General features: G+C 31.6%; 56 protein-coding genes (2 of these 56 only partly in view). 37 read left to right on the top strand and 19 right to left on the bottom strand.

Annotated features, from left to right (window positions below):
• Positions 1-98: the start of a DUF1003 domain-containing protein gene (locus LOS89_RS04250; RefSeq protein WP_231836609.1), read on the bottom strand. It extends 595 nt beyond the left edge of the window; the window shows 98 of its 693 coding nt (coding positions 1-98); its start codon is at positions 96-98; its stop codon lies off the left edge, out of view.
• A 116-nt stretch (positions 99-214) separates the two neighbouring features.
• On the opposite strand from LOS89_RS04250, the gene rlmD reads away from it, so the two are divergent.
• From rlmD to LOS89_RS04105, 29 genes are all read left to right on the top strand, one after another.
• A complete protein-coding gene (gene rlmD / locus LOS89_RS04245; RefSeq protein WP_231836608.1) occupies positions 215-1,627 on the top strand; it encodes a 23S rRNA (uracil(1939)-C(5))-methyltransferase RlmD in 1,413 nt (470 codons plus the stop codon).
• Positions 1,628-1,630: 3 nt separating this feature from the next.
• Complete coding sequence (locus LOS89_RS04240) at positions 1,631-2,161, top strand: DUF6452 family protein (protein ID WP_231836607.1); 531 nt, start codon at positions 1,631-1,633, stop codon at positions 2,159-2,161.
• Positions 2,142-2,849, top strand: coding sequence for a DUF6048 family protein (locus LOS89_RS04235; RefSeq protein WP_231836606.1), 708 nt, complete (start codon positions 2,142-2,144; stop codon positions 2,847-2,849). Before LOS89_RS04240 ends, LOS89_RS04235 begins: the two co-directional genes overlap by 20 nt.
• 190 nt (positions 2,850-3,039) lie before the next feature.
• A complete protein-coding gene (locus LOS89_RS04230) occupies positions 3,040-4,083 on the top strand; it encodes a tyrosine-type recombinase/integrase (protein WP_231836605.1) in 1,044 nt (347 codons plus the stop codon).
• Between the two features lie 136 nt (positions 4,084-4,219).
• Positions 4,220-4,936, top strand: coding sequence for an endonuclease/exonuclease/phosphatase family protein (locus LOS89_RS04225; RefSeq protein WP_231836604.1), 717 nt, complete (start codon positions 4,220-4,222; stop codon positions 4,934-4,936).
• A 269-nt stretch (positions 4,937-5,205) separates the two neighbouring features.
• Positions 5,206-5,589: a hypothetical protein gene (locus tag LOS89_RS04220; RefSeq protein WP_231836603.1), complete on the top strand. Its 384-nt coding sequence runs from the start codon at positions 5,206-5,208 to the stop codon at positions 5,587-5,589.
• A gap of 20 nt (positions 5,590-5,609) precedes the next feature.
• Positions 5,610-6,266, top strand: a complete 657-nt coding sequence (locus tag LOS89_RS04215; RefSeq protein ID WP_231836602.1) for a sigma-70 family RNA polymerase sigma factor — start codon at positions 5,610-5,612, stop codon at positions 6,264-6,266.
• Entirely contained in the window at positions 6,263-6,913 is a 651-nt protein-coding gene (folE, locus tag LOS89_RS04210; RefSeq protein ID WP_231836601.1) for a GTP cyclohydrolase I FolE, read from the top strand. Before LOS89_RS04215 ends, folE begins: the two co-directional genes overlap by 4 nt.
• A gap of 785 nt (positions 6,914-7,698) precedes the next feature.
• Positions 7,699-8,865 carry an exonuclease domain-containing protein gene (locus LOS89_RS04205; RefSeq protein ID WP_231836600.1) on the top strand — a complete coding sequence of 389 codons (1,167 nt, stop codon included), beginning with the start codon at positions 7,699-7,701 and terminating at the stop codon, positions 8,863-8,865.
• A 203-nt stretch (positions 8,866-9,068) separates the two neighbouring features.
• Positions 9,069-9,533, top strand: a complete 465-nt coding sequence (locus LOS89_RS04200; protein ID WP_231836599.1) for a DMP19 family protein — start codon at positions 9,069-9,071, stop codon at positions 9,531-9,533.
• A 172-nt stretch (positions 9,534-9,705) separates the two neighbouring features.
• Positions 9,706-10,956, top strand: a complete 1,251-nt coding sequence (locus LOS89_RS04195) for an erythromycin esterase family protein (RefSeq protein WP_231836598.1) — start codon at positions 9,706-9,708, stop codon at positions 10,954-10,956.
• A gap of 168 nt (positions 10,957-11,124) precedes the next feature.
• Positions 11,125-11,487, top strand: a complete 363-nt coding sequence (locus tag LOS89_RS04190; RefSeq protein ID WP_231836597.1) for a hypothetical protein — start codon at positions 11,125-11,127, stop codon at positions 11,485-11,487.
• 5 nt (positions 11,488-11,492) lie between these two features.
• A complete protein-coding gene (locus LOS89_RS04185) occupies positions 11,493-12,386 on the top strand; it encodes a hypothetical protein (protein ID WP_231836596.1) in 894 nt (297 codons plus the stop codon).
• A 158-nt stretch (positions 12,387-12,544) separates the two neighbouring features.
• Positions 12,545-13,453, top strand: coding sequence for a hypothetical protein (locus tag LOS89_RS04180; protein WP_231836595.1), 909 nt, complete (start codon positions 12,545-12,547; stop codon positions 13,451-13,453).
• Between the two features lie 615 nt (positions 13,454-14,068).
• Positions 14,069-14,491, top strand: coding sequence for a hypothetical protein (locus LOS89_RS04175; RefSeq protein ID WP_231836594.1), 423 nt, complete (start codon positions 14,069-14,071; stop codon positions 14,489-14,491).
• 218 nt (positions 14,492-14,709) lie between these two features.
• Positions 14,710-15,090, top strand: a complete 381-nt coding sequence (locus LOS89_RS04170) for a hypothetical protein (protein WP_231836593.1) — start codon at positions 14,710-14,712, stop codon at positions 15,088-15,090.
• Positions 15,091-15,121: 31 nt separating this feature from the next.
• Positions 15,122-15,493 (top strand): VOC family protein, encoded by a 372-nt coding sequence (locus tag LOS89_RS04165; protein WP_231836592.1) that lies wholly within the window; start codon positions 15,122-15,124, stop codon positions 15,491-15,493.
• Between the two features lie 217 nt (positions 15,494-15,710).
• The gene (locus LOS89_RS04160) at positions 15,711-16,223 is read left to right on the top strand and encodes a MepB family protein (protein WP_231836590.1); all 513 of its coding nucleotides are present in this window, start codon (positions 15,711-15,713) and stop codon (positions 16,221-16,223) included.
• Positions 16,224-16,393: 170 nt separating this feature from the next.
• Positions 16,394-16,789: a hypothetical protein gene (locus LOS89_RS04155; protein ID WP_231836591.1), complete on the top strand. Its 396-nt coding sequence runs from the start codon at positions 16,394-16,396 to the stop codon at positions 16,787-16,789.
• A 197-nt stretch (positions 16,790-16,986) separates the two neighbouring features.
• A complete protein-coding gene (locus tag LOS89_RS04150) occupies positions 16,987-17,499 on the top strand; it encodes a MepB family protein (protein WP_231836590.1) in 513 nt (170 codons plus the stop codon).
• 174 nt (positions 17,500-17,673) lie between these two features.
• Positions 17,674-18,348 (top strand): hypothetical protein, encoded by a 675-nt coding sequence (locus LOS89_RS04145; RefSeq protein ID WP_231836589.1) that lies wholly within the window; start codon positions 17,674-17,676, stop codon positions 18,346-18,348.
• A 169-nt stretch (positions 18,349-18,517) separates the two neighbouring features.
• Positions 18,518-18,739, top strand: coding sequence for a hypothetical protein (locus tag LOS89_RS04140; RefSeq protein ID WP_231836588.1), 222 nt, complete (start codon positions 18,518-18,520; stop codon positions 18,737-18,739).
• Between the two features lie 45 nt (positions 18,740-18,784).
• Entirely contained in the window at positions 18,785-19,837 is a 1,053-nt protein-coding gene (locus LOS89_RS04135; protein ID WP_231836587.1) for a hypothetical protein, read from the top strand.
• 1 nt (position 19,838) lies between these two features.
• Complete coding sequence (locus tag LOS89_RS04130) at positions 19,839-20,273, top strand: hypothetical protein (RefSeq protein WP_231836586.1); 435 nt, start codon at positions 19,839-19,841, stop codon at positions 20,271-20,273.
• A 12-nt stretch (positions 20,274-20,285) separates the two neighbouring features.
• A complete protein-coding gene (locus LOS89_RS04125; protein WP_231836585.1) occupies positions 20,286-20,846 on the top strand; it encodes a hypothetical protein in 561 nt (186 codons plus the stop codon).
• Positions 20,847-21,004: 158 nt separating this feature from the next.
• Complete coding sequence (gene tet(36) / locus LOS89_RS04120) at positions 21,005-22,924, top strand: tetracycline resistance ribosomal protection protein Tet(36) (RefSeq protein ID WP_146266213.1); 1,920 nt, start codon at positions 21,005-21,007, stop codon at positions 22,922-22,924.
• An 80-nt stretch (positions 22,925-23,004) separates the two neighbouring features.
• Positions 23,005-23,364, top strand: a complete 360-nt coding sequence (locus LOS89_RS04115; RefSeq protein WP_088656295.1) for a winged helix-turn-helix transcriptional regulator — start codon at positions 23,005-23,007, stop codon at positions 23,362-23,364.
• Between the two features lie 124 nt (positions 23,365-23,488).
• Entirely contained in the window at positions 23,489-23,659 is a 171-nt protein-coding gene (locus LOS89_RS04110) for a hypothetical protein (RefSeq protein ID WP_167639577.1), read from the top strand.
• Positions 23,660-23,896: 237 nt separating this feature from the next.
• Positions 23,897-25,281 (top strand): IS3 family transposase gene (locus LOS89_RS04105; protein ID WP_374107722.1). Its coding sequence is split into 2 segments (ribosomal slippage): positions 23,897-24,212 and positions 24,212-25,281, totalling 1,386 coding nucleotides; the frame shifts between segments, so codons are not numbered across the junction.
• Positions 25,282-25,309: 28 nt separating this feature from the next.
• Here LOS89_RS04105 and LOS89_RS04100 read toward each other — a convergent pair.
• The 14 genes from LOS89_RS04100 to LOS89_RS04035 form a co-directional block, all read right to left on the bottom strand.
• The gene (locus LOS89_RS04100) at positions 25,310-25,990 is read right to left on the bottom strand and encodes a helicase HerA domain-containing protein (protein WP_231836584.1); all 681 of its coding nucleotides are present in this window, start codon (positions 25,988-25,990) and stop codon (positions 25,310-25,312) included.
• 12 nt (positions 25,991-26,002) lie between these two features.
• On the bottom strand, positions 26,003-28,006 hold the full coding sequence (locus tag LOS89_RS04095) for an AAA family ATPase (RefSeq protein ID WP_231836583.1): 2,004 nt from the start codon (positions 28,004-28,006) through the stop codon (positions 26,003-26,005).
• A 5-nt stretch (positions 28,007-28,011) separates the two neighbouring features.
• Positions 28,012-28,224, bottom strand: a complete 213-nt coding sequence (locus LOS89_RS04090) for a DNA modification system-associated small protein (RefSeq protein WP_091468391.1) — start codon at positions 28,222-28,224, stop codon at positions 28,012-28,014.
• A 19-nt stretch (positions 28,225-28,243) separates the two neighbouring features.
• Positions 28,244-29,854, bottom strand: a complete 1,611-nt coding sequence (locus tag LOS89_RS04085) for an AAA family ATPase (protein ID WP_231836582.1) — start codon at positions 29,852-29,854, stop codon at positions 28,244-28,246.
• A gap of 4 nt (positions 29,855-29,858) precedes the next feature.
• Positions 29,859-30,497 carry a hypothetical protein gene (locus tag LOS89_RS04080; RefSeq protein WP_091468384.1) on the bottom strand — a complete coding sequence of 213 codons (639 nt, stop codon included), beginning with the start codon at positions 30,495-30,497 and terminating at the stop codon, positions 29,859-29,861.
• A gap of 15 nt (positions 30,498-30,512) precedes the next feature.
• A complete protein-coding gene (locus tag LOS89_RS04075; RefSeq protein ID WP_231836581.1) occupies positions 30,513-32,672 on the bottom strand; it encodes a PIN domain-containing protein in 2,160 nt (719 codons plus the stop codon).
• Entirely contained in the window at positions 32,665-36,303 is a 3,639-nt protein-coding gene (locus tag LOS89_RS04070) for a DEAD/DEAH box helicase (protein ID WP_231836580.1), read from the bottom strand. The genes LOS89_RS04075 and LOS89_RS04070 overlap by 8 nt, the downstream gene beginning before the upstream one ends.
• Positions 36,304-36,525: 222 nt before the next feature.
• Positions 36,526-38,826 carry a DEAD/DEAH box helicase gene (locus LOS89_RS04065; protein WP_231836579.1) on the bottom strand — a complete coding sequence of 767 codons (2,301 nt, stop codon included), beginning with the start codon at positions 38,824-38,826 and terminating at the stop codon, positions 36,526-36,528.
• Positions 38,827-38,833: 7 nt separating this feature from the next.
• The gene (locus LOS89_RS04060; protein WP_231836578.1) at positions 38,834-39,727 is read right to left on the bottom strand and encodes an Abi family protein; all 894 of its coding nucleotides are present in this window, start codon (positions 39,725-39,727) and stop codon (positions 38,834-38,836) included.
• 150 nt (positions 39,728-39,877) lie between these two features.
• The gene (locus tag LOS89_RS04055) at positions 39,878-41,686 is read right to left on the bottom strand and encodes a site-specific DNA-methyltransferase (protein ID WP_231836577.1); all 1,809 of its coding nucleotides are present in this window, start codon (positions 41,684-41,686) and stop codon (positions 39,878-39,880) included.
• Positions 41,687-42,179: 493 nt separating this feature from the next.
• Positions 42,180-44,405 carry a VapE domain-containing protein gene (locus tag LOS89_RS04050; RefSeq protein WP_231836576.1) on the bottom strand — a complete coding sequence of 742 codons (2,226 nt, stop codon included), beginning with the start codon at positions 44,403-44,405 and terminating at the stop codon, positions 42,180-42,182.
• 97 nt (positions 44,406-44,502) lie between these two features.
• A complete protein-coding gene (locus tag LOS89_RS04045) occupies positions 44,503-44,784 on the bottom strand; it encodes a helix-turn-helix domain-containing protein (RefSeq protein ID WP_023572038.1) in 282 nt (93 codons plus the stop codon).
• Between the two features lie 89 nt (positions 44,785-44,873).
• On the bottom strand, positions 44,874-45,782 hold the full coding sequence (locus tag LOS89_RS04040) for a hypothetical protein (RefSeq protein ID WP_231836575.1): 909 nt from the start codon (positions 45,780-45,782) through the stop codon (positions 44,874-44,876).
• Between the two features lie 326 nt (positions 45,783-46,108).
• Positions 46,109-47,326 carry a site-specific integrase gene (locus tag LOS89_RS04035; protein ID WP_231834652.1) on the bottom strand — a complete coding sequence of 406 codons (1,218 nt, stop codon included), beginning with the start codon at positions 47,324-47,326 and terminating at the stop codon, positions 46,109-46,111.
• 410 nt (positions 47,327-47,736) lie between these two features.
• On the opposite strand from LOS89_RS04035, the gene LOS89_RS04030 reads away from it, so the two are divergent.
• A complete protein-coding gene (locus LOS89_RS04030) occupies positions 47,737-48,507 on the top strand; it encodes a DUF5677 domain-containing protein (RefSeq protein ID WP_231836574.1) in 771 nt (256 codons plus the stop codon).
• Positions 48,508-48,766: 259 nt separating this feature from the next.
• Here LOS89_RS04030 and LOS89_RS04025 read toward each other — a convergent pair whose 3' ends face one another.
• Positions 48,767-49,000 (bottom strand): hypothetical protein, encoded by a 234-nt coding sequence (locus LOS89_RS04025; protein WP_231836573.1) that lies wholly within the window; start codon positions 48,998-49,000, stop codon positions 48,767-48,769.
• Positions 49,001-49,052: 52 nt separating this feature from the next.
• Positions 49,053-50,213, bottom strand: coding sequence for a THUMP domain-containing class I SAM-dependent RNA methyltransferase (locus tag LOS89_RS04020; protein ID WP_231836572.1), 1,161 nt, complete (start codon positions 50,211-50,213; stop codon positions 49,053-49,055).
• Between the two features lie 109 nt (positions 50,214-50,322).
• Between LOS89_RS04020 and LOS89_RS04015 the strand changes: the two genes are divergently transcribed.
• The 7 genes from LOS89_RS04015 (at position 50,323) to LOS89_RS03985 (ending at position 54,591) form a co-directional block, all read left to right on the top strand.
• Entirely contained in the window at positions 50,323-51,087 is a 765-nt protein-coding gene (locus LOS89_RS04015) for a class I SAM-dependent methyltransferase (RefSeq protein ID WP_231836571.1), read from the top strand.
• Positions 51,087-51,821 (top strand): ZIP family metal transporter, encoded by a 735-nt coding sequence (locus LOS89_RS04010; protein ID WP_231836570.1) that lies wholly within the window; start codon positions 51,087-51,089, stop codon positions 51,819-51,821. Before LOS89_RS04015 ends, LOS89_RS04010 begins: the two co-directional genes overlap by 1 nt.
• Positions 51,822-51,883: 62 nt before the next feature.
• Complete coding sequence (murQ, locus tag LOS89_RS04005; protein WP_231836569.1) at positions 51,884-52,702, top strand: N-acetylmuramic acid 6-phosphate etherase; 819 nt, start codon at positions 51,884-51,886, stop codon at positions 52,700-52,702.
• 8 nt (positions 52,703-52,710) lie between these two features.
• Positions 52,711-53,175, top strand: coding sequence for a hypothetical protein (locus LOS89_RS04000; protein ID WP_231836568.1), 465 nt, complete (start codon positions 52,711-52,713; stop codon positions 53,173-53,175).
• Positions 53,175-53,414, top strand: coding sequence for a DUF6095 family protein (locus tag LOS89_RS03995; protein WP_231836567.1), 240 nt, complete (start codon positions 53,175-53,177; stop codon positions 53,412-53,414). Before LOS89_RS04000 ends, LOS89_RS03995 begins: the two co-directional genes overlap by 1 nt.
• A gap of 1 nt (position 53,415) precedes the next feature.
• Positions 53,416-53,787, top strand: coding sequence for a DNA topoisomerase IV (locus LOS89_RS03990; RefSeq protein WP_231836565.1), 372 nt, complete (start codon positions 53,416-53,418; stop codon positions 53,785-53,787).
• A gap of 33 nt (positions 53,788-53,820) precedes the next feature.
• Complete coding sequence (locus LOS89_RS03985) at positions 53,821-54,591, top strand: TerC family protein (RefSeq protein WP_231836564.1); 771 nt, start codon at positions 53,821-53,823, stop codon at positions 54,589-54,591.
• Positions 54,592-54,633: 42 nt separating this feature from the next.
• On the opposite strand, the gene LOS89_RS03980 is transcribed toward LOS89_RS03985, so the two are convergent.
• Together LOS89_RS03980 and LOS89_RS03975 are read right to left on the bottom strand one after the other, a co-directional pair.
• Complete coding sequence (locus LOS89_RS03980; protein WP_231836563.1) at positions 54,634-57,348, bottom strand: DNA gyrase/topoisomerase IV subunit A; 2,715 nt, start codon at positions 57,346-57,348, stop codon at positions 54,634-54,636.
• A gap of 191 nt (positions 57,349-57,539) precedes the next feature.
• Positions 57,540-57,671, bottom strand: partial view of a GxxExxY protein gene (locus tag LOS89_RS03975; RefSeq protein WP_231836562.1) — the final stretch only. Its footprint extends 243 nt past the window's final position; 132 of the gene's 375 nt are visible here — the last part of the coding sequence; its start codon lies beyond the right edge, outside the window; its stop codon occupies positions 57,540-57,542.

The following is a 57,671-nucleotide window of genomic DNA, read 5'->3' as shown; positions in this document are numbered from 1 at the left end:
ATCAAATTTAAAATAGAAGTTCGAATTGTAGTTCCAATTACTCTTTCTTTTTCAGGAAATTCGATATTTGAAATCGCGCTTATAAATGTTTTGCTCATTGTTTTCTAGAATAAATGTTTAGCTAATTTACGATTAAACCTTGTAATTGACTTTAAAATTATCTTAAAACAAAAAAATAGTATCAAATCCACTGAACAATTCTTATTTTTGCTCCATGGGAAAAAAGAGAACAGAAAAAATCGTATTCGAAAACGTAAAAATCCTTGATGCAGGTGCAAAAGGTGTATCGGTAGCGAAAGCGCCAGATGGTAAAGTAATATTTCTTCCAAACGTAGTTCCTGGTGATGTAGTAGATGTGCAAACCATGAAGAAAAGAAAAGCCTACTACGAAGGAAAAGCAATTAAAATTCATGAATTTTCTGAACATAGAGTAGATCCAGTTTGCGAACATTTTGGCTCTTGTGGTGGTTGTAAATGGCAAAACATGAAATACAGCCAACAATTATTCTTTAAAAATCAGGAAGTTTTTAATAATTTAAAAAGAATAGGTAAAATTGAATTACCAGAATTCGAACCAATTTTAGGTTCTGAAAAGCAATTGTTTTACAGAAATAAAATGGAATTTGGTTTCTCTAACGCTCGTTGGATGACCGATGCTGAAATTCAATCGGGAGCCGAATTTGACAATAAAAATGCCTTAGGATTTCATATACCAAGAATGTGGGATAAGATTTTAGATATTGAAAAATGTCACTTACAAGAAGATCCTTCAAATGAAATTCGTAATGAAATTAAACGCTTTGCAAACGAAAACAACTTAACGTTTTTTAATGCAAGAGCGACTGAAGGTTTGTTACGTACATTAATGATTCGTACTGCTTCAACAGGAGAAATCATGGTGTTGATTCAGTTTTTTGAAAATGATAAAAACGGAATCGAATTGATGATGAATTTCTTAGCAGAACGTTTTCCACAAATTACATCGTTACAATATGTTATCAATCAAAAATTGAATGACACTTTGTACGACCAAGAGATTATTTTATTCAAAGGTCGCGATTATATTTTGGAAGAAATGGAAGGTTTGCATTTTAGTATTAATGCAAAATCTTTCTATCAAACCAATTCGGATCAAGCCTACGAATTATACAAAATAACTAGAGAATTTGCTGGTTTAACAGGAAACGAAACAGTTTACGATTTGTATACTGGAACAGGAACTATTGCGCAATTCGTATCTAAAAAAGCGAAAAAAGTAATTGGTGTAGAAGCAGTTCCAGAAGCAATTATTGATGCAAAAGCAAATGCAGAACGCAATAACATTAACAATTGTGAGTTTTATGTGGGTGACATGAAAAATGTTTTCAACGACGAATTCATAAGCAAACACGGACAACCAGACGTTATCATTACCGATCCACCAAGAGATGGAATGCATAAAGATGTTGTAGAAATGTTATTAAAAACTAATGTTCCGAGAATTGTTTATGTAAGTTGTAATTCGGCAACACAAGCTCGTGATTTAGCTTTAATGGACGAAAAATACAAAGTAGTTCGTGTGCGTCCAGTAGATATGTTTCCTCAAACACATCATGTTGAAAACGTAGTTCTTTTAGAAAAAAGATAACCTATGAAAAAAATAGTTTTAATAACCCTTTCTACGCTTTTAGCACTTTCATTTTGGAATTGCGAAAAAGATGATATTTGTGCCGAAGGAACGCCTGTAACGCCTCGATTAATTATTGAGTTTTATGATGCTACAGATCGTACAGAATTAAAGAATGTAACTGATTTAAGAGTTGAAGAATTTGCAACTGATAACGGAGTTGTTTTTAATGAGAATATAGATGAGACTTTACCTGCTAGATATTTATCAAACAGTAATAAAATTGCTATTCCATTGAAAACATTCGATATTAATTCAAAATTTGATTTTATATTGAATTATGGAAATCCTTCTGAAAACGCTGATGCGGTTTCATTTAGTTATGATAAAGAAGATATTTATATTTCACGTGCTTGCGGATATAAAACAATTTTTAATTTAACCGATAACGATCCAAATACTTTTCCTACTTCAGGATATTGGATTCAAGATATAGAAGTGATACAACCTAATATAGAAAACGAAAATGAAGTACATGTTAAGATTTATTTTTAGTCTGAGCTTGTTGTGTTTTTCGTTATTAGGAAATGCACAAACTAAAGATACAGCAAAAGTATTGTTTCCTGAACGATATGGATTGCGAGTAGGGCTTGATTTGCATAAAATTGCAAGAGCTTTCTACGAAAAAGATTATCGCGGTTTTGAAGTTGTAGGAGATTATCGTTTAACAAAACGTTTTTATTTAGCTGGTGAAATTGGTAACGAAGACAAAACTGTTGATGATGACCGTTTGAATTTCACTACTAAGGGAACTTATTTTAAAGTAGGTTTTGATTATAACTCGTTTGAAAACTGGCTCGACATGGAAAACATGATTTATGCTGGTATGCGTTATGGTATTAGTAGTTTTAGCCAAACTTTAAACAGTTATACTATTTATGATCCAACTAATTATTATGGTGAAAACACTGTGATTTCGGGAGAAAAATTTAGCGGTTTAAATGCGAGTTGGATTGAAGTTATTGGAGGAATTAAAGCCGAATTATTCAACAATCTGTATTTAGGTTTTTCGGTACGTTTGAATTATTTAGTTTCCAACAAAAGACCTGATGGATTTGATAATCTGTTTATTCCAGGTTACAACCGAACCTATGATGGAAAATTTGGTGCAGGATTTAATTACACGTTGAGTTATTTCATCCCGATTTACAAGAAGAATAAAAAAACGGCAGAGAAAAAATAATACATGAAGCGTTACGATAGTGACGCTTTTTTGCTTTTATAAAAACTTAAACCTACTACAACTATACTGTATCTATACTTCTGGCATACACTAAGCATACTTAAAGCATACACTCCTCATACATTACCCATACACTAAATGTATTAAAATGTTATTTTTTTATATATTTGTTTCATATAAGCCATTAATTATGAATTGGAAAGCCAAAATAGTACTATACAAAAAAGTGCCACGAATTGCAATATATTTTGAAAAAAATGCAACATTAATTGCACGTATCAAATCCTTTGAGGATGCTCGCTGGAGTGCTTCAAACAAATATTGGCATTTACCCGATACTGAAGCCAATAGATTGCATTTTAAACTTCCATTAGCTCATACATTAGTTCCAACCGAAGAAGGAATTGCAAGCATTGAAACATTTAAAAAATATCTTTTATCAAAACGCTACAGCCCTAAAACAATTGCAACTTACAGTGATGCATTAAAATCTTTTTTAACTTTTTACAATACCAAAATAATTAAAGACATTACTAATGAAGATGTAATTATCTTTAATAACGACTTTATTTTAAAAAATAAATTTTCAAGTTCGTATCAAAATCAGATTGTTAATGCTATTAAACTGTATTTTAAAATTGTAAAAGATACTGCAATTGAAATCGATAAAATACATCGACCAAAACGAGAGAAAGTTTTACCCAATGTTTTGAGTAAAGAAGAGATAAAACTAATTATAAATTCTCCAACCAACTTAAAACATAAAACAATGCTAAGTTTAATTTACTCATGCGGTTTACGATGTGGTGAATTATTAGCATTACAACCGCATCATATTGATTCTAAAAGAAATATTGTTTTATTGAAAAATTCAAAAGGGAAAAAGGATAGAATTGTTCCGCTTAGTCCTAAAATACTAGAACTATTAAGAGACTATTATAAAGTTTACAAACCTAAAATTTATTTATTTGAAGGGCTAAATGCTGGTCAACCTTATGATGCAAGAAGTTTACAACAAGTATTAAAGCAAGCACTTCAAAAAACAGGAATTAAAAAACCTGTGACACTACATTGGTTGCGTCATAGTTATGCTACACATTTGTTAGAAAGCGGAACTGATTTGAGATACATTCAAGAATTATTAGGACACAATAGCAGTAAAACGACTGAGATATATACCCATGTGAGCACAAAAAGCATTCAACAAATAAAAAGTCCATTTGATGATTTATAATAATAAAAAAACTATATTTGAAAAACGCTAGTTTATAGCGCATATACACCCAAAACTGGGTAGATAGGCGCTATAATGTAGCGCATATAAACAAGTTATAGGCAATGCTAAAGAACATCCGCATAAAAAGAGAAAAATGAAAATTATAACATGGAATTGTAATATGGTTTTCCGAAAAAAAGCGGAATATATTTTTGCTCATAATCCTGATATTTTGGTTATTCCTGAATGTGAAAATCAAGAAAAACTAAAGTTTGCAGAAAAATTAAAAGTTCCAACTGATATTATTTGGTATGGTAAAAATCAACATAAAGGAATTGGGATTTTTTCGTTCAATAATTACAAATTAAAATTACTTGACTGCCACAATCCAGAGTTCAAAAACATTTTACCAATTTCAGTAACAAATGGAAAAACCAATTTTATTCTGTTTGCAATTTGGGCAAATAATCCTGAAGACAAAGATGGCGCATATATAACGCAAATATGGAAAGCATTGAGTTATTATGATAATTTGATAACTGAAAGTAAAACAATTTTAATTGGAGATTTTAATAGTAATACTATTTGGGACAAACCAAGAAGAGAAGGAAACCATTCAACTGTTGTCGCCAAATTAGAAGAAAAAAAAATATTTAGCACTTATCATAAATTCTATAATCAAACACAAGGAAAAGAAGAGCATCCTACTCTATTCATGTATAGACATAAAGACAAACCTTACCACATAGATTATTGTTTTGCTTCCGTAGATTTCATAGAAAATTTAAAATCTGTTGAAATTGGAAAATATGAAGATTGGCATTTACATAGTGACCATAAACCACTGATTGTTGAATTTGATAATAAATAAAAAAGCACAGCCTATAACAGCGGTTTGGCAAAATGGCTAAATTTGTAAGAAAATCACATTTATTCTTCGCAAGAAATCTTATCTTAGCAAGAAAATAAGCGGTTACGAAGTCGCCACTTCGCCAAGCCGCGAAACGTTAGGCGTCATTCTTTGTAACCGCCGAAGAAACTGCTTCATAAAAACCCATCTTTTGTAACCTTTTTATTTCAGACAAACTCTAATGTTATATTAGCCGATATTGGTTTAAATAATTTTAAAATTAAAAAGAAATGGAAAGTACAAATTTACAACAAGCAATCAAACCAACATTCAATTTACTAAAACTCACTTTTGGATTAGTTCCTATTGTTGCAGGATTAGATAAATTTACAAATTTATTAACCAATTGGGAACAATATATCAATCCAAGTATTGGAGGAATGCTACCATTTTCAGGACATACGTTTATGATGATAGTTGGTGTTATTGAAATTGTAGCGGGAATAATTGTCTTGAAAAAAACAGAAATTGGTGGTTATATTGTTGCCGCTTGGTTAACATTAATTGCATTAACTCTTTTGGGAAGTTTCAGTTCTGTCGATGTTGCCGTTCGTGACCTTGTAATGGCGATTTCAGCATTTTCTATGGCAAGAATAGCTAAATTTGTAGCCTAAATAACCAACAAAAAGCATCAATGAAAGCATTTGAGCAATACACCGATTTAGAAATTGTACAAAAAATAGTTGCAGGAGAAGCAGAATTGTTTGAAATTATAATTCGTAGAAACAATCCGTCATTATATAAAGTTGGTCGTTCGTACAATTACAACCACGAAGACACACAAGATTTAATGCAAGATACTTACATTGATGCTTTTACCAGTTTATCAAAGTTTGAAAATCGTTCGACATTCAAAACTTGGATTATAAAAATAATGCTCAATAATTGTTATAAAAAACAACAAAAATGGAGTTCAAAAAACATAATTACAGCCGAGATAAACGAAAAATCGACACCAATGTATTCAAATAATCAAAATACAGATACCGGCAAAACGGTTATGAATAAAGAGTTGAATTATGTTATCGAAAATGCATTGCAACAAATTCCAATAGATTACAGAATGGTTTTTTCCTTACGAGAAGTCAATGGATTAAATGTTTTAGAAACTGCCGATGCTTTGAATATTAGTGAAGCCAATGTTAAAGTAAGATTAAATAGAGCTAAATCTATGTTGCGAAAAGAAGTTGAAAAATCTTATTCCACTGAAGATATTTTTGAATTTAATCTAATTTATTGCGACAGAATGGTAGAAAATGTGATGAGTAAATTAAAAAAAGATAAAGTATGAATCCAATTCCAATAGATTTAATAGGCGAAGACCATATTGGAACTTCATTAGAAACACCAATGCGAGCAAATGCATTTGAGATAAATGACGAAAAGAAAATTGAATTGATTGAAAACCATTTTAAAGAAATAATGCATATTTTAGGTCTTGATTTAAATGATGATAGTTTAAGCGGAACTCCATTTAGAGTAGCAAAAATGTATGTTAAAGAAGTTTTTAGTGGTTTAAATCCTGTAAATAAACCAGAAACCAAACTATTTGAAAACAAGTATGAATATAATGAAATGCTAATAGAAAAAGATATCACATTATATTCTTATTGTGAACATCATTTTGTGCCAATTATTGGAAAAGTACACGTTGCTTACATTTCAAATGGGCAAGTTATTGGCTTGTCAAAAATAAATCGTCTTGTACAATATTATGCTAAACGACCACAAGTTCAAGAAAGATTAACCAACCAAATTGCCGAAGGACTAAAAGAAGCGTTGGAATCTGATGATGTTGCTGTAATAATTGATGCAACACATCTTTGTGTTTCTTCAAGAGGTATTAAAGACACGAAAACAAGCACAATAACAGCTCACTACTCGGGCAAATTTCAGGACGAAAAAACAAAGACGGAATTTATTTCTTTGACAAAATAAAATAATGCAAAAAAAGAAGAACGAACGCCTAACAGCGCACAAGCGATCATTGCTGGTTTCCAGTAGCTTCGGCTCTATTTTCACGAATAAATTCTATCTTAGCGGAAAATACTCATTTCCGCTTTGGTCGCAACGTCGCCTGTGCGCGGGACGTTAGCGGTCATTGTAACAAAAATAACTAAATTAGAAAATATGAATAAATTAATAACAAACAGAAATTTGACAATTATAAATTTTGGAATTGTATTCTATTTCATCCTTATTTACTTTATTAACTTTTATAAAATAGACTTTGTTTTAATAGGTGTTTTTAGAGAATTACTGACAATACCATTTTTACTTGCACAAATAGTCTTTTTAATCATCGGAATAATATTTTTAATAAAAAACCAAAAGGATTTCTTAACATTAGTTAGTGTTTTAGCATTGACTATTTGTACGTTTATAACAATTGGTAGTTTCTTTTAATTATTAAGACACAAATTTTATCCATTAAATTAAAAACTAAACTGTATTTAAATTTTTAAAATTACGGAGTGAAATAGTAACCAAAATAACTCAAAAGTGAAAATAGAAAATAGGATTTTGACTAAAAATCAAAATTTCGAAATAACAACGAACCGCTAACAGCCGTTTTGCAAAAGCGGGGTTTTCGTGCTTCTATGACATTGAAGTGCTAAATTAATGCTTAGTGCATTTAATGAAGTTTAGTGCTAAAAATCCCCGCCTTCGCAAAGCGGCAAAACGTTATGTGCCATATTACTAGAACGAAAACGTAAAGAACTATGTTTAATTGGTTTAAAAAAGAAAAAGGAATTGAAAATCCAATCGAGATTTCAATAACGGGAATTAATCCTCAAACAGAAAACGAATTCTTATTTTATGATTTCGTAGAAAGAGAATATGCACCGCATTTAGAAAAATGGTTTGAAAAAGCAAAACAGACAGGTTTGAAATTTAAACCTCAATATGAATATGCAATTCAACAAAAAGTGAAATACAATAACTTTAAAAATCCTCATTCATTTCCAGAGTATTTTGAAAATAAATTTGATTTTATTGCAATTGACTTTGAAACTGCAAACAAAAATAGAATTAGTGCTTGTGCTATTGGTTTAGTTTTTATCAAAGACTTCAAAATTGTATTTTCAAAAAAACATTTTATAAAACCACCAAAAGGTGAAGAATTTTCATCATTCCATTCCAACATTCATAAAATTTATGAAGAAGACGTTGAACACAGTTTTACTTTTGAAGAACTTTGGGAAGATGAATTTTCAAAATACTTTAATGACAATTTAATTGTATTACATAATGCAAGTATGGATTTAAGTATTTTAAAAAACTTGTTTGAACATTTTTCAATTAAAAACTTTGACATTGACTATATTGACACTATGCAACTAGCAGAAAAAAGTGGTAATCCAAAAAAACTAACCGAACTTGCCGAAAAATTTGGTATTGAAATAGAAAATCATCACGACCCAATCTCAGACGCAAAAGCCTGTGCAATGATTTATAATGAACTTATTGATATTTATCCAAAACATAAAGATTTAGTAAGAACATTAAACAACTTTAAATCTATTTCAGCCGTTGACAATTATTTTGCAAAACAAGCAACTGAAGAAGTGAAATCAGAAAACGTGGATTTTGTTAATAAATATAAAATTTCATCAGCACAACTAAACGAAATGGAAATTCAAGACAACAATTTTGTTGTAACAGGAAAATTTGCTTTTGGAAGAGAAAATGTAGAGAATTTCATATTGAAAAAAGGAGGTATTTTAAAACCCGGAATTACAAGCAAAATAAACTTTGTAATTATTGGTGAAGATTATGGTTGGTCAAAAATTCAAAAAATAAACGACCTTAATGAAAACAAAAAAACAGAAATTAAAATACTAACAGAAATGGAATTACAAGAAATAATTAAAAAATACGGCACATAACAGCAGTTTGGCAAAATGGCGGGTTCAGTGCTAAAATGAACATTCAGTTTTCAAATGAAGTTTAGTGCTAAATTGAAAGTAAGTGCTTCAAAATCCGCCACTTCGCCAAGCTGCAAAACGTTGTGTACAAGTTTAAACCGAACGAAATCTTGAAAAAAATAGTTTACATATTAATACTTTTCTCATTTACTAATTGCAATCAAATGTCTGAAATAGAAAAAGCTTTATTAATTAAAGATGAAACAGAATCTATATTGAAAATTCAGGAATTACTTTGGAAAAAAACTGAATTGTTCGAAGATTTTGAAAACTTAAATGAAGCCGAAAAAACATTTCTTTACGTTGAGATATTGGAAGCCGAAATCAATAATGGAGGTTTTGACCAGTTTTTCTTTAACTCAAGTGGTGATTATGCAAAAGAAACTTTAGAAGCTTTGAAAAGAATTGGAGCAACAAAAAACGCTAAAATAGTTGAAGAAGCTTACAGTTACTTTCCTGAAAATCCAATCCCGAAAAATAACGAAAAAAGACGTGAAATTTTAGAAAATATTGATGAGCAAACTTCCGAAAAATGGACACAACTTGAAGATAAATTTTATCTTTATGAAGAAAATATTGGCGGATTAGTTTTAGATTATGTTAGAAAAAACATAAACGAGTTTAAATAAAACCAGTACACAACAGCGGTTTGCTTCAATGGCTACTTCCGGATTTTCCTGCGGAAAATCCGCTGCTGAATGGAATGTTTTTGTTATATTTGTAGTGGCTTGGTGTTGGATTTACGCCACTGAGAGCAAGCCGCAGAACGTTAGCAGATATTTTTAAAACCTACAAACCAAAATGAAAGTTTTACTTACAATTCCCCTATTATTTTTAAACTTTTTTGCTGATGCCCAAAATATAGATGTTAAAAATTGGTTGAATCAAAATTCCATCAATCTTGAAAAATTGAACGTAAATCAAGAGTTCAAAATTGACGAAAAATTATTGAGTAAAGAATTCCGCAATGCTAAAATTTTTGGATTTGGTGAAGCAACACATCATAACAAAGAATTTTTCGACCTCAAATCCATGTTTTTTAAATATTTGGTTCTTAATCAAGGTGTAAGAATATTCGTTTTGGAAGAAAGTTTTGGTGCAACTCATGATATTAATGAATATATAAACGGAAAAGAGGGTAATCTCCGGAACTTAATAAAAGATTTTCGACAACACATTTGGAAAACAGAAGAAATGTTTACACTTATTGAGTGGATGAAAAACTACAATTCTTCCCAACCTTCAAACAACCGGATCTGTTTTTATGGAAATGACTGCATGTTCAATTATAGATTGGCAACAATAATAAAAGAAAAACTTCAAGAATGTAAAATAGCAACAGATGAGCAGCAAAATGAAGTCCTAGAATATTTTTCAAAGGAGATATTCTCGCTTAAAGATTATTCAAACTTCGATAATTCTACAATTTCACAAGCCAGAAAATTAGTATCTGATATAAAATCAAATTCAAACAGTAACAGTGATTTAATACTGGTTGTCGAAAGCTTTTCAAACTATTTAGACTTTCTGGTAAATCCTACACAAACCACAAGAGATAAGTGTATGGCCAGATTAATAGAAAAAATTTATGAAAAAAGTGATGAAAAAATATTCATCTGGGCACATAATGAACACATAAAAAAAACTTCATTATTCAAAGAGAATGTTCCATCAATGGGAAATCATCTTTCTAAAAAATACAGTAGCAATTACTATTCGATGGGTTTTGAGTTTGGAATTGGAACTTTATTAGGTTATAATCAAAAAGAAAAAAAGTGGGAGAATAATGTACTTAATGAACCCGTAAAAAATACCAATTCAGATTTTTTATTTACCTCCGAATCTGAAGTATTTTATTTCGATTTCAATATCGCAAAATTGAATCTTTCGATGAAGAATTTTATTGAGCAAAAACGAAACTATGTTGTTATAGGTGGATATGGCTTCAATCCTAAATATTTGAAATTTCAGATAGCATCAGAAAAATATTCAGAAATGTTTGATGGATTGATTTATGTAAAAAAGTTGTCGAGGAGTACGCCACTTAAATAAAACATCTGCTAACAGCGGTTTGCTTCAATGGCTATTTCCGGATTTTCCGTAGGAAAATCCGCTGCCGAATGGAATGTTTTGTTATATTTGTAATGGCTTGGTGTTGATGCAACGCCACTGAGAGCAAGCCGCGGAACGTTAGCAGATATAATCCCAAAAATGACGCAAATGAGAAAATTAACAACACTTTTTTTACTTTTAACTCTTGTGAGTTGTGGAAGTTATACAATGAGTACATTTTATGTAAAAAATACTTCTGACAAACCAGTTAGCTTTGATGCTTCGGTTATGAAATTTTCACAAAGTGGTCCGTATGATGTAAATCAAAGCTTTACCGTAAAACCTAATGATAGTGTATTAGCGAGAAAAGTTTCTATGAGAAATGATGTGAGTCCAGAAAAATGGTTTACTCAATTCAATATTTTTCCAACAGATAGTTTAGAATTTAACGACCCAAAAAATCCGCAAAATTGGGTAAAAACTATTGGAAAAGATGGAAAACCAATCTATACTTTTAACATTGTAAAATAACATAAATGAAAGCATTGTTTTTTGTAATCTTTACTCTAATTTCGACATTTTCATTTGGCCAAGATAATGATGATTTATCTAAACGACTTAAAGCCATTAACAACCAAACTATTATTTTTTATAATGTTGATGGTGTTGATTTTTCAAGTCAAACATTCAGTAATGAATTTTCTGAAAAAGGATTAAAAAAACTTTACAGAAAATATTCCATTAAAGAAAGTGATATTAAAACAAAAGACAAAACATTAAAATACAATAATTTATTCGTCACTAAATCTGAAATTGTTACGGAAAACATTAATCAGATTAGTTCATACTATTTTGTTGAAAATAAAAACAAAACAGTTTCTGTTTTTTGGTTTGGTTATTATGGTAAACAAAATCAAGAGTTTGAAAGAAAATATGTAAATTTGATATTGAACGATGAAATTCCAAAAGAAGTTTTTGAACCAATGTCAATTGAAAGCATCGATTTTGCAGGTCGAAAAATAGAACTTGGGAATAGTTGTTATTGGACAAACATAAACACTGTTCAATGTCCATACTACGGAGAAATGAATTGGTCTGTACACAAAACAATTGAAAGTGCTAAAAACTCAGTTGACAACCAATTTAATGTTACAAAAAGTAAAAAAGGAGGAAAAGTTCTTTCAGAAGAAGAAGTTGCAGTAATATTTGAAGGAACAGAAACAACAGCTAAAAAAGTAATTTATGATTTCACAGGTGCAAAATCCTTACTTGCTGGCATGTCAGGCGGAAAAACACTAACAATATATTATGTAGCTTGTAAAGTGAGAGAAAATTATGTTAGTTGTTGTATGAGTTTTTGGAATAATGACACAATAACAGAAAATGGATTAGCACCTTTATTAGAAAAAGTAATGCAACTGAAAAAATAATTACATCTGCTAACACAGGTTTTGCAAGATTGCGGGTTTTGGACATAATTTAAAATTAGTTTTATATCTTTGAGTTCAGTGTTTAATCGAAGGTTTCGGCTTCTTTAGTCCGCAACCTCGCAAAGCCTGGGAACGTTAGTAGCCATTATTTCAAAACTATGACCTTAACACAACAAATTCAAGCAATTAATAATTTAGTAGAGAAACAATATTTATCTGGAAACTATGGTGAGCTTGCTGCGCTTTCAAAACTATTTAAGAATAAATTTTTAGAAGATTTAGAAACAATTTTAAATATTAATAGCCGAAATGAACCATATTATAAGGAGAGATTTGAGGTTAGTTGTGGCTGGATTGATAAAATTCCACTTGCTAAATTTACTAGCACTATAAATGATATAAATGGAAATCGAATAACTGGAAAAATGGAATTAGGAGATTTACTTTTAATTTATACTCATAACAACAAATTCTCCACTGATAAAGGAATTCAAAATAATGCAATACAAAATAGAGCTGCAATAGTTCAAGCAAAAATTGCTGACAAGGCTTTTCCATTAGTTCCTATAGGCCAAATTTATTCAAGCAAAGTCAATTCAACTAGTAAGGAACTAGCATTATTGAGCAAATGGCCTGAATTTGATTTATATCAAACATCCAAATCAACAAATCCATTATTGACAAATGTCAATTTAGATAGAACAAAGCCAAATGCCAAATTTGCTGGTTTCTACCAAAAAAAATGGTATGTAGGAGAGCCCTCTCATACTGCTGTATGCAATGATTCATTAGGAGATTTGATTATGGGCATGATTTCAGGTAGAGATGGTCAAGATTTTGATACAAGTAAAACAGGAGACTGGAATTCACTTATAAAAAAAATGGTAGAAATTTGCGGTAAATATCAATTACCAAACTTCATATTTGGCTCTAGTAGTGGTTCACGCTTAAAGAATATTACTAGGACTCCGTTGATTTTATTCTTCTTTTTTGGATGGGACATATTTACACCTAGACGATTTCCAATTTTAGTAATCAATAAAATTTCTGAAGAAGGAAAATTATAACGGCTACTAACAGCGGTTTTGTGAAAGCGGGGTTTTAGGATTTATCGGTAAAGGTCAGTGTTTGCACTTCTCTGCAATCTTTCAACTTTTTTCTTTCAGGCTTTTCGGTATATTTGTAAACATAAGTAACAAAAATCCCCGCCTTCACAAAGCCGGCGGGACGTTGTGCGTCAGTTTGACCAAACCATCAACCAAAATTATTAAAATGACAATTTTAGCTTACTTGACTTTGATACTGACACCATTTTTAGGTGGAATTTTTATGATAATTTGTATGATACCTCTTTCAATATTTCAATTTATTGGACTTGACAAGGTAAAGTTGTCTTATTTATCAGCTTTAGTAGGTTCATTTTTATTGCTTTGGTGCTATGTTCTATTTTTTGAATGGTTAGATGTTCAAGTTTCATTTTGGATTTATATAATAATGATTGTATTAACGATTTTTAATAATGTAAAGCGGATAAAAACACGACCAAATCCAACCTATGAAAAAACTATATTGATAATGGAGTTGATTGGATATACCATAAGTGCAACGATATTCATTTTTACTTAAAATATTTCTCAATAAAAATATCAACATAAACCTTAACCAAAAGATTCAAAAAAATTATGAACGTAACGGACATTAATCCTTCTGAAATAATGATTTCTGCGATAGTTGGAGTTGTCGTTGCGGAACTATGGAATTTTATCAAAAGAAAATATGCAGAAACTCGCCCAATAAAGAAGCTTAAAAAAATTAAAGCTATCAAAGTTTTGTGGTTTATTTTGGCATATATCCTACCATTAGGAAGTATTGCGTTTTTAATCATTGATAAAAACACTGAACCGACTTTTAAAAATATTGCTCTATTCATAATAATTTGTATTTCTTTGGTGTATAATCTTTTAATGAGCCATATAATCAACCTTTATAAAATGAATACAAAACTGACTAATATAAGCTCGGAGAAACTAACAAAAATTGACCAAACATTCGATAAGGTTTATTATCACATTGAAAAAACTAAATCGGACAATAACCTGAAATAAAAAAACCGAACGCACAACAATAGCTATAAGTAATTGCTTGTTCTCGCCTACTTCTGAAAATCCTTGCGGATTTTCAGCTTGGTGTGTACTTGCAAAGTTAAGTGCTAAACCACGCAACTACTCATAGCCGAAACCGTTAGCGGTCATTGTTGGACGACATCAGTAACACGGACAACTTAATATAGATAAGTTTTCGACAACAACTAAATAAAACAAGTATGAAAGAAGTCATAAAGAAATTAAAGTTCAAAGACACAGGAGTAGTAGTCAATGCACCAGCCGACCTTGGAGCAGAGTTTAAAAAGAACGGTTTCAAGACATCTTTTGACAAGAATGAAAAAAGTAAAAACACCCTTGTATTCGTTAATAACAATAAAGAGTATCTGGACTTTCTGAACAAAAATTTGAAGAACATTGAACGAGATAGCATTTTATGGTTTGCTTATCCCAAAGGCACATCAAAAATTAAAACTGACATTAATAGGGATACACTTCGGATAACTGGAGCAGAATACGGTATTACAGCTGTATCCCTAATTTCTATCAACGACACCTGGAGTGCATTGCGGTTACGACCAATTGATAAATTTGGTAAATAATATTCAGTAATTTTATTAAAAACTCATAATCATGAAAGTAAACAGTTTAACACCAATGATTTACACAACCGACATACAAGGCACGGTTGACTTTTACGTTAAGACACTTGGATTTGAGTGTTTAGCTAACGAACCCGAATGGGGTTGGGCAAGAGTAAAGCTTGACAATGCAGACCTTATGATAAGCAAACCTAACGACCATCTCCCATTTGAGAAATCAAATTTCACAGGTTCATTTTATTTAAACACAGACAATGTTGACGAGATTTGGAACAAGGTCAACGAAAATGCAAAAGTGTGCTATCCGATTGAGAACTTTGACTATGGAATGAGGGAATTCGCTATATATGACAATAATGGATATTTATTGCAATTCGGACAAGACATTAAAGTAGGTGTATAGAAATGAATTGTTGAGGACTAAACAACGAACCGCTAACAGCGGCTTGGCGTAATGGCGAGTGAAGTGCTTCGTATGACAGTTTTGTGGTAGGTTCAAGTGCAGTTCTTCAATTGAGCTTTTGTGCTATAAATCCGCCACTACGCCAAGCCGCAAAACGTTGTGCGTAATGTTAAAAAAGCAACCGTAAAAATTTTAAACATAAGATAATAATTGAAAAATGATTGAAATTGATTTTCTGAATAAAAATCTTATTGAGGTTAAAACAAAAATTTATGATAAATTATCATTAAACTTTTCTAAAGTCAATAATGAGCTTGAAGGAACCGAATATGATGCTTGTCAATTTCACTTAAACGAAATGAAAATTATTTCAAGAAGTTCAAAAATAACACCTAAAAAAATTGGACAATTTGTAACATTTTGGAAGCGTAATCAAAACGGAGAAACTGAACCGTATTCTGAAAATGAAATATTTGATTTCTATGTGATTAATACAAAATCAGGCGATCGCTTTGGACAATTTGTATTTCCAAAATCAGAATTAATCAACAAAAGTTATATATCTTCTGAAAAAAAGGAAGGAAAAAGAGGTTTTAGAGTTTATCCGATCTGGGATAAAACAAAGAGTAAACAAGCAGAAAAAACTCAAAAATGGCAACTTAATTACTTTTTTGAAATTAATGAAACAACAGATTTGAAAAAAGTAAGTGAATTGTATGATATAAAATAAAACACTACGCACAACATCGGTTATAAATTATGGCTGGGTTTGCGCATATTTTCCGAATTTTCTCCGAAAATTCGAAATTAAATTCTATATTTGGAAACGCTCGGTCTGTGGTTTTTCGCCACAATTTTATAGCCGAGGACCGTTAACAGTAAGCTTAAAAAAACACTACGATGAAAATTATTTTAAAACTAACTTTTACATTTTTTTTATTTCTAAGTCCGAACTTTGTTAAATCTCAGACATACGAAAACTTTGAAAAACATATCGTAAAAGAATGGAAACTGGAAAGCTACGAAATCAACGGACAAATACTTCCGCCAAAATCTGGTCATGAATCAGACAAAATGATTTTTACTGAAGATCATAAAGCGAATTCTATAAATAATGGAATTTCTCAAATTGGAACGTGGAATTTTGACAAAGAAAACGGAATTCTTATCGTAGTTGATGACAATTATAAGTTTGAAATGAAGCTTAAAGTAATTTCTTTTGCAGAAAATAATTGTGTGCTTGAATTAGAAAATCCCGAAAATCAAAAAATCCGACTAAATCTTATAGCGAATTAAAAAGCCTACTGTTAACATTGGTTAGCTGTTATTGTGGCTTCTCGCCTACTTCCGAATTTTCTCCGAAAATCCGAAAGTATTCGTATATTTGGTTTGGTTAGTAACAAAACACCACAACATCAGCTAGCCAAGAACCGTTGTGCGTAATGTTAAAAAAGCAACCGTAAAAATTTTAAACATAAGATAATAATTGAAAAATGATTGAAATTGATTTTCTGAATAAAAATCTTATTGAGGTTAAAACAAAAATTTATGATAAATTATCATTAAACTTTTCTAAAGTCAATAATGAGCTTGAAGGAACCGAATATGATGCTTGTCAATTTCACTTAAACGAAATGAAAATTATTTCAAGAAGTTCAAAAATAACACCTAAAAAAATTGGACAATTTGTAACATTTTGGAAGCGTAATCAAAACGGAGAAACTGAACCGTATTCTGAAAATGAAATATTTGATTTCTATGTGATTAATACAAAATCAGGCGATCGCTTTGGACAATTTGTATTTCCAAAATCAGAATTAATCAACAAAAGTTATATATCTTCTGAAAAAAAGGAAGGAAAAAGAGGTTTTAGAGTTTATCCGATCTGGGATAAAACAAAGAGTAAACAAGCAGAAAAAACTCAAAAATGGCAACTTAATTACTTTTTTGAAATTAATGAAACAACAGATTTGAAAAAAGTAAGTGAATTGTATGATATAAAATAAAACACTACGCACAACATCGGTTATAAATTATGGCTGGGTTTGCGCATATTTTCCGAATTTTCTCCGAAAATTCGAAATTAAATTCTATATTTGGAAACGCTCGGTCTGTGGTTTTTCGCCACAATTTTATAGCCGAGGACCGTTAGTGGCTATATTAACCGAAATCAACAGAAAATGGGAATATTTGATATTTTTAAAAATAAAGACAAAATACATTCTAAAAATCAGAATTCAGAGAATGAAAAAGTAAATGATTCTATGGTAAATTTTGAATGTTATTATTTATTTGGTTTAACTGACAATCCAAATAGAACTTCAAAAGACTCTAAATCATTTAACGAACTTTATGAAAATGTAATTGGAAAAAATGGCGGTATAATAATTGGAAATTCATTTCATCCTTATCAAATTGTTAATCCTAAAGGAACAACAATTTGGCAGGCGAGTTATGTAAAACTTTATGTTAACGAAAATAAAGATGAAGTTTTTAAATCTATAATTAATGAAAACGCTAAATATTTAGTTGATTTGGAAAAAACTTTTAATGAAATAAATGTTTGGCCAGATACACGATTAACATATGAAGAAAATCCAATATTCAGTAAATATGTGCCATTCATAATTCCTTTTTTAGTTTATAAAAGTGAAGAACAACCAAAATGGGATTTAGAACTAAACATTCAAATTGCACTAAATGGACACGCTACGAATTATGTAAACTCAATAAATGAATTAACAAGATTTCTTATGCCTGAACCTTCGTTTATATTAGGTTTTGACGAGTTCGATGAACAAAATCCTTCAAAATTAATAGAGAACTTTTTAAATTGTAAAACGATGTTCGAATAAAAATACAGCCACTAACAGCGGTTTTAAGAAATTGGGGGTTTAGTCATTAATTTAAACTTTGTTTTGTACTTTTGAAGTTCGTGATTAACCGAAAGTTTGGGCTTACAAAATCCCCAACTTCTTAAAGCCACGAGACGTTACCAACAAGCCTAAGAAAAAAGACAGCGACATGAAAATTGACAAGACGACATACAAAGACAAAGAAAATCAAATCGGACTGACAGACGACCGCACCAGCCGACCCGAAAAAGTTTTATTTTTTGCCGATACACATTTTTTGTTTTTTAAGAGCCGCCCCACATTTGGCACATTGCCTTTTGCCCGACACACAAGCCAACGCTTCGCAAAAGTCAAAGAACCAATTCTTGCCGACATGTATAAAAAGTTATAAAAAAGTAAAGTGTAATTTATTCTAACGCAGAAAATTTTATTTAATATGAAATTTGCAACAATCTTCAAATCAGATTTAGAATACATTTCAAAATGTATTTTGGACTATCCTGATATCGAAACAGGAGGTGACTTTTTTGGTTTTTGGAATAATCTTGGGTTGCCAGTAATACAATATATAACGGGTCCCGGAGAAAATAGCTATCATAATATTGCCTTTTTTAAGCAGGATATTGATTTTCTGCAAAAAGCAGGAGATGCAGCATATAAATGTTTTGGGATGCAACATATTGGTTCATGGCATTCTCACCACAAGTTAGGGTTGGCTCAACCGAGTGGACATGATTGCCAAACAATGGCAAATGCTATAAGAAACAATAATTTAAATCAATTCTTTATGATTTTAGGGAATATACGAGAGGATAGTACTACTATTAACGGATTTCTCTTTGATAAAGAAAACGGTAGTAGCTATTATGAAACAAAATGGCGCATTATAAATAGGGAAAATCCTTTTAATGACAGTATTAATAATCATTTAAACAGGAAATTTAAGTTCTTTTCTTCAGATGTATATGTTCCTAAGACAAAAAGAGCACGACTTGTTAATTTAAAAACCGTAAATCCGATAAATGAAGAATTGTACACCTTAGATTTTAAACCTGAAAAATGGTTAGGAAGTAAAAAAGGTCGGGATGAACTCAAATATGTTTTTGATTGGTTATTAAAAAAAGCACCAGAATCAAAGATGTTTGTTAACGATTCAAATGATTTAACTATAGAATCAAATAGCTTCAAAATAATATTTTCAAATAATTTCCCTAATGTATATCCTACCATAATTTCGGAAAATACGATTGAAAAAAATGGAAATTATTTCTTGTACAGTAGTGCCAAAGACATTACCAATTATTTGGATGGAATATTGAAAATAAAATCACGAGAATATTACAAAGTTGATGAATTTCATAATGTAAAAAAAGAAGATGGAACTTCATTAGATACAAATGAAACACAGCATGAAAGTATCCTAACTAAGGAAACAAATATTAAAATAGATTCTGAGCAAAACTTGAATAACGAATTTAAACCAGAATAATATGATTACAACTCAAAGATTAAAAATTGAACAACAAGCTCTCGATTTTGGATTTCCCAAAAGATATGTATTCCATAATCTGGGCAGTGGAAGCGAATGGTTAGAAGTTGGCTTGAGAACAAATGCCGGAAAGACGTATCGGTTAAAAATATTATTAGATGATTTCCCTTTAAAATGTCCGGAAGTCTTTGTTTTTCAACCCACCAACCTCAAAGATTACAATGGGAAGCTATTAAAGGACTACGGAGTAAGTGCAACAATGCATTTATTAGGTCCAGATTCACAAGGCAATATTAAACTCTGTCATTACGGCGATAAATGGCATGGAAATGTAACGCTGTATAAAGTAGCTTTAAAATGCTTGGTTTGGCTTAACTGTTATGATGGACACCTAAGAACTGGGCAACCAATTGACCACTATTTAAAACACCAATAAATAATAAGAATTATGGGAACATTTAAAACACCGACGAAGGTACAAGAAGAAATTGCCAATATTAATGATGGTAATTCTGGAAAGGAAGTAGCATTTAATCCGCAGACTGGCGAATTAGAGGTTGTAGATAGTCAATCTGACATTGCACCCAATTCAACAACAATCACCGATGTGGCAAACGACGGATTTGCTTCTGATAAGCGACCTGTTAAAGTACAAGATGAAATTGCAAATATTAATGATGGAAGTTCTGGAAAGGAGGTTGCATTTAATCCACAGACAGGTGAGTTAGAAGTAGTTGAAAGTCAATCAGACATTTCACCGAACTCAACAACTATCACCGATGTTGCAAACGATGGTTTTGCCCGGCAAACTCCAATTGTTTATGCTTATGAGGAAGAAGTAAACAATTTTTTTAAAGCTGGGAATAACCCTATTATTAAAGGTGCTGCTTTCGGTTGGCAAGAGGAAGATGTGTATCATGTTCATATAGATATACCAAAAACGCCATTTTCCGGTACTCCTTGTATTTCTTATTTCGCTTTTGTTAGTCAAGCAGATTTTTCACTTTGATTTTAAAATTTATTTTCTACCTTTGTCACACTATGCGGCAGTAAATAATATAATTAGAAATACGAATTCAAGTTCTTGTGGTACATTCTACCATCAAGGATGTATTTTTTATGTGATGCATTTCTACAAAGCATCCGCTATATTATTTACAAAATCAAATGAAAACTATAAATATAGGTATTCTTGCACATATTGATGCAGGAAAAACCTCCATTACTGAGAACTTGCTATTTGCTAGTGGAGCAACTGAGGTACGTGGAAGTGTGGACAAAGGTAATACCACAACCGATTCGATGGATATTGAAAAACGAAGAGGTATCACCGTTAGAGCTTCTACAACGTCTATTCAATGGAACGATACAAAGATTAATATTATCGACACTCCTGGACACATGGACTTTCTAGCAGAAGTGGAACGCACTTTTAGAATGCTAGATGGTGCTATTCTTGTGGTGTCTGCTAAAGAGGGTATTCAAGCTCAAACGAGATTGTTGTTCAAAGTCTTGCAACAACTAGAAATTCCAGCCATTCTATTTATCAACAAAATAGATAGAGAGGGAGTAAATCTAAATCAGCTTTATTTCGAAATACAAAATAGCCTTTCAAAAGATATTCTTCTTATGCAATCCGTTGATGGCAAGATTTTAACTTCTAGCTGTACAATACACAACATATCAGAAAAGGACAGAGAAACAATTTTGGAGAAAGATGATTCTTTGCTTGAAAAATACTTAAGCGATACGCAACTCTCAAATTCAGACTATTGGAGTTCAATGATTCATCTTGTTCAATTCGCTAAACTACATCCTATCTACCATGGCTCAGCAATGTATGGCATTGGTATCGAAGATTTGCTAAACTCAATCACTACTTTTATTGAAACATCTCTACCTCAAGAGAACGATTTATCTGCCTATGTCTATAAAATTGAGCATAATAAGAAGGAACAGAAACGAGCCTATCTAAAGATTATAGGGGGAAGCCTTAGAACAAGAAAATCATACAACCTCAATGGCTCAGATGAGAATCTGAAAATAAGAAGTTTAAAGACCTTTTACGCTGGAAACGAAATAGATGTAGATGAAGTTTCTACAAACGATATTGCAATTTTAGACCATGCCGAAAGTCTGATGGTAGGTGATTATTTAGGAACAATGCCAAGTTTATTTGATAAATTGAATATTCCTAGTCCTGCTCTCAAATCATCTATACATCCTGCCAAAGTAGAGGATAGGAGTAAATTAATTTCTGCTATGAATGTATTATCGGTAGAAGATCCATCTTTAACGTTTGGTATCAATGCTGATAATAATGAGCTAGAAGTTTCTCTTTATGGAGCAACTCAACGGGAAGTTATTTTGACTTTGTTGGAGGAGCGATTTTCGGTAGATGCTTACTTTGAAGAGGTGAAAACGATTTATAAGGAACGTCTGAAAACGAAATCGGAATACACCATTCATATCGAAGTGCCACCTAATCCTTATTGGGCATCTATTGGCTTGATTATAGAACCTTTGCCAATCGGTGCGGGACTTACGATAGAGAGCGATATTTCATTGGGCTACTTGAATCAATCTTTTCAGAATGCAGTATTCGATGGAGTCAAGAAAGCCTGTGAATCGGGTTTGTATGGCTGGGAAGTAACCGACCTTAAAGTCACTTTTTCTCACGGAATCTATTATAGTCCAGTGAGCACACCTGCCGACTTTAGAAGTTTAGCTCCCTATGTTTTTCGATTGGCTTTACAACAAGCTGATGTTGAGTTGTTGGAGCCAATCTTAGATTTTAAATTGCAAATTCCAATAGCTGTGAATGCTAGGGCTATTACAGACATCAACAAGATGCAAGGCGAAATATCTACTATTACTTCAGATGGTGATTGGACTACTATTTTGGGTGAAATTCCTTTAGATACTAGTAAAGAATACTCAGCAGAAGTCAGCTCCTACACTCAAGGCTTGGGCATTTTTGTTACTCGATTTTCGGGCTATCAAATCACCAATAAAAAGGTAAGCAGAAGTGTAGAACTGAATGAAAAAGATAAATTGATGTATATGTTTGAGAAGGAATTAGGATAAGAGAATGATAAGCAAAATAATCAAAGAATGCATTCTCGCACTATTTTTGTATCTTGTTCCTACAAATTAACTATACAATTATGTCTGAAAGAAAAATCCCTATATATCTAGAATGTGGTTATAGCATTGCTATGCAGGTGCTTGGCGGAAAGTGGAAAATTTGCATCATAGAAGCACTTCGAGATAAGCCACTACGCCCAAGTCTGATATTCAAGGAGGTGCCTGATGCAACAGAACGTGTAATAAATCAACAACTTAAAGAATTGTTGGAGTATAAGATTATAGATAGAAAAATTTATGCAGAACAACCACCTCGTACTGAGTATTTTCTGACTGATTTAGGTCGTTCCGCATTTCCTATTCTAGACGCATTGGACCAATGGGGCGAGGAAAATAGAAAGTTCTATGAGGAGTTGTTTAATGCTGAAGATGAAGACTAAATGGACTTTAAATAAAAAACAGTGCTTATATATCCAAAGAATATATAGGCACTATTTCTATCGATAATATAATTTAGCTGAGTTGTTTTGTGGCAGCTATTACAATTTCTCGGATACATACATTGTGAATCAAATAGAAGATTGGGCTAAAAAATATAATGTAACATTAAATGATGGTTGGAAAGTTGAGATTGCTCGTGCAATCCAAAATCGTTTTGAAAAAACGATGGAATCTATACCCACAGACTTAAAAGACAAGTGGATTAAATTATTTGAAACTATAACGACAGAATAGTTTTTTATACAGCATAATTGTCAATCCGAAACCTACCAAAAGTTTCGGATTGTTTATTTAATAGGCTTTTTGTTACTTTTTCTCCCTGTCCGTTTAGTTAGTCATGGAAAAAGTAACGGCGGAAAAATCCGCCGTCTGTTCATGCTATATCAGTTCCTGTAAATCGTCAGCAAAAAGTGGACTGATTTAGTTCAAAACTAAGAGAGTGTTTTCAAAAATTATTAACTTTGAAATAGTATGAAAACACCTAAGAAAAAAACAGCAGAGAATTTCATCAAAGACATTCGTAGAAATACACGAAGAATCTTTAGTTCCGAACAGAAAATTCAGATTGTTATGGAAGCTTTACGAGCAGAAATGTCAGTTGCAGAATTGTGTCGTAAGTATTCCATTAATGAATCTCAGTTTTATAAGTGGAACAAAGAATTTTTGGAAGCAGGTAAAAAGCGTTTAGCAGGCGATGTAACAAGAGAAGCTACGAGTGATGAAGTATCAGAGCTCAAGAAAGAAAATCAGTCTTTAAAAGTAATGATTGCCGATTTAGTTTTACGCTACGATATTGTAAAAAAAAGCTTGGACATGCTGGATTAACTGAAAAGTTTAAGAAATATATGCGACTTACAGTATCCGAAAAACAAGAAATCATTCACATGGTTACTCGTTCAGAAATTGGCGTAAATCGAACACTTCGGGAGATTGGAATCAATAAAAGTACGTTTTACAATTGGTATCATGCTTACAGCGAAAATGGTGTTGAAGGATTGCTTCCAACCAAAAGAGCAGCAAACAGGCAATGGAATAGCATTCCACAAGAGCAGAAGAATTTGGTTGTAAAATTAGCTTTAGATTATCCTGATTTGTCTTCTCGAGAATTAGCCTATAAAATCACTGATGAACAACAGATATTCCTATCAGAATCAAGTGTTTATCGGATTTTAAAGTCAAGAGGTTTAATTACAGCTCCAGCTCATATTTTTCTGAGTGCAGGTAATGAATTTACAGACAAAACAGGCTTTGTTCATCAAATGTGGCAAACGGATTTTACCTATTTTAAAATATTGGGTTGGGGTTGGTATTACTTGAGTACGGTTTTGGACGATTACAGCCGATACATTGTACACTGGGAACTTTGCTCAAACATGAAAGCCGATGATGTAAAAAGAACTGTTGATACAGCCATTAAGAAAGCAAAATTGATAACTAAACAAAAACCAAAACTCTTGTCCGACAATGGTTCGTGCTACATTGCAAACGAATTAAAATCGTATTTAAAAGACAATTATCAAATGCAACAAGTACATGGAAGACCCAATCATCCACAAACACAAGGAAAAATTGAACGCTATCACAGAACCATGAAAAATGTTGTAAAACTTGATAATTACTTTGCTCCCGAAGAATTAGAAGCTGCTTTAGAAAAGTTTGTTTATCGCTATAACAATGAACGCTATCATGAATCATTAAACAACTTAACCCCAGCAGATGTCTATTTTGGAAGAGGTGAAATGATTTTAAAAGAACGTGAACGATTAAAGAAAATGGCTATTATTGGCCGAAGAAATGAGTACCAAAAATTAAAATTAACAACAAATCAAAAAAAACATTTATCTTTGAATTATTAACTAAATACTCTCTTAGGAAAAGTCCACTTTAGTTTGAAGACGTACATTTGTAGTCAAAGAATAGGAAGTTAACCGGATAATTACTTTCTACAGATAGTGAACGCATTTCGTTCATTAATACTGCTAATAAATTTGATTTACCAGAACCTGTTGTACCTGCCACCAAAATTTGTGTATTGGTTACATTTTTACTATTCATATCTAAATAGGCATTGATGTCGCCATCATAACTACCGATATTTAAATTTAAGAATGGGATTTGACCTGCTTTTATAGACGCTGCAGTACTTACTTTTAACCAATCATGTAAAGTATCACCTTTCATCAGAATGTCAAAACCTCTAAATATTTCAGCATTTACCACTTTACTTTTTGAGATATTATCTTCCCAATTGATATCTAAATCGTGGTATCTTAACTTGATTAACGATGCTAGTATTCCGTTTAAATTATGAACTGTAAATAGCGTTGGGTGAATACTATTTGAAGACATTTGCATGTTCAAATCGTCTTTTGTTCTTTTTTCTGTATCGGACAAACCTGCGATTAAACACATACGCATCAATTTAGCATTACCTTTAGGGGTCACGTTTTTATGATTGTCTGTATAGTGTTTTAAATTGATATATTTTTCTAAACGTTCACGCAAATCATTCATTTTTGAATTTAGTGCCTCCGCTTGTCTTAAACCTGTTTCTATTGCTGCCATAACTTCCTAGTATTAATTTGGGAAATACCCTTCAACTACTTCTGTTAATTGATTTTCTTTATCGCGAACTAATGTGAATTTTTTTGCAATAAAATTTTCAATTTTTTCTAAATCAATATGTTTTCTTATTTCGCTATCGGTACTTAACAAAATGGTTTGATGTGATAACTTAGGGAAATAGTTTTCTAAAAGAGAAGCTCTACTACTTTCATCTAAATATCCCATTACTGTATCAATCATTACAGGTGGATTATAGTCTCCGAAATAATGTAAAGATTTTAAAAGTACCTGGATAATAATTTGTTTTGATGCTGCATTCAATTCCTCTAAATAGATTTCGTTACCTGCTTTGTGGTAAATTTTGAAGGAAAGATTACTTAAATCTTCTGATAGTTCTACACGATCAATTTGATTTTCATAAGCCACCAATGTTGTATTTAAGTCATTTTTCATGGCTTCTTCAATACGTGACTTTTTGTTAACCAATAGCGCGTTTGATACTTTTGTAAATAATGGCCCTAATTTTTTAAGTAATTCTAATTTTGGATTAGGAACTTCTTCATCTGATAAGTCGAATTTTTTGATTTTAGTATCTAATTTTTCAATATCGGATTTGTAACCTTTGATGGTTTCTTTAAGCTCTTTTATTTTGAGCTCGTTTGCTTCGAAGCTTTGAATGATTTCATCGCCACCGCCAACATCACTTTTTCTTAAATCTAACAACTGAATTTTTAAATTTGGTAAAGTAGCTAGTTCTTTTTCCAAACTTTCTTTTTGCTGTTCTATTATGTTAAATTGATTGATGCTAGACCAACCTAGTAATTGTTCCAAATTAGTTACATCGTTTTTATCGATAAAATCATAATCGGTTTTGGTATTGTCTTGATTTGATTTTTTTATGATGTATTCTTTAAGTAATCCTTTTTGTTCGTTTGTTAGTTCTGATTCTATTAAATTGTTTTCTTTTAAGAATGCGATTACTTTTTCTGAAATTTTAGTAATATGCTCTGGTTCAATAAAATCATTGTTGTTTTCTTGACTTTTTTCTGCTAAGATTAACTCGATTTCGTTTTGAATGATGGAAATGAGTTTAGGTATAAATACCTGAATTTCTATATCATTTAAGAATCTTTCCGATTGTTCTATAAATAATGTTTCCCTGTTGAGAATGTCTTCTATTTTTCTTTCTACCAGTTGTATTTGCTCTTTGATGTTTGCTTGTAGATTTTTACCTTCTTTAGCACTTTCATAGAACTCCTTTTGACTTAATGAATAGCTTAACGCACGTTCGTAATGCGTGTTGGTTGCTACTATTAATTCTTCAATTTTCTTCTTTTCTTCTAATAGATTTTTGTATTGATTACGTTCTTCTTCAATTTCAATGCCTTGTGCAATGTATTCTTGTGTTAAAATATTAGTTGCATTGCCTAATTGAATGTATTTATTGAACCCCATTACGTTTTCAATATTTTCTTTGATGACTCTGTTCAGGTATTCGTCTTTTAATAAATTACCTGCTTCCATAGCATCAAACAAGAAATATTTACTCAATTCTTGTGGCAGATTGGCTTTGATGATTTTATTTACTTCGGCTTCTTTTTTTACTCTTTCTGCATGAGGCGTTGCTGTACCATATTGAAATATATCACCGTTAAGATTTAGTGTTACTGCTTCAACTGGGCTGTTTTGTGCATTGATGGTGTATAAACGCTTGATTATGTATTTGTAATCATTATGAAGCACTTTACCTGTGAAGTGAATTTCAAGTTCGATTTTATTAGAACTATTTCCTTCATTTTTTGCTCTTTCTCCTGCGTTTTGTAATTTGTTGAAGTGTTCAAAGTCTTTCACTTTTAAACCGTAAAGGGCATAGTAAATGGCTTGAAACAAGGTGGTTTTACCACCACCATTTTCACCACCAATTAAAATAATAGGCTGCTCTTCGTTTACCGTTAAGTCTAAATCGAGCTCGCGATAGGTTTTAAAGTTTTTGGCAATAATTCTGGTAATTAGCATAATCCTTATATTTTGTTTAACGCCTTTTCGATGATTTTTTCAATCTTTTTACTGTCAATATCTTCGTTATTGATTTTTAGATTGTGGAATTCTTTTAATATATTTTCTTGTAACCATTCAAAATCTAAGCCTTGTTCTTCTGTTAGATTTTTAATGATATCCATATCTTCTTTACGGATGCCGTAATGAATGAATGCTGTATCTAAACCTTTACTCATAGTTCTATGTTTTTGAAAATTAGAAAATATCTTCTTCTTTTTCTCGTTTTGTTTGAATTATTAAATTTTCAGAATCACTTTCTGCGACTTCAAATTTTTCATTATTTTTCTCAGCACTTGCTAATCTAGCTCTAGTTGAAGCCCATTCTCTTAATCCATCAATTTTTTTCTTCATTGTTTGTGCAAGAGGTACAATTTGTTCGATTGCTTTTTCTAAATGAATAATAGAAATTTGATGGTTTTCTGGGTTGTCTATATAAGAAAGAAACATAGCCTCTTTTACAACTTCTTCAATTTCAGCACCATTAAAATGTTTTGTTTTATCTGCTAAATTATCAAAGTCGGTAATGTTTGTTTGACCATTTTTATCTAAGTGTATTTTTAAGATATTTTTTCTTTCTTCTTTTGAAGGTAGATCCACAAAGAAAATTTCATCAAATCGTCCTTTTCTCAATAATTCAGGTGGTAAATCACTTATATTGTTTGCTGTTGCCACAACAAAAACTGGTTTTGTTTTTTCTTGCATCCAAGTTAAAATTGTAGAAAAAACTCTTGAATTAGTTCCTCCATCTTTTTCACCACCGCCTACACTCAGTCCTTTTTCAATTTCATCAATCCATAAAACACATGGAGCAACAGCTTCGGCTGTAGCAATTGCTAAACGTATATTGTTCTCACTACTTCCTACTTCAGCTTGAAATACTTTTCCAATATCCAATCTTAATAATGGTTGTTTCCACTCAGTAGCCACACATTTAGCTGTTAAACTCTTACCACAACCTGGAACCCCTAATAGAAGTATTCCTTTTGGTTCTTTTAAACCAAAGTTTTTTGCTTTTCTTTCGAAAGCTTTACTTCTTTGTTTTAACCAATTTTTTAGATTATTTAATCCTCCAACACTTTTTTCAAGTTCCTCATTTACTTGATAGTAATCTAAAATTCCACTTTTTTTAATTATCTGTTCTTTTTCATTAGCTATAATTCTCGCTGCTTCTTTACTATTTAATCCTACTTTTTCTTTGGCTAACCTGAAAGCTAAATCTGCTTCCATATCTGTCATTCCTAAAGCAGAATCGATTAGAAAGTTTTCTAAATCGGGATTTACATTTTCATTTGAAATGATAGTAGATAATCTAGTTTTTAAATCATCCTTGTCCGGTAGTGGAACATTGACAATTGTAAGATACTTTTCTAACTCATCTGGTAATTTTAGAAAAGGAGAAAGTAGAATTAAATGTTTGTCATACGCTTTTAATATGGAAGATAGTTTACGCAAGTAAACAATTACTTTATCATCTCTAAAATATTTATGGAAATCTTCTACAATATAAATTTCTTTGGTCTTATTATCGGTACTCTCAGCATCTCTTTTTATGAATTCTAAAAGTTCTTGATAGCCCTTAGTTTCTCCATACGCCTTGTGTCTTTCTACTTTTTCAAGTCTATTGTTTTGTGTTTTTAAATGTGTTTGTAAACCATCAACATTATCCCAAGAATAAAATGAATAATCTAATTCAAAAGCAATTCTTCTTAATTTTTGCATAACACGACCATACTCAGAAGTGGTCAAATAAAGCAAAGGGTAGTTTGCTTTCAACATATCTTTAATATCTTCAAATGTATTGTCCATGTTATTAGTTTTTAGCGATTATTTTATTATTGATTGTACAATATGATTTTGTTTTATATCGTTCTGGAACTTCTTTCCTTTTAATTTCTATTCCTTCACGTCTTGTTGTACCAAATGAATGATCAATTTTTGACATTGCTTCATCTGCTAATTTATGTAAATCTTCTGGTATATAATTAGAATCTGTTATTACAGTACCATCATTTAAAATTGTAAATTGAATTTCGGTGCGTTTTTCATCTTCATTTTCAATTTTAGAATAACCCACCATATAAAAACGTTCTACTTCATCAGAATTAGCAATAAAATCATAATCTTTCTTGAATGTAAAGCCTGCTGCTTCAAACTCCTTTAGAATTGTTTCTTTTGCATATATTCTGTTTAATTCATAAAAAGTATCTTGTAATTCGAGTACAAATTCTTTAGCATTTTTGATGTAATAATTGTTGTAGCTGACCATATCACCTTTAACTTTTAAAAGGTATTCGCCTCTTAAATTTTCTTTTTGATTGGCATTAAGTACCACTAATTCGTTATTTATTATTTCATATTTCCATCCCAAATTATCACAGGCTTTCATAAGCACTTCTTGATTCATTACTTGTGGATTTCTAAGAAATTTTGAGGATTCAAAACAAGACATACTCTATTTTTTTAGTTATAAAAATTTATTTGCAAATTCTTGATAATTTAAGACTTTCATTTCTACTGTTTTGGCTTTTTCAATTAGTCCTTTATCTTCAGTCACTAAGTAACCTTTTTGATCTTGATACATTAAGGCCGTAGCCAATATCATGTTATCCGATGATCTTTTATTAAAATCTGGTGGTAACAAATTTAAATTTGCTTTTGCTCTGTGGATATTATGACTCTTTGAAGAAGATATACTTCTAATAATTTTTGTTGCCGTTTCTTTGAGTTGTGGATTGGCTTTAAAACCATCTAATTCATCCAATACTTTGGCAGCAATGATTATTTTATGTTTCTTATTAATTTTTGAAATTATGCCTGGATCATTTATGAAAATATTTGTGTCAATTATGAAAGGATATACCCTTTTAGCTTCTTCAAATTCTTCAATTTTATTATCAATATTTAATTTAATTTGTTCAAAACGATTGATTAGCTTTTGATTGTTGCTATTAATTTGATTTTTTATTTTTTCTAGTTTTTTCTTTAGATTATATCCTTCTTTTTCATTAGTAATCGTCTCTAAATCTTCTTCAATTTCATCAAAACTATCAATTATTTGTTCTTCAAGTCTTTCTAATCGGTTTTCTTTAAAACTCTCTAACAATTGAAGTGCTTCGTCAATAGTTTCTTCATACATGCCTAAACCTTCAAATACTCTTAGTTTTACATTGTAAAAATCTAGTTCTTCAATTTGTTCAATTGATGCTATATCTTCTTCCATGTCGTTTTGAATACTTCTATTTATTTCATCACAGATTGTTAGTGCATAATCATTAGAAAACTCGGTTTTGATGTAATCTTTTATTTTAATTCCTCTATCATCCCATTTGTTCTTATTGAAAAATGATTTGGAATATTTTCCTATTTGCCCAATTACAATTTCATAATAATTTGCATCCTCATCTGTTTCAACTATGAAAAACGAATTTTTTACATTCTTTTTAGTAATGAATAAATTAACAGAATCATTTGCTAGAGCGAGTAAACTTTCATATCTAGCATCATCTTCATCTTTCAAAATTTCTGGAAATACAATAAATATTTTAGATTCGATGTTTTCAATTTTTTGTAAAATTTGAAAAATTTGGTCAAAAATAGATTCAGAACAAAATGTTAAACATATGTACAAATCATATTTGCTATGATGCGGGACTAAAGAACTAAAATTATTTAAAAAGAAATATTCATCAAATATATCTTTAGTTAACAACTCATTTTTTACTTGAATTAAAGGATTGTTTTTATCAATATGCCTTATAGCTTCTTCATAAACTTCATTATATTTTACTTCCGTTTTTACAGTTTCCTTACTATCTAAAGCTGCTAGGATTTCATCTTTGACATAGCTGTCATTATTTATCCATTGGCTAAATGATTTTTGTATTTTTTTATTTTTCTCATCAAAACAATAAGCCTTAAAAATCTTTTCGTTACTATCATAAGTTATTGCAATGGGGTATGTTTTGTAAAAATCTTGTTTACTTACAACTATTGCATCAGTAAAAGAATTTTTCTTTTCAATATTGTATATATCGGGGATTTGCGTAGCTGCAATCTCTTTTATAAAATCTTCATCTTCAAAATCGATTGAAATTCCAAGATAGTTATGTACTGCGATTCCTTTAGTAAATTCAAAATTTTCTTTTGCCTTCAAATTATCACCTGTTGTGTGATCAAAGTATAATTCAAAGGGTTTATTGATTGTAACTTTAAATTTAGATTTCATTTTAGCATATTCTCTTCCAGTAGGTGTAAGTCTGCATCTTGAAAAATTGATATCACCACCTTCAATCATTTTACCAAACTCACCTGAAGCAAGAGACTGTAATGCTTCCATTAAAATTTCTTTTTCAGCAACATCTAAATATCGTTTTGGATTTGAAGATTCATAAACATTCATACCCAAAATATCACCAATTTGCTCAAAGCTCAATTGTTCATCTATTGTTAATAATTGACAAATTACTTTATCAAAAGGAGTAAAAGGAATAGCCTCTGTACAAGTAGCTAAATAATTGACTTTAGAAAAAATAAAATCATAATTTAGGTGACCTATGTAGATTTCACCTGTTGACATGACATTTTCTAAATGCTTGTATATTTCTATGTCTAACTCTTTATGCATTGTATTTGTTAAGTTTTTTGTAATCATCAATTATTAATCCTTCTTGACGAATAATTTCAATAGCGTTTTTGTAAATAGCATTTCCGTTTTTGTCTTTATACGATTCGAAAAACTTCAAATTACCTACAACGATTAATAGTCTTCTTGCCCTTGATAGTGCCACATTTAAACGTTCTGGAGCTTTAGCAAAACCAATGTCATGATTTTTTTCAATTAGTCCTGCCTTTAAAATTTTATTACTTCTAACCGTTGAGACAATTACAATATTTCTCTCCATTCCTTGGAATTTATCTACTGTTTTAAGTCTGATAGGGATGTTTAAATCTTTTTGAGCATATTTTTTAACATCAATCAATTTTTTTAATTGTTGACCATAAAAACTAATTATTCCAATTTCTTGTTCTTGTAGTCGTTTATCTTCGTCTTTGATGCTGTTAAAATGGTTAAAATATTCCTCAAAACCTTCTGCATTTTTCAAATAAGTAAGTGCTCTTTTTACCGCTTCCACTTCCTTTTCATTTACTCTAGAAGTACTTACTAACTCTTCAGGTTCGTCTACATTAATCCAAATAGTATGCACGTCTGGTTTTATAAAGCCTTGATTTATTAGTCCGTGATATCTTGAGAAAGGATTTGATAAATCTTCCGAATCGGCATGTGTAATTAACTCTTGAGCAGGTTCTAAACCTTCATCTGTTTCACCCGTATAAAATTGTTTGATTACATTATTAATTTTTGGATGCATTCTATATTGAATATTTAAACGAGCTGCAATTGATTTTGGCACTTTTGGATTCAAAATAAGACGTTCAAATTGACTTGTTTCAACAAAATCTTTATCAATTTCTTCCGCTAATTTTAAAGCTCTTTCCGTATTCAATTCTAATAATGCTTCTTTAAATTCTTTTTCATTAAGCATTGGTGGCAATTGTCGATGGTCGCCAATAACGATTGATTTTTTCCCAAAACACAGCGGTAATAACATTTCTGGTGGAGTTGCTTTACTCGCTTCGTCCATAATTACCGTATCAAATTCTACATTTATCCAATTACGTTTATCGCCTGCATCTATTTTGAACGCCTCTTTAGTATTGAAAATGAATTGGTAACTTTTAGCAAAATCATTACTACCACTTGAACTACATGTACTACCAATAACATTAGCATACTTAAAGTACTTATCTTTAAATAACCTTTTCACTGAAGCTGTTGGTTGTGACAATTCAAAAGCCCAATCTTTTAAAGCTGCTTCATACTTATGATTGCTTGTTTGATGTGATTTCTCAGCAATACGATTCATCCAAATTTGGATAGCATTGTTATATGGGTTGTCTTGTATCAATTCTTCTTCCTCATCATTTTCTTCTAATGAGTCATCTTCAAACTCAACTGGAACGAAATTATCATCCAACCATTTCATTATTCTGTTGATTGAATATTTTTTTCCTTCTTCCTCAAATTTGGTATCTTTTCCAAAACGAAGAGGTTTAACTAACGTATGGTCTTTGTTCAATAATTTTTCCAACGCATTATCTACCGCTAAGTTTGTTTCAGAGGTAAGCAATATCTTTTGGTTTTGATTTTTACTAATCATTTGCCAAATCAATTCTGCTATAACGGTGGTTTTTCCTGTTCCTGGAGGACCTTGCAACAAGCATAAATCTCTTGCATGTAAAGCTGCTAGAATAGCTTTACGCTGGGAATCGTTTAATTTTAATAGTTCATTTTTTCTTATTGCTTCCCACTCTTCACTTTGCGGTGTTAGATCTTTAAAAATTTCTTCTGATTTGCTTGAATCAAAAATAAATTCACCCAATCGAGGGTTTACTGATTTGCCATTTGGTCTATCTGTAGGTGCTACAATTTTAGCCATAGCTTGTTTTAACCAATTTGTTTTTGCTTGGTCTCCTTTCAAATTAGGAAATACTTCACGAATTGGTTTATTATCCTCTAAATAGTCCAATAGTTTAGCTACTATTTTTTTATCTTCTTTACCGCGTAATGCCAGTGAAAATGTTAAGCTTGTTGTGTCAGATTCATACGCATTTAATTTACCAATTGATAGGTAACTATTATTTTTTTCACTTTTAGAAGTATCAATTAGAAATTCTACATTGGCTAACTCGTGAATTCTGTCTTGTAAAACTTGTTTTTCTGTTTTGGTTTTAACCAAATTGGTTTTTACTTTAAATTTAAATTCAGGATCTGTTGGAGATAAACTAAAATCAAATTTATTTATCTCTCTTATTTTTTTAAACTTTTCGAAAAATTCTTCATTTGTTTCAAAATCAAATGAAATAGTATCAGAAAGTTCGTTTACAACCACATTAAAATCTAAAAAATATAAATCTCTTTTAATATCATTCCAGAATTCCTCTGTGAATTTTGAAATTACTTTATTTTCTGATTCAACTCGTTTTTTTTGATAGTAGTATTTTTTTCTAATTCTAACTTTATCTTTTCCAAAAATCTTTTTCAATGTCCAATTAAAAACTGTCAAATCTTCTTCGTTTTCAGTAGTGATTTTGAAAACATTATTGCTTGGTTTAGGCAGTACTTGACCTTTTTCCAAAAGTTCATTTCTTTTACTCTCTAATACGTCTGAATTACAAAGTACTAAAAATTCACCCACCACTTCTTTTAGCTCATAATTTTGACTATCAAAATAAGATTGAAGTGTTTCAAAAGGGACTTTGTTAGCCGTAACTTCTAATAGAACTGTTTTTCTTTCTTTCTTTTCAATTTCTACTGTTTTACAATCAATATCATAGTTTAGCGCCTTGAAAACATTTTTAAATCTTGTTGAAATAGATATTGGCTTTAATTTTAATATTGCCCCAATTGATTTTTCTCTTTCAATTATTTGGTTGAATTTTTTATGAATTACCGCATCTAAACCACGGTAGATGTCATCAAATTTTAAAAAGATGTTTCCTTCTTTATCAAATGTTTCTTTGATACTAAATTCATTTAGTAATTCTTCTTCAACCTCTTTGTATTCTCTACTTTCTTTAACTTCTAAATCAACTTTGAACTTGTATTTTGTTGTAATTCCTTTTTCATTATTGAATTCAACTGGATGGTGGTATTTTCTAACTTTAAAGGGTTGGGCATTTCGTTGTAATAACAAGTCTTGTGCTTCAATCCATTTGTACCAAATTTCTCTATCGTTTTCTAATTTAGCAATAGGAGCAATTTCTAAGTTATTGATTCTTTCGTAGAGATTTTTTTGTTCAATAATAGGAAAACGAGATTCGTTTTGATCTATAAAAATCAATTTACAAACTTCTTCGATATAGTATTTACTATCTTGAGGTAATGCAATAGGTTGAACAATCTTTGATTTCTTTTTACTTTTAACAGCTGCCTTATAACTAAAAGTTTGTGCATCCCATACTACAACAAGGTCTAATTGAAACCCCTCAGCTTCGAAAGGAATAACAATTTTTTGTTCTTTGTCATTTACTTTTAAAAAGTAGGTCTTATATTCAACATCTTTTAGAAGTGATTTTATCTGTTCTATTGTTGTGGTGTTGCTTCTATTAAAATCGGTAATTAAAATATCGTGCCATCTAACAATGATTTCGATTGCTTTTCCTCCTCCAAAAATATCTTCGTGTAGTATAGCCATATGGTTTAATTAATTTGTGTTTTTAATTGGCTCTTATTTTTAATTTATATTACATTACCCCTGTATAAATTTTCCTCTTTTTTACTCCTGGCTTTTATTACATGGGTAATTTTTACTGTTTTTTTAACATGAACTTTTGAACGTGTTAACTTTTTCCGTTTTTTTTAACATGAGTTTCTAAACCCCATAACAATTGAAATTATAGTGATTAGTATATAAATGTTATTCTTTTGCGTTAACAGGGTCAAATCTATCCCAACCGTTCGTATCTTTTGTATTGGTGATTTTGTTTTTACAATACCACCAAGTTGTTGTTCCATTATTATCTTTAGGAATTAATATTCCTCCAATTGTTTTATGTCCTTTTTCATTTCTTTCTGCAATAAAATCTATTAGTGCATTGTGTTTTAAATGAGCATTGGCTGGGTCACTACCTGCTGTTTTGGTATCGAATAAACAAGTAATTCCCGCTTTATTTAGTATCACAAAATCAACATAAAACAAACTTTGTTTGCCTAGATAATCCTCATAAGGTACAGCAAAGTGCTCTTTTGCTTTTTCTCCATTTTTATACCACCAATGTAGATTTTCTTTTTGTTCCTCTAAATATGCAGCAAATCTAACCTCAGGTGAAGAAGCTCTTTTGTATTCATAAAAAGGTTCTAATGCATGTTTTTCTACATTCTCTTTTTCATCATATAATTCATTATAGATTCTTTCAACAGGAACTTCCCATTTGTAATTTTGAATATCTTTTGTGGCTTTGTTTGCTTTTTCTTCTTGCATTTCTTGATAACGCTCCTTTGCTTTTTCAATTAACTCGATGAAAATAGGTTGGTTATCGTTAAACAACATTATTTTAATAGCATCATACTCGATGATACCAAAATAATCTTCAAAGAAATATTTCATAGCTCCTTCTAAAACAGGAGTACTATCGACCGCTGCATAAGGAGCCGTTAATGAACGACAAAAATCTCTAAACAAACGCGCTAATTCACTAGGCGTTTTGGCAAAACGAGCTGTTTCTGTAACTAATTGTGTTTCCACCTCACCAGTTAGTAATACATTTTCAGGAATTACAATTTCTATGGTATTAATATCCGTGTTGATGAATCGCTTTTTTAGTAATTGCTTATTGATTTCGAAAAAATGGTCTGAACCTATTTCTCTTTTTACTTCCCAATTTAATTCTGCAATTTCATACAAAGCAGTTCTAAATTTTGCCCCTAAACGATTTCTAACAATACGAGTATTGATGTAAGTAGAATCTAAATAAACTGGCATGTAGTTTTCAATTCTACGAGCCTTGTTCATGGTGATATAACTCATATCATCTTGAACTATTTCTATTTGATTTTTACTTAAATTGGTAAAAACATATCCTTGATTTAATAATGGATTAGGATAATGCTTCTGTTCCGGCATACGCAAAATTCTACCTACCGTTTGAATCGTGAATGTGGTACTTTTTAATTCTCTAAAAATTAAAAGAACTCCTGCACGAGGACAATCCCAACCTAAAGCTATGGCTTGTTTGAATAATAATACTTCCACCATATTATCTGGTTTTTCAATATCGGCTACATTGTCTTTTCTCCCTGATAACCACACCGCTAGTTTGTTATTATTAACGGTAATATTGTATTTGACTTCTAAGTTTTGTAATACTATATCGATATATTTTTCATCATCGGCTGTGTTGTTATCACTAGAATCGTTTGGTAACTGGATTAACAATAAAGGATTGATTTTTACACCTAAATTTTCATAGGCTTGACGTAATTCTTCTCTTTTTGCTAACGCTTGCTCTAATAAAATTTCTTCTAATGAACGTCCTTGTTGTTGTATGGTATCTAAAGCTGGATTTAAAATAATTCCTTCTTTAATCATTTCTTCAGCAATAACGTCTTGACGCTCTACCAAAGTTCTGTAATCACTACTAGTTGTAGGTGTTGCCGATACCCTAATTTCTACTTTTGGATATATTTTTTGTAATACTTCATTGGCACGTTTTGCTGTTTTTGTATTCGCAAACATGTGTTCTTCGTCTATAATGACAATGATTTCTGTATCGTTTAATTTGGCTTTATTAATGAAACTATAAAGATTTTTATTGGTTTCATTTTCTTTAATCATCGTGTTTTTCTCTTTATTGATGCTTTCCCAATTTACAAACAACACTTCGTTTGGTAGTAATTCATCATTTGAAACATCTTCAAAGAAAATAGGTTTTATGGAACGCATTTCGGCAAAAAAGCCTTTCATAGCGTTGTAACTTTGAATGTACAATTTGTTAGGTGCTATCCAAATAAAAGCTGCTTTTCGTTTTTCTAATTCATAGCGTTCTGGTAATTCTTCACAAAACTTGTTAAGTAATGATGCCATCATTACGGTTTTACCTGAACCTGTGGGTGCTTTGAAAATTAAATTTTGTCTTGCACCTGGTTTTTTTAATAATTTATATAGGTTTTTCGTAAGGTCGTTTACGGCTTCTTCTTGGTAATTTTTTAAATGTATCATAAATTATTTACTTCCAAAATTGTTCTTGTTTCCAGTTCTTTGGAAAACCCATTTCTTTTTCTTGTGCCAAAGGGCAATTACTCATTAATGCTACTAAATTTGCTTTAAAGTTATGATTTGGACTAATATTGTTTAGTATATACATAATATTACAAAGTATAGCATAGGTTTTATTTGTGTAAAAAGTTTTGTTTTCTACATATGGATAAAGTGTCTTTCTTGGAATGGTTATTTCTGGTAACCTACGGTTCCAAACTCTACCATGGTGTGCACAAGTATTTCTTAAAATACTAAAACAAAACATCCAGTTGCATAATACATCTACATCTTTTAAACCATAATAAGTTGCTACACTAGTTTTAGTAGCATCTTTTTTTAAATTCTTAAATAGTTTGGAAAGTAATCCCATACTGCTAACCTCAAGACTCATCCAGCTTGGCGGACTTGTAGGTTTTGTATATTTATTTTTGTAATGTTTTATAAACGTTTCATTACTACGGTCTATTTCTTTTTCTAAACTGGCTATATGTTCAGCAAAGTACACTGGGTTGTTATACAATTCTGGTTTTAAATGCCAATGACTTCCATGAACCAAAGCATATTGATAGATAATTTGTGTTCTGAAGGATACCTCAATTTTTTCGATAGCATTAAAAATCAACAAGCGTAATTGTCTATCAAAAACGTATAAATGAATGATTTCTTCAAATGAAATTTTCTTTTTAAAGGGATGGTTTTCTGCTTCGTTATCTTGAAATGGATAGGTGTAAGCTCGTAAACGATAATAGCTGATGTTAGATAAATAGTGTGCTGCTTTTTCTGGATTAGCAATCTCAAGCCCTCTAGCTTGTAATTTTTCTATTTGTTCGGTAATGGTGATGGGTGCTTTTTTATACTGCATGGCTTGTAGGATTTAAGGATACAGTATAAAAATCGAAAACCTGCCAAAGTGTGCATCGTAGAGAGGCATGGCAGGTATTATTACCGGCAAAAGTACAACTATTTTTTATGTATTTATAATATAAATTCATTTTTTTAAGAATTTAACATTTTAATGGGCGTCTTGATTGAACAAATTTTCTTCTTCGCCTACTGCATCTTCCTCTAACACAGGAACAACTTCACGTTTCTTTTTAGGCAACACATTTTGATACGCTTTGTAAATAGCATCTGGTAATGCACAAAGGGTAATTAATGGCAAAACCTCTTCAAAGTCTTCCGTGAAAGGATATTGACCATGGCTAAATACATATACTTTTACAGGGTTATCGTTTGTTTTTTGAGTATGCAATGCTTCAATGATTTCGAAACTATCTTCAATACGCATTTCATCATAGATCACAATAAATTGAGTTGATTTACTAGTAAAAGCTTTGAACCATTTTTCTTTTGAAGGAAACGCTGTATAACAATCTTCTTTGATACATAATAGTTCTGTAGCTAAATAGGTTAATTCGCGTTTGTTTTTTAACGAGGTATCACGACTTACAAACTCGCTTTTGTAATAGCGCAAATTATTGTTTTTTAAACCTTCTACAGCAACTCCTTTGGCATTGGTATATCCTTGAATAACGCGTTTGTTTCTTTCGTAAGTTACTTCTTCGCAAATATTGTTTTCGTTGTTGGTTACTAAAATGCACTGACGATTCCCACCATCTTCTGCATTCAATGCCATAGTTGCATGAAGCGTTGTACCAGAGCCTGCAAAGAAGTCGAGGATTATAGAGTTAGAATTATTAGAAAAATTAATTATACGCTGAATTAATTTAACTGGTTTAGTATATTTAAAAATATTATCAGTGAAAATTTCTTTTATATCAGCAGCTGCATCAGCATTTTTAATATCAATTATCATATTTTTAAGCGGTGCAGAACGATCAATTAAATTATTCTCGTTATCAACATTGAGATAATTTTTGTAGCAAACAGTCCATCCAGAAGCCTTTTTATCAGCTTTTCTAAAGTCTATAAATTTATTTTTTATACCCCATTCTAACTTGGATTTACCCCACTTCCAAGTCCAACCATCATTTATAAATTCAGTTCTTCCATTTGGAAAACAAATTGTTCCATCAGGGCATTTAATCCCATAATTTAAAGAATCACTATATCGTAAACCACCTCTATCTAAACTGTCTAAATAGTAAGGACCTCTATGTTCAAAATATTCGTCTTGATTTCTGTATCGTTTTAAATCATATGAGTCTCTATTTCTATTAAAAATTTCTGTTTGATATGAATTTGATTTAGTAAATACTGAAATATATTCAGTAATAGTATCAATAGTTTTTGCATCTGAAGCACCTGTTTTTTTCTGCCAAATAATATTTGTAATAAAATTATCTTCACCTAAAACCTCATTACATAATAGTCTAAGTTGTGCTTGTTCATTATCATCAATACTAATAAAAACAACCCCTTTATCACTTAGCAATCGTTTTGCAATCCGCAAACGTTTATCCATAAAAGATAACCATTTGCTGTGACGGTAGCTGTCTTCTTTATCTACAAAAGTGTCGTTGTATTTGAAATCTTTATTTCCTGTGTTATAAGGAGGATCTATGTAGATTACATCAATTTTACCTTCGTGAGTAAAGGTTAATGCAGTAAGAGCGTGTAAATTGTCGCCTTCTATTAAAATATGGTTAGGATTGTCCTCGCCATTGATAATTGCTTTGTCTTTAACTTCCTTTAAAACTGGTAAATTATCTCGTAATTGTTCTTCCACAGCTTCTGGTTTGTCTTCCCAAACCAAACCGTATTTCTTTTTAGTATTTACTAAATTGATTAGGTAAGCACGTTCGTCTTGCGAAATGCCATCGAGCTGTTTTATTTTTGAGATAAGGTCTTGTTTGTTCATGGGTTATTATTTGGATAGTTTTTATGTCTATCTCTTTAGAATTTTATACTTTAAAAAATATGATTAATAGCTAAAAGTATCCTAATGAGATTAAGTTTTAACTATTGGACGTAAATATATAAAAATCCAACGGAAAGAAAAATGTGGAAAACCGTATTTACGTTAAAATTGATGAAAAATACTGCAAAATACCGCAGGGTGTAGGGTGTAGGGAAAAAACGAGTAAAAGATTTTTATTTTTTCAGAACTTAAAAAAACAGATTTATTTGAGGAATTGGGTGCAAACTACACTTAGTCCTTTATTGATTTGCTTTTGATTGTGCCGATGTTGCTAGAAAATTTGAAAAGTAAAAAAATTCAAAATGTTTGTGTGGAAATTTGGTTACACCCCTTACACCCCGAGCCCCCTAACCCCCAAAGGGGGAATAAAAGGTGGTCAGTTGGCAGAAAAAAAAGTGGCAACTTTCGTTTACCACTTTTGATTTTTTTGAGTTTATATTTCGGATTGTCGGTTGGCTTGATCTACTTCTTCGTAGGTAAATTCTTTTACTGCGTAGACTGGACTTCCTTTTCGCATTAGTCTTGTGAAATTGTGTTTTTTTAAAGCTTTTCCGATTTTGTTTATTGTTCCATCGGTGATGGTGATTTTTGCTCTTTCGGCTAGTTTTGCCGCTATTTGAGAAGCATTTAAATAGTGGGTGGTATTTTCTCTATCGCAAGGTTCAAACCATGTTAAAAGCAATTCTTCTTCTGGGCTTCGTAGTTGGTATTGTTCGTTGTTTTCGGTTATGTTTTTGATTTCTTCTTGGTCGAACCAATGTCTGAATCCTGTTTTAAATAAATACAAGGCTTGTGATAATACATTGTCAATGTTGATTTCGTGTTGGTATTGGATGTTTTCCACTTCAAAACAAAGGAATCGTCTGCTTCCTGTACTATCGTTTAAGAATTGCGCTGTGTTGACACTTCCGGCAAATGATGCGCGTCTTGGCATGGTTTCGTTGTTGTGTCCGTAGGCTTTTCTCATTCTGATTTGTGTCTTTGTAATGATTTCTTTTAAGCTTCCAATTTCGGAACGGTTTAGGTTTTCTAATTCGTCCAGGTTGATTAACATACATTCTGAAAGCTGCACTAAAGTGTCTTTGTTGTTTGGGTTTATGGTTCCTGAGAACAAATACTCTTTTAATTTTCTAGGTACTAGTTTTTCTACCCAAGTGGTTTTTCCTAATCCTTGTTTTCCACTAAATACAATTACCGTGTGATTGATAACTTTGTCATCTAGAACACAACCCACCATTGCCACTATCCATTTTTTAAAACACTCTTGCCAAAGTTCTTGTTTTGTTGTGGTTATGGTGTTTGCCAACTCTAAAATGTAATCTGTTTTTTCATCATACGATGGTAGATTGAAAAAGTAATCTTCGAATGGATTGTACAATTCACAGAAATCGGAATACAATAGGTTTCGCAAAGAAGAAAGATTTGTTTTGATTCTTCCTTTTAAACATTCTCTGAGCATTGAGTTTTCTATAAAGTCATTCATTACATGCCATTTCTTTTTAGCCCCACCCGACCTCCCCGAAAGGGAGGAGCTTGAAAGCTGTTGATATTCTAGTTTACCTGATACTATGTTGTGACGGAAATTGTATCGTGATGTTAAAAAGTTTTCAAGTTTGTCGATTGGTGTTATTCTTGTTTTTTCTTCTTCTTCGTCCTCATAGAAGTCGCCTCTCGACTCCGCTCGAGGTGACAGGTTTTGATTGTTGTTATTAGCTGCTACTTTATTGTTGTTCTTTGACTTGTTGTTAGCCACCCCGACCTTCGGCCACCCCTCCAGAGGATGGGAATCTTTAGCGAATTCGTGAATGTTTCCGTAGGCGCTGTGAACGGTTTGTGTTACTTCTTTTTCATCATAACCAAAGTCTGTTAGTATGAAGCTTAGTGCTTCGTTTAATGAAATGCCTTTTCGATTTAGGTTGCACGCGAGTTGGTGTACGAATACGTTTCGGCTACCTGTCGCGTATTGCACTTTTTTTTCGGTGAAGCGGATGCAGTGATTATACACAGCTTCGCTGTTAGTCGCAGTCGCAGTGGCAGTTGGTAGTTGTGGCACTTCGACAGGCTCAGTGTGACTGGATTGGTTTGAGTATGTTGCACTCAAACTCATCTCGACTTCGCTCGATGTGACAAATGTCTTTGCAGCTTCGTTTTGATAGAGGTTATCATCGAATGAGTAGAAACATAGTCGGGTTATGTCTTTTCCGGATTTGTCTATTTCATGGTTTAATAGGGTTTCATAGTGTTTTTGGATGGCCAAAAAAGTATCTTTGTGGTCTTCTTTTGTGGTGTTTACTTTTACTAAAATCTTTAATCCATTACCTGATGGACTTATGAAACTTGCATAGGTGTATTCGGATTGGTTGGCTTTGTGCTTTGCGTTTTGTAAATCGGTTTGACTTAATTTATCGATGTCTAGGATTATGAAATTGGAGTATGCTTCCAGAAATTCCATTTTTCTTCCACCCACGAATTTTCCTGAAGGTGTGAATGCAGGTAATGATTTTTTGGCTTTTTCATAGGCTTCTAGTTTGTTTTCGGCTAATGATTTACGCAAATAGGTTATCCCTGGTCTGTACTTTCCTGTTTTGATTTCGTGCAGGATTTCGGGAATTGTTTTGTGTTCTATTACTTCGTTGAAGTTTTTGAAGATTGTTATCATGTTTGAGTGAAAAGTGATTAGTGATTAGTGAATAGTTTTTGTGGTTGTTCCTGTTTTACAGTCACAAACCTCACATGTTCCGTTGCACTGTTTCATACTATTTTCCTTTGAATGATTTGTTGTAGTGTTCTTGTAGTAGTTTTTCAACATCAGAAAGTTTGTAGTAGATTTTACTTCCTACTTGACTGAATGAAATTTTGCCTTCATCTCTCCAGGTTTGTGCGGTGCGTTTTGAGACTTTCATCAGCATAATGAATTCTTGATTGTCTAAGAAGGTTTCTTTCTTTGGGTCTGGCTTGGCGTTTAGTTGGCTTTGAATTGCATCTAATTTTGCCATTAAGTCGTTGTACTGGTCTTTTGTTAAAATAATTGCTTCCATTTTCGTAGTTTTTAAAAGTTTATGGAGCAAAATTGTGAAGTAAAAAAAAGTCCCTTAGTCCCAATCGGGTCCCAAGGGACTATTATTTTTTAGAGTAAGTTATCGAGGTCTATTCGTTTGTGGGTCTTTGGTCGTTTATCGCCTCGTGATGGTTTGAGGATGGTTTCGACTGTTTGGGGACTTATTTCGTTGTTGTCTTTGTCGATAAAGTTATTGACGATCATATTTACTATGTCGCCATTGGAAGCATCAATAAATGATTTTCCATCAACAAATAGTTCGCGACTTAGTTGGTAGAATATATCTACTAATTGGTTTAGGTTTCCGTTAAATTTTAGTTTTTTAGTTATTAGTTTTTTCTCCAGTTCTAGTTCTTTTTCTTTCTCAATTTCCGAACGCATTTTGCGAAGCGTTTGTAATTTTTCGATGAATTGTACGCATTGCTGGTCATAAGCTTGCAGCTTGTTGTTGATTGAAATGATGTCGGCTTGTCGGTATTCGAAAATTTCTTCGTTCAAAAAGATTATTTTTTCATTGAACGATTCCATTTTTTCAACCTGATGTTTGATTTCAAAAAATGAAAAATAACGATCTTCCGATTCGGCATTGATTAACCTTTTCGGAGTTATTTGTTTGGTTTCTTTTACGCTCGAAGATTGCAGCTCTGTTCGTTTTTTCTCGATGATGTTGTACAATTTATTGAATCTACTCAATGCTTTTTGGCTAAAGAATAGTTCTTCATTGTTGGCTAATAATTTTTCGAATTTGTTTAACCAAGTGTTTCCGTCTTGGGCAAGTTGGAGTTGGTAGTTAATGAATTCGGGTAGTTGGGATTGTGGGATTGTAAATACTTTTTCAAGTAAAGCAATACAATAGTTTTCCAGTGTGGGTTCCTGGTCGTGCGTAATGTCAAAAATAGAAGCTGCACTTTGTGCTGTGTCGATAGTTCTCCATTCTGAGAATAATGATTTTTTGATGTTTTGCCCTTTCAAGTTCACGTTTTTTGCCGGTGTTAAATTTGTTCATTATTTGTTATTTGGTTACACTTTTTCCAATGTCACTACTTGAAATGGTATAGTTGCTTGAAGTTCAGGTATACTTCAAGTTGATTTCAATATGATTTTGGATTTTTTTTAATATTTGGGATGCCTAAAATTAGAACAAATTCAGTACCGCTTTGCGTTGTTTTTCGTACAAGTTTTCAACAAAATTGCGAGGGCTTGTATTTGCTAGGTTTTTGGAATTCAGGAGTAAAAAAGGATAAAATTTACCTTCGAAAAAGAAAACGAGAGTAATTTTTTGAAGTAATTACTCTCGTTCTGTTTTAGTAGATGTAGTTGTCAACCGCTTTGTCTAATTCTTCTGAAATGATTTTAGCATATACCTGGGTTGTGCTAATATCGCGGTGGTCCATTAGTTTTGAAACGTGCTCAATTCTCATTCCGTTATTTAAAGCATTGGTTGCAAAGGTATGGCGGCTTATGTGAAATGTTACTTTTACTGGAATTTCTAATTTCTTTGCTATGCGCTGTAATTGAAAATTAGCTGCTTTATTGGCACTTTCAATAAAAGTATAACGGTATTCATCATTCTTTAAATACAGCTCTTTATTTGTGATTACAGGGAATATAAAGTCGTCTTGTTCTGCATCTTCCTTTTTGTACTTGTTGATGATGTCCAATGCTAACTGACCAATTTTAAACTGATGCATTCTTCCTGTTTTGCGAATTACTTTTTGTATTCTTCTTTCTTCTTCATTGAAGTGTTTTACTTGAAATTCTAATACATCACTGAATCGTAATCCTCCAGCGAAAATTGAAAAGATAAACATATCGCGATATACACTCGCTTTTGATTTTTCATCTAGTTTATAATTGATAATCGCTTCGAATTGCTCTTTCTTTAAAAACTGTCTTCTGCTTGGGTCTTTCTTTAATTTCAACTTACTAAACGGATACATGTATTCAGGAATTAAGTCTTCTTTGATAGCTTCTTTAAACATAATCGCCAAAATCATAATCGAATAACGTTGTGTTGTATTTCCGTTTTTTAGTTCGTTGCTTAGATAACTCATATAGTCCATTAATAATGAAACTGTAATGTCATCAAAATAAACCTCCTTGGTTCCTACCCATTTTTCGAACTTATCTAAATAGGCATGGTAATTTTTATAGGTTGAAATGGAAACGTTGTTTTTGATTCGTTCACAATGTTTACGTGAGTACTCGAAGAAATTTGGTACTTCTTTACCTTTTATGGCTTCTTTTAGTTTTTTAATGGAAACGGTTTTTACTTTTCGTTCCATGTCGGCAACTTGTCCTTCAGCATCGGCAATTTTTTGAGCAAGTGCAGCATTCATTCGCGCGCTATTAGGATAGCTTTTCTTTACTCTCTGCTTTGCTTCATCCCAATCACTTTCTTTAAGTTTGAGTCCGGCAGTGATAAATTTCGTTTTTCTATCTTTTATAATTCTAATGTACAAAGGGCTTTTACCTGTTTGATCTTTCTGGTTGGTGCGTAGTATTAATTTAATAGATGCCATAATTATAGAATATTAGAAATGTTGTACTATATTTGTAAAGCGGTGCAAACGAGTGAAAGTATCGATTTTACTAGTGTTTCATTCTAGTGCAACGGAGTACTAAGGTACAACAATTGGTACAACAAATCAAGTATTTTGATGCTTTTTTATGCTTAAATTTGCTTTAGTATTTTTTATAAAGTCAATAAATACAGTACTTTAAGTGCAAAAGGGTACTTGCGGAATTATTATAGAGATAACAGCGGTTTGCTTCAATGGCTACTTCCGGATTTTCCTACGGAAAATCCTCTGCTGAATGGAATGTTTTGTTATATTTGTAATGGCTTGGTGTTGGTGCAACGCCACTGAGAGCAAGCCACAGAACGTTACCAGATATTTCAAAAAAACTGCACGACAAACCAATCTTCCTAATGATGATTACAGAAAAACATATCATAATTGTAGAAAAACAACTAGATGGAATCGAAAATTTAGAGGATTATATAAATAATTCAAAATACCCAAAAGTATTATCTGCAACATTAAATTTTATTGAAAAGATTAAAGCTCTTCAATCTGACATACAAAATATAAAATCTAATTATACAGCAAATTGTCTTTTAAGAACTATTGTTGAACATTTTCTCGTAAGCTATTATATTTTTTATCGCTTTCACCTTGATAATAATGATGACGTTGGAAAAAAATATTATACCGATTATTTTGTTACTGAATGCTTTAAAAAAGACATGTATCAACTTGGTGTCGACGGAATGCTAACAGGCGAAGCTAATAATGCTACTTTTGAAAATTTAAAAAAGAAATTATCTCCTGATTTTGATGATTTGACTCAAACTGAATACGACAATTTTAATCGAGAAGGCAAACAATTTGATATAAAAAAAATACAAAATTTTTTAATCAAAAATCCATTACCAGACAATCATTTCAACAAAGTGAACAAGGAGTTAATTCCTATTTTACTTGGAAAATACAATACTTTATCTTCATATATTCATGGCGGTCCGAATGCAGAAATGGAATTTAAGAGAAATAAATACGATTTAAGTGATGGTAAAGAATGGAGTTCTATAGTTCTGTTTTTCACAATCACTAATTTCTTTATGATGTTAATTAGTATCGATAGAAAATTTGAAAATTTAAAAGATTATATTTCCCTCGAAAGTCAAAATTACAAATGAAAGAAACATCTGGTAACAGCGGTTTTATAAAATGGCTTAGTTCAGTTTTTTTCGGTAATGGTCAGTGAATATTTTTCTTTCTCCGAAAGAGGTTTTTTCTTTCAGTCTTTTCGGTATATTTGTAAACATCAGTAATAAAAATCCGCCACTTCATAAAGCCGGCGGGACGTTAATCTCAAAACTCAAAAAGTTGTTTATGGCTACTCGCCATTTTTAAAGTATAAAGAAAAAAAATCCCGAACTCACATTCGGGATTTTATTATTTTACTTCTTTAACGCCTTTTATAAAGAACCACTTCATGTAGATTTTTTCACCGTTGTGGGTTTTAATTGCTTGAAATTTTGGTGCCAAAATCAATGCTACCATAAATGCCGTCATTGGAATCCACAATCCATTTAAATGGGTGTACTTATCAACTAAATATAACGTTGGTAAATAAATAATTACAAACCCTAATAAATTATATAAAAATGCTTTTACCTTTTTGCTCATTGTATTAATGTTTTATTGTTGAAATTACTTTTTACTTTAAACTTTCTACTTTTTACTTATCATTTAAATACTTTCCTTTTTTACTTCCTTCATACATTTCGTATTTTACCAAACGTGCTTCTAGCTTACCATTGAAAAGTTTAATTTTTCTACTTGGTTTTAAACCAACATATTTCAACGCATCTAAATTAGCTGTTATGAACCATGCATTGGTATTAGAATAATTTTGTTTCAATGTATCGCCAATTTCTCTATAAAAACGTTCCATATCAATATCCAAACGTTCTCCATAAGGTGGATTAAATACCATATGCAACGGACCTTCTGTTTCTTTTTTAGAATCGAAAAAGTTTTCATTTGAAATACTAATGTATTCATCTAAATTGGCATTTCTAACATTATCTTTTGCTTTAGAAACAGCACTTGGCGCTTTATCGTAGCCTTTAATTGTATAATGAAATTCGCGTGTTTTCTTCAACAACGATTCTAAAATGTCATCAAATAATTCTGCATCCCAATCGTTCCATTTTTCAAACGCAAACTCTTTTCTATTAATGTTAGTCGGAATATTACAAGCAATCATCGCGGCTTCAGCTAATATAGTTCCAGAACCACACATTGGATCTAAGAAATGACTTTTTCCATCCCAACCTGACATGATTAACATTCCTGCTGCTAATACTTCATTAATTGGGGCAATATTAGTAGCACTTCTGTATCCTCTATGGTGCAACGAAGCTCCCGAAGAATCTAAGGAAACTGTTACATTATCTCTGTCAATATGCACGTGAATTTGTAAATCTGGAAAATCTTTATCGATACTTGGACGTTTTCCATTTAAATCTCTAAATTGATCAACAATAGCGTCTTTTGTCTTTAATGCAACAAACTGACTGTGATTGAAATTTTCTGAATGTAAAGTAGTTTCAACTAAAAATGTATTGTGTTCTGTTAGGTAATCTGACCAATCAATCGATCTGATTCCATCATACAATGTTTTTTCGTTATAAGCTCTAAAAGTCTTAATTGGTTTTAAAATTTTTAGTGCTGTTCGTAGAGCTAAATTGGCTTTATACATAAAACCTTTATCTCCTTTAAAACTTACAACACGTGTACCAATTTCCACTTGTTGAGCTCCTAGCATTTGTAACTCTTTAGCTAATATTTCCTCAAAGCCAAAAAAGGTTTTGGCCGTCATTTTAAAATTTTCCATTATTCAAATTCAAGTTCAATTGCAAAATTCAAATGCAATATCGATAATACGGTATTCTTGTGCAAAAATACATTAAATTTGCAAGTTCAAAGATATCAATCTCTTTTAAATGTCAGAAAACAACAATAAACAGTCAACAATAAATAGTCAATCAACCTCAAACTGGTTTGAATCTTGGTTTGATACTAAATATTACCATATTTTATACAAAGAGCGAAATGATGAAGAAGCGCAATTGTTAATGGACAATTTAACGCATTATTTAAATTTACCTGAAGATGCTAAAATACTAGATTTGGCTTGTGGAAAAGGTCGTCATGCTATTTACCTTAACTCATTAGGTTTTGACGTTACTGGTGCCGATTTATCTGAAAATAGCATACTAGAAGCTTCAAAATTTTCAAATGAAAAATTGCATTTTAAAGTTCACGATATGCGTGAAACTTGTAATGAAAAGTACGATGCAATTTTTAATTTGTTCACTAGTTTTGGTTATTTCGAAGACGATGCAGATAATTACAAAACCATAAAAGCAATTCATAACAGCTTAACTGAAACTGGTTTTGCAGTAATTGATTTTATGAATGCAGATTATGTTTTAGAAAATTTGGTTGCCGACGAAGTAAAATCGGTTGATGGCATTGATTTTCACATCAAACGTTATTACAAAGATGGACACATTTTTAAAGAAATTTCTTTTGAAGACGAAGGTCAGCAATTCCATTTTACAGAAAGAGTGCAAGCACTCCGATTAGAAGATTTTGAGCAAATAATGGAAGATGCTGGGATTTTCTTATTGGATATTTTTGGCGATTACAAATTGCGAAAATTCTACAAAAATCAATCAGAACGTTTAATTATGATTTTTAAATAATGCAATATATCATCACGTTTTCAGCCGTAATTTTAGGCTTTTTATTCGCGTTACTTTTAAAACCTCAAAAAAAGAAAAACATCAAATTGCTTTTGGCTTTTAGTGGTGCTTTCTTATTATCATTAACTGTTTTGCATTTACTTCCTGAATTATTTAGCGAAGGACATCATCATGTTCATGAAGGAGAAGAAGCGCATATCACTTTGCCTGTTGGTGTTTTTATCATGATAGGGATTTTGTTTCAAATTCTTTTGGAGTTTTTCTCAAAAGGAGCAGAACACGGTCACGTTCATGTGCATACAGACGAACATAACGAATTGCACCATATTCCATGGCTATTATTCATCAGTTTGTGTATTCACGCATTGCTAGAAGGATTTCCTATTCATAACAACAATAGCTTAGCTTACGGAATTGCGGTTCACCACTTCCCTATTGCAATCATTCTTACTTTGTTTTTTGTAAATGCTAAAATGAATAAACTAATGGTTTTTGCCTTTATGTTTTCATTTGCCTTAATGACGCCACTTGGAACATTATTAGCAGAACAAATGCATTTTGCCCAACATTATTCTAAGGAAATTTCGGCAGTTGTTGTTGGAATTTTATTCCATATTTCATCTACCATTATTTTTGAAAGTAATGAAGGACATAAGTTTAATTTGGCTAAAATAACAATGATTGTTTTTGGTTTTGTTTTGGCTTATATTATCGAAATGGGACATTCACATTAATGTCTCACAAATTCAGTCCAATTGAGAATAACTTTGTAACTTAGCTACTTTACAACTAAAAAATGAACTTTACCAAAACTACCGAGCAATCTTCAAAATACGAACATTTAGAAAAAATGTCAGTTTCTGATTTGTTAGCAAACATTAACAATGAAGATAAATCTGTTCCATTAGCTGTTGAAAAAGCATTACCACAAATTGAAAATTTGGTTACCGAAATTGTCTCAAAAATGAAACAAGGCGGTCGTTTGTTTTATATTGGAGCTGGAACTTCTGGTAGATTAGGAATTGTTGATGCTTCTGAATGTCCTCCAACTTTTGGTGTACCATTTGATTTGGTCATCGGAATTATTGCAGGCGGCGATACGGCAATTAGAAAAGCGGTTGAATTTGCAGAAGACGACAGAGAGCAAGCTTGGAAAGATTTACAACAATGGAACATCAATGAGAATGATGTTGTAGTTGGAATTGCCGCTTCGGGAACAACTCCATATGTAATTGGTGGATTAGAAAAATGCAATCAAAATAATATTAGTACTGGAAGTATTAGTTGTAATGCTGAAAGTCCGCTTTCAAAAACAGCACAATTTCCTATTGATGTTGTAGTTGGACCAGAATTCGTTACAGGAAGTTCGAGAATGAAAGCAGGAACAGCGCAGAAATTAGTTTTAAACATGATTTCTACCGCAACTATGATTCAGTTAGGAAGAGTGAAAGGAAACAAAATGGTAGACATGCAATTGAGCAACACCAAATTAATTGATCGAGGAACTCGAATGATAATGGATGAAATTCCGGTTAGCTATGAAGAAGCAGGAAAACTTTTAGAAACGCACGGAAGTGTTAGAAATGCAGTAAACTTTTACAATAACAACAAATAAAAAATACAATGAAACAATTTCTTTTAATCTTAGCAATGTTAGGTTTTTCAATAACTTTTGCTCAAAAATTGGAATACAATAATGGAAAAATTTATCAAGATGGAGAACAATTATCTTCATTTGAAACTAAAAAAGTATTGGCTTCCGATTTAAAAGCATTGCATTTATTTAAAAAAGCAAAAACTAAAGAATCGCTTGGAGGATTAATTCTAGGATTAGGAATTGGTGGAACAGTTGCTGACTTGGTTATGGGATTAACTTCCGATGTAAAATACCCTTCAGGAATTACTTACGCTGGAATTGGTTTAATGGCGGTTTCGATTCCTATTTTATCAGGAAGAAAGAAAATGGTTGAAAAAAGTATTGAAATATATAACTCAGGTTTACCTGAACAACAAAAAACATTGGGTGATAATTTTGAATTGAATATTGTGAATAATTCTAACGGTGTTGGACTTCGAATTAATTTCTAATGGCTACAGATAAAAATTTATTAGCAAAAGGGATAAAATACCTTTCTGGTTCGTTACCACTTTTATTTCTTGGTCCTATAATCATCAATAGTGCTTTTAAAAACGAAAAGCATCCATTATATCCTTATGTTTTGGCATTGGGAATCATAATTGCTTTAGCCGCTATGTTTTTAATTTACAAAGGAATTAACACCTTGGTTAAAAGTATGTTTGATGGAGATAAAAATTCAAATTCATAATATGAAAACAATCTTTTATTTACTTTTTGCTACTTTACTAACTTCTTGCTACCAACAAGAACGTAATTGTACCGATTTTAAAACAGGAAAATTCTCTTCTGAAACTGAAATTGAAGGCAAAAAATACACCAGTACTTTTGAAAGAAACGATTCGATTCAAATAGAAACTTACGAAGGAAAAATAGATACTTTCAAAGTGCGTTGGACAAATGATTGCGAATATGTAATGCAAAATATTCATCCTAAAAACAGAGAAGAAAAAAAGGCAGTTCAAATGAAAATTTTAACTACAAATGCCAATTCTTACACTTTTGAATATTCTTTTGTTGGCGATTCAAAAAAACAACGTGGTACTGTAACAAAACTAAATTAGTAATCGTATAACTAGTTTTAAAACCTATCATAAATGGAAATCTTTTTAAACCCGGATGCTTGGATTGCTTTGCTAACTTTAACATTTTTAGAAATTGTTTTAGGAATTGACAACATTATCTTTATTTCGATTGTAACAGGTAAACTACCTCAAGAAGATAGAAAGAAAGCGACAAGAATAGGTTTATTCTTAGCCATGTTTATGAGAATTGCATTGCTTTTTGGAATTACACTACTAATTGCAATGAAAAAACCATGGTTTAGTTTCGATTTTGGTTGGTTTTCAGCTGATATTACCGGACAAGCTATGATACTTTTGCTTGGAGGTTTGTTCTTAATTTATAAGAGTACCAAAGAAATTCACGAAAAAGTAGATCATAAAGGTGAAGAAGAAAAAGAATTGAAAATTTCGTCTTCAAAATCATTCGCAAGCGTAATTGGTCAAATCCTTTTAATCGATTTAATCTTTTCAGTAGACAGTATTTTAACAGCTGTTGGTATGACAAATGGTGTGGAAGGCGCACTAACCATTATGATTACTGCCGTTGTGATTTCTGTAGGAATTATGATGTTATTTGCAGTTCCTGTTGGTAATTTTGTAAATGCAAATCCTTCGATTCAAATTTTAGGTTTGGCATTCTTGATCTTAATTGGGTTTATGTTAATTACAGAAAGTATGCATTTATCTAATGCTGAATTAGCTGGTCAACACGTAGGGGCAGTTCCAAAAGGCTATCTGTACTTTGCAATTGCATTTTCGTTAGCAGTTGAATTTTTAAACATGAAAATGCGCAAGAAACAATAATATGTTTTAAAATAAAAAGCCCCGAATTCGGGGCTTTTTTTATTACTCTAACGAAAGCGTTATTTGTCCGTCGTCGTCTAATTCGATATTAAAATCTTGAATATCTACACCATCAGATTCTTCTGAAGAGGCTGAATTAACCGTTTCTGGTTCGTCTAACACTTCTTCATATGGTAATGAATCAAGTAAATTTATTTGCTTCAATTTATCTGTAGTCAATTGATTTCCCAACGCTTTAATTCCTTTTACTGAAATGAATTGCTCTAAATCAACCACTTGATTTTCTTTTTGAACTCCTTTTACTTTAGCAAAAATTACCTCAGCAACTGGTCGCCAATCTGTTGAAACAATTTCTAATTGCGATTTTTCATGTTCAGATATGAAGATTTCTTCTTTGTTTTCGTTTTCAATTAAGAAACGTTTTACAAAGTAACGGTCTTTTTCTCCATCGTAATAAATACAAGAAATAGGTTTATTAGGATTCCATTTTTCCAACACAATCATGTCTTCATCAAAATGTGTAGAAAGTTCTGGAATTATCGTTTTTACTTTTCCTGATTGATTGATGATTAATAAACGATCATTTGGTTTAAATTCGCCTAGCAACTCACCTCTTCCATCCACATTCAAACGTTGCACTGTATCATCAAACCAAACTTTTCTCGGACGTAAAGTCGAAATACCTTTCTCTTTCAGTTCAATTTTCTTGATTGGATATTTGGTTACGGTATTTCCTCTAGAAGCTCTTCCTTTGATAGCAATATCTGAAAAATCGACATCCCATTTCAGTTTTTTCACACTTCCTACTTGACGCAATAAAATAGTCACCACTTCTGCTTCTCCATTTGGATTTGCTGAAAAATACGACACCATTGAACCTGGTTTTTCTTGCGTTAAATCATAGAATTTATCACGAGTAACTCCAGAAACATTGAAACGCTTGATAAACGTAGAGCCATTTTTACCATCGCGATACATCATGTTATAAATGGTACGTTTGTCGTTTTTATCGAAAACAGCAACGTGAATAATATCTTTACCAATGAATTTTTTATCATCGATTTTCGTAACCATCATTTTTCCATCGCGTAAGAAAACGATAATGTCATCTATATCGGAACATTCGCCCACGTATTCGTCTTTTTTCAAGCCCATTCCTACGAAACCTTCTTCTCTATTCACATAGAACTTTTGGTTACGCAATACTACTTTCGTCGCTTGAATATTATCGAAATTACGTAATTCGGTTAAGCGTTCTCTTCCTTTTCCGTATTTGTCTTTTAAATTGGTGAAATAATCTACCGCGTAATCAATCAAATGATCTAAATGATGTTTCACTTGCTCGATTTCAGCTTCCAATTTTGCAATCGCATCATCGGCTTTATCTGAGTCAAATCGTGTGATACGAATCATTGGAATTTGTGTCAAACGTTGTAAATCTTCATCTTCAATTTCTCGAATTAAAATGGTTTTGAAAGGCTCAAATCGGTCGTACATGTAGTTGTAAAGCGACTCTCTATCCGAATACAATTTGAAGTCGATGTACATTTCTTCACGGATGAAAATCTTCTCTAAATTTGCGAAATGCCACTTCGCTTCGAGTTCGTCCAATTGAATTTCTAATTCTCGTTTTAAAATATTCAACGTACGATTCGTAGAAATCTTCAAAATATCGGAAACACCAATAAACAATGGCTTGTTACAATTTTCGATAACACAGCCTAAAGGCGCAATGGACAATTCACAATCGGTAAACGCATATAGCGCATCAATCATTTTGTCTGGCGAAGTTCCCGGTTGTAGGTGAATTACGATTTCAACCTCAGCAGCGGTGTTATCCTCAATTTTCTTGATTTTGATTTTCCCTTTTTCATTGGCTTTCAAGATACTATCAATTAATTTGGTAGTATCAGTTGAAAACGGAATTTGGGTAATCACCAAAGTATTTTTATCTAAAGGCGCAATTTTAGCTCTCACGCGCACACGAGAACCTCGCATTCCATCATTATAGTTGGAAACATCGGCAATTCCAGCTGTTGGGAAATCTGGGAATAAAGTGAATGGTTTTCCTTTTAAAATTTTAATTGACGCATCGATTAATTCATTGAAATTGTGAGGTAAAATCTTGGTTGATAAACCTACCGCAATTCCTTCTCCACCTTGTGCTAACAATAATGGGAATTTTACAGGCAAATGAACAGGTTCGTTTTTACGACCATCATAACTCAATTGCCATTGGGTAACTTTTGGCGAAAACAATACATCGTGACCAAATTTTGAAATTCGAGCTTCGATGTAACGAGGTGCTGCGGCTCCGTCACCAGTTAGAATATTTCCCCAGTTTCCTTGACAATCAATCAACAAATCTTTTTGCCCGATGTTCACCATAGCGTCACCAATACTCACATCTCCGTGAGGATGATACTGCATGGTGTGCCCTATGATATTCGCAACTTTGTTGTAACGACCGTCATCCAACTCCTTCATGGAGTGCATGATACGACGTTGTACCGGTTTAAAACCGTCTTCAATCGCAGGAACAGCACGCTCTAAAATTACATAGGAAGCGTAATCCAAAAACCAATCTTTGTACATTCCTGTAACTTTAGTAATGGTATCTTCTGGATTTTCGTTGTTTTCGTAAAAATGATGTCCCGTTGATACATGAATATCCTCAAAACCTTCCTCTTTTTGATGTTGGTCTTGATTTTCTAAATTGTCGTCTTCTGGGATGATGTTATCTTCTTCGTCTTTCATGTTTTTGTAGCACTATGTTTCTCAAAGTTATACACTAAGTTTCACAATGTTTATATTTCTACTTTGTCTTTTTTTATATTTGTAGCACTATGTTTATCAAAGTTTTTCACGAAGTAACTCAATGTTTTAAAATTAATTTGTGTGACTTTGTGCTTTACATTGTGATACTTTGTGTACCAATAAAATCAATGTTATAATATTAATCTTTTTATTCCGTCTTTTAATGATTTCTTATAAAAATTTAAAAGTAATCCTAATCTGCATTCTGAAAGTCGCATATATGTTAGACATTGCGCTGTATGCTCTAATGTAAACTCTTCAAC

The sequence above is a fragment of the Flavobacterium channae genome (assembly GCF_021172165.1).
GTDB lineage: Bacteria > Bacteroidota > Bacteroidia > Flavobacteriales > Flavobacteriaceae > Flavobacterium > Flavobacterium channae.
The sequence above is the reverse complement of the archived record's forward strand: the minus strand, read 5'-3'. Positions and strand labels throughout refer to the sequence as shown.

Bases quoted from the DNA above. Each gene is read 5' to 3' on its own strand.
- rlmD (WP_231836608.1), top strand. From the start codon at position 215: ATGGGAAAAAAGAGAACAGAAAAAATCGTATTCGAAAACGTAAAAATC.
- LOS89_RS04240 (WP_231836607.1), top strand. From the start codon at position 1,631: ATGAAAAAAATAGTTTTAATAACCCTTTCTACGCTTTTAGCACTTTCA.
- LOS89_RS04235 (WP_231836606.1), top strand. From the start codon at position 2,142: ATGTTAAGATTTATTTTTAGTCTGAGCTTGTTGTGTTTTTCGTTATTA.
- LOS89_RS04230 (WP_231836605.1), top strand. From the start codon at position 3,040: ATGAATTGGAAAGCCAAAATAGTACTATACAAAAAAGTGCCACGAATT.
- LOS89_RS04225 (WP_231836604.1), top strand. From the start codon at position 4,220: ATGAAAATTATAACATGGAATTGTAATATGGTTTTCCGAAAAAAAGCG.
- LOS89_RS04220 (WP_231836603.1), top strand. From the start codon at position 5,206: ATGGAAAGTACAAATTTACAACAAGCAATCAAACCAACATTCAATTTA.
- LOS89_RS04215 (WP_231836602.1), top strand. From the start codon at position 5,610: ATGAAAGCATTTGAGCAATACACCGATTTAGAAATTGTACAAAAAATA.
- folE (WP_231836601.1), top strand. From the start codon at position 6,263: ATGAATCCAATTCCAATAGATTTAATAGGCGAAGACCATATTGGAACT.
- LOS89_RS04205 (WP_231836600.1), top strand. From the start codon at position 7,699: ATGTTTAATTGGTTTAAAAAAGAAAAAGGAATTGAAAATCCAATCGAG.
- LOS89_RS04200 (WP_231836599.1), top strand. From the start codon at position 9,069: ATGTCTGAAATAGAAAAAGCTTTATTAATTAAAGATGAAACAGAATCT.
- LOS89_RS04195 (WP_231836598.1), top strand. From the start codon at position 9,706: ATGAAAGTTTTACTTACAATTCCCCTATTATTTTTAAACTTTTTTGCT.
- LOS89_RS04190 (WP_231836597.1), top strand. From the start codon at position 11,125: ATGAGAAAATTAACAACACTTTTTTTACTTTTAACTCTTGTGAGTTGT.
- LOS89_RS04185 (WP_231836596.1), top strand. From the start codon at position 11,493: ATGAAAGCATTGTTTTTTGTAATCTTTACTCTAATTTCGACATTTTCA.
- LOS89_RS04180 (WP_231836595.1), top strand. From the start codon at position 12,545: ATGACCTTAACACAACAAATTCAAGCAATTAATAATTTAGTAGAGAAA.
- LOS89_RS04175 (WP_231836594.1), top strand. From the start codon at position 14,069: ATGAACGTAACGGACATTAATCCTTCTGAAATAATGATTTCTGCGATA.
- LOS89_RS04170 (WP_231836593.1), top strand. From the start codon at position 14,710: ATGAAAGAAGTCATAAAGAAATTAAAGTTCAAAGACACAGGAGTAGTA.
- LOS89_RS04165 (WP_231836592.1), top strand. From the start codon at position 15,122: ATGAAAGTAAACAGTTTAACACCAATGATTTACACAACCGACATACAA.
- LOS89_RS04160 (WP_231836590.1), top strand. From the start codon at position 15,711: ATGATTGAAATTGATTTTCTGAATAAAAATCTTATTGAGGTTAAAACA.
- LOS89_RS04155 (WP_231836591.1), top strand. From the start codon at position 16,394: ATGAAAATTATTTTAAAACTAACTTTTACATTTTTTTTATTTCTAAGT.
- LOS89_RS04150 (WP_231836590.1), top strand. From the start codon at position 16,987: ATGATTGAAATTGATTTTCTGAATAAAAATCTTATTGAGGTTAAAACA.
- LOS89_RS04145 (WP_231836589.1), top strand. From the start codon at position 17,674: ATGGGAATATTTGATATTTTTAAAAATAAAGACAAAATACATTCTAAA.
- LOS89_RS04140 (WP_231836588.1), top strand. From the start codon at position 18,518: ATGAAAATTGACAAGACGACATACAAAGACAAAGAAAATCAAATCGGA.
- LOS89_RS04135 (WP_231836587.1), top strand. From the start codon at position 18,785: ATGAAATTTGCAACAATCTTCAAATCAGATTTAGAATACATTTCAAAA.
- LOS89_RS04130 (WP_231836586.1), top strand. From the start codon at position 19,839: ATGATTACAACTCAAAGATTAAAAATTGAACAACAAGCTCTCGATTTT.
- LOS89_RS04125 (WP_231836585.1), top strand. From the start codon at position 20,286: ATGGGAACATTTAAAACACCGACGAAGGTACAAGAAGAAATTGCCAAT.
- LOS89_RS04115 (WP_088656295.1), top strand. From the start codon at position 23,005: ATGTCTGAAAGAAAAATCCCTATATATCTAGAATGTGGTTATAGCATT.
- LOS89_RS04100 (WP_231836584.1), bottom strand. From the start codon at position 25,990: ATGGCAGCAATAGAAACAGGTTTAAGACAAGCGGAGGCACTAAATTCA.
- LOS89_RS04095 (WP_231836583.1), bottom strand. From the start codon at position 28,006: ATGCTAATTACCAGAATTATTGCCAAAAACTTTAAAACCTATCGCGAG.
- LOS89_RS04090 (WP_091468391.1), bottom strand. From the start codon at position 28,224: ATGAGTAAAGGTTTAGATACAGCATTCATTCATTACGGCATCCGTAAA.
- LOS89_RS04085 (WP_231836582.1), bottom strand. From the start codon at position 29,854: ATGGACAATACATTTGAAGATATTAAAGATATGTTGAAAGCAAACTAC.
- LOS89_RS04080 (WP_091468384.1), bottom strand. From the start codon at position 30,497: ATGTCTTGTTTTGAATCCTCAAAATTTCTTAGAAATCCACAAGTAATG.
- LOS89_RS04075 (WP_231836581.1), bottom strand. From the start codon at position 32,672: ATGCATAAAGAGTTAGACATAGAAATATACAAGCATTTAGAAAATGTC.
- LOS89_RS04070 (WP_231836580.1), bottom strand. From the start codon at position 36,303: ATGGCTATACTACACGAAGATATTTTTGGAGGAGGAAAAGCAATCGAA.
- LOS89_RS04065 (WP_231836579.1), bottom strand. From the start codon at position 38,826: ATGATACATTTAAAAAATTACCAAGAAGAAGCCGTAAACGACCTTACG.
- LOS89_RS04060 (WP_231836578.1), bottom strand. From the start codon at position 39,727: ATGCAGTATAAAAAAGCACCCATCACCATTACCGAACAAATAGAAAAA.
- LOS89_RS04055 (WP_231836577.1), bottom strand. From the start codon at position 41,686: ATGAACAAACAAGACCTTATCTCAAAAATAAAACAGCTCGATGGCATT.
- LOS89_RS04050 (WP_231836576.1), bottom strand. From the start codon at position 44,405: ATGATAACAATCTTCAAAAACTTCAACGAAGTAATAGAACACAAAACA.
- LOS89_RS04045 (WP_023572038.1), bottom strand. From the start codon at position 44,784: ATGGAAGCAATTATTTTAACAAAAGACCAGTACAACGACTTAATGGCA.
- LOS89_RS04035 (WP_231834652.1), bottom strand. From the start codon at position 47,326: ATGGCATCTATTAAATTAATACTACGCACCAACCAGAAAGATCAAACA.
- LOS89_RS04030 (WP_231836574.1), top strand. From the start codon at position 47,737: ATGATGATTACAGAAAAACATATCATAATTGTAGAAAAACAACTAGAT.
- LOS89_RS04025 (WP_231836573.1), bottom strand. From the start codon at position 49,000: ATGAGCAAAAAGGTAAAAGCATTTTTATATAATTTATTAGGGTTTGTA.
- LOS89_RS04020 (WP_231836572.1), bottom strand. From the start codon at position 50,213: ATGGAAAATTTTAAAATGACGGCCAAAACCTTTTTTGGCTTTGAGGAA.
- LOS89_RS04015 (WP_231836571.1), top strand. From the start codon at position 50,323: ATGTCAGAAAACAACAATAAACAGTCAACAATAAATAGTCAATCAACC.
- LOS89_RS04010 (WP_231836570.1), top strand. From the start codon at position 51,087: ATGCAATATATCATCACGTTTTCAGCCGTAATTTTAGGCTTTTTATTC.
- murQ (WP_231836569.1), top strand. From the start codon at position 51,884: ATGAACTTTACCAAAACTACCGAGCAATCTTCAAAATACGAACATTTA.
- LOS89_RS04000 (WP_231836568.1), top strand. From the start codon at position 52,711: ATGAAACAATTTCTTTTAATCTTAGCAATGTTAGGTTTTTCAATAACT.
- LOS89_RS03995 (WP_231836567.1), top strand. From the start codon at position 53,175: ATGGCTACAGATAAAAATTTATTAGCAAAAGGGATAAAATACCTTTCT.
- LOS89_RS03990 (WP_231836565.1), top strand. From the start codon at position 53,416: ATGAAAACAATCTTTTATTTACTTTTTGCTACTTTACTAACTTCTTGC.
- LOS89_RS03985 (WP_231836564.1), top strand. From the start codon at position 53,821: ATGGAAATCTTTTTAAACCCGGATGCTTGGATTGCTTTGCTAACTTTA.
- LOS89_RS03980 (WP_231836563.1), bottom strand. From the start codon at position 57,348: ATGAAAGACGAAGAAGATAACATCATCCCAGAAGACGACAATTTAGAA.